We start from the raw sequence: 55,629 nt of genomic DNA, 5'->3' as shown, positions 1-55,629 counted from the left end.
GAAAGTGCAAGGATTAAAAGGGTTGCACGGAAAAAAAGTCAGATTGCTTGTGAAAATAATTGTGATACGCGGGTTTTATGAAGTGGCTGTAATCGACTATTTAAACAACGATAAGTGCTTAGGAGAAACTATAGCTGATAATGCACCAGAAGCGATTTCAAAAGCTTTAGTTCTGGCAGTATTAGAGGAGGGAGAGACAAAATGAAAGTAACAGTAATGGTTAAAGACGGTGGATATGAGTCAATTCAGATATCACCTGAGTTGCTCGGGAAGTTAGCAAAAAGAATCGTACAGGATGGATCTGAATGGGTGCACACAACGACTAAAAGCCTTGAGGTTGTTGGGATATTGATTAAAGGTGATCAGATCGGGGACAGGGTGATTATTACAGGGGATTCGGAGGGAGAAGCATGAAACCTAATCCGAACTATGAGGAAGACACCCATAAGTTTTTGGGATACGCCAAAGAAATGTGGGAAGCTGGTGCGATCAGTGAGAAAAGGTTCAGAACATTATCGGCAAAAATCAAATGTTGGTGGTTTGATCAGCGTTCCATCAACCTTCCAGGGGAGGAAACAACGGATGACATATAAACAAATCAAAGTTAAAGCGATTGAAGAATTCAAGGTTTATAACCATGATCAATCCATATTGTTAAATCAAGTTTATGAAGGCGAAGAATTTGAAGCAACGTTGGATGAGGAAAGTGGCGAATATTATTCTAATGATTCAGAAGGCAGAACACTTTATATAGGGAACATCAACATGATAAATGGAAACCTTGAATTTGATGAATCATTTGTACTGATAGGTCCAGGGGAGGAAACCAAATGACTGATCAAATCGAAGAGTTAAAGAAAATATTTAAATCAGCCATTGCTGGTCCATCGTGGGTTGTAGATGTATATTTCAAACCATTTATTGAGCGGTTAGAAGCAGCGGAGGCGCAAGTAAGGCAACAGAAAACGGCCCGACCTATTGACGAATGGCATGAAGATATTGGCGATGTGCTTTGGTGGGCGTTTCCGATTGAAGAAGCCCCTTATTGCGGCAATCCTCTTGATTCAGAATGGCCGGGATACCATACACATTGGACGCCGATTGTAGTACCCATCAACCTTCCAGGGGAGGAATAAACAATGCCAATTATCAACCATAATGGAGCAATGCAAATAGAAATGGGATCAGGAGATGTCAAGGTGTCTCCAGGATTGCTACAACTTGATTACCCTTGCGGAGTTGTTGTGTTTCAGGAGTATGACGAAGCAAGGCCAATAGGGAAATGGGAGCAGAATGATAGGAAGATAGCTGATCCAGAAGAAACACCAATCAGAATGACTTTTGATAAACCAGAATCTATTGATGTAGTTATCTGGGCCTTACAAGAAGCTAAGCGCATGATGGCAGAAGAATCGTGGGAATCGCTTCTCAACCTTCCAGGGGAGGAAACAGAATAGGACATACAACCAATTGAAAAAGATTTCCTAATTCAAAATGATGTGTTATATTATGATTAAGGAAATCTAATTCAAAGGATGGCGAGTTATGAACCCCATTAAGGCAGATATGTTCGAACAACTCATGAAAGTTTTTTCTAAATCTACCCAATTACGAAATCAGGCTCCTCATTCGTCTCCTATACGCGAACAATGCAATGAGGTTATGGATGGCATCATTAAACTCAATAAAGTTATAAATCGAATCAAGCCTGAAAATTACGTTAAGCGCGGTAAACCGTTTATCGATTTAATCAAGTCTATCGATAAATCACTGAATGGTGACGAAGCATTGAAATCGCATTATTATAAGCAGCCAGATGTTTCAGTACAGACAGTAACATCAGAGAATGAGTTGAAAAAGGAAACCGAAATCAAAACGAAAGAACCTGAAAAACCTAAACGCGGCGGTGCTCGAACTGGTGCAGGTCGCAAGTCAATCGGGGTAAAGAAGCCTGTATCCATCACTCTGCCGCAAGAGGATTGGAATGAAATTGATAATTTGATTAAGGCAGGCGAATTCAAAAGCTACGCTGACTATTTCAGGTCCTTAAGGGAAGGGGCAAAAACATGACACCTAACATTTTCGAAGAAGATGAAAAGAAGGTCGTGGAAGCTTATAAGAAACGCGGTTACGCCATTACCAGAGAGCAAGCAGGAGATATATGGTCAGAATATAGTCATGTTGAATTTTTTGCTTCATGGATGATGATGGGCGATAACTTAGATGCGATTTACGAGCTAACGATAAAATACGCCAAAGAGCTTGGAATCGTAACGGAGGACGATAATCATGGCACCTAACACCGTAACAGCACAAACCTACTGGACATGGACGCGTAAGGCCGAGGAAGAAGATCCTAAGCGTCATAGAGCAGGGGAAAGGGTATGGCCTCACTATGAGAAGGAAGCACCAGTAAGATGGCTAGAAGACGGTCTAATATGTGATTCAACCGAAGTGGTTAAGGAAGGGCAAACGGACTTATTTGATTATATAGGGGGCTAACAGGATGATATTGAAATTTCAAGGTGTAGTTCAATTAGGTGATGAATTCCGTGTTGATGAAGAAGGGTTAAATGGTTCAGTGCATATTGGGGAATCGGATTTGGTTTGGGAGATAGAAAACGCCAAATTCACCGGAAGAATAACGGTAGGTATCTTGGATGAACGATTTGATGGTGAATTAAGCGTAGAGACGGGATGGGGATATTCAGAGTACACACCAATGGATCCAGATGTATTAAGAATTGGTGATCATGATTTGATTGAAATCATCAGGAGATACAACGGGCAGTATATAACGGTGTTTGTAGCTGATGAACCATTCAATATTTTGGAATAAATATGTGTTATAATACAAATGAATGGTGAAAAACTCGACTATTATATATCAGAACCGTGTAAATAAGTACAAATAAAGGGTGGTGGAAGCGTTGAAAGCTGAAGCAAAAGACGTGTTCCAGCTGGCGTTAATGGAAATCAACCGTGAAGAGACTCGACGCAGAGTGGAACAAGAGTTAGAACGGGCTAGAATATATAAAACAGTCGGATTCGTACGCAGAGAAACACAACAAACCCCATCATATGAACCTCGCTACCACGGAGCCACTAACACCACGTCAAATCAGATCGAGAATGTCGCTATTTTCAACGTAGACTCTGAAGCAAGACTAAAGACAGCCTATGACCGTGTAAACGCCGCTCTAAGAGGCCTAAGCCGCATGGAGAAGGACATAATCAACATGAGATACTTAGAAGAAGATGCACTTGATTTCAACGTATACAATGAATTAGCATTATCTGAACGGAGCTATTACCGGAGGAAGTCACGGGCATTGTACAAAATGGCGTTTGCGATGCGCTTGGAAGTGTTCATTGGTGAGGAAACGGCTTAGGAGGAGAGTTTGAATGATCGAATGGATAAAGGTAGATCCAAATAACCCGCCAAAGGAAGGTGCCTATCTATTCTGGTATGATGGCAGTGTATTTGAGGGGTGGCCTTTGGATGATGTGGATGAAGACGGATTTCCGCTTTGGGAAGGGAATGAAACACACATCAGAAATGCTTACGGGGTTAGATGGTATGCAAAGATCAACGAACCTCCAGATCCTAAAGAAGCATACTTAAAATAGTGGCAGGAACTTGGCAGACTATTGGCAGATCATTAGGAAATAACCATGTTATAGTTGTATCATGGGATATCGAATAAAGGACACCATAGAGGCATGAATGCCTTAGTTAACAGGTCAGCATAGCGCTGGCCTTTTTATATGGGAGTGGTGAAATTCCTGACGAATACCATATCCTGAAATGAGTTGTCGGTCGGCTTTCAGGATTAAAGGGATCGGCATACGGGTGGGGGATATCGAGATAACTATACGGCACGGTCTCGTTATCCCTAAATTATAGAACAACTACCTTAACATATCGAATACTCCACTCTTGATAGTAATCCTCCTTTACCGTGACCAGAGCGGTTAAAGAGTGCGATCCTGGGCGCATCCGACCGCGTTAAAAAGTGTCGGTAAATTATAAAAGCATCCAAAACGGTACGCATCCAGTTCTTAACATGGGATTGGGTGCTTTTTTAATTTTTATAGGACGGTTAAGGGGAAGGCGGTGACATCGGGTGGATTTAGGAAAAGTCGCTCTGAGCATGGCGAACCAAGCTCGTGTGAAGTACCTATGGGGTACGGGTCTAAATAAATGGCTATACGCTGTGTCATATGCGAAACGAGAAGGGAAACAACTGAATATCGTTTGTGCAACTGATTCGTTATCGGCTGGAGCAGGCGGGACGGGTCCGATTGACTTTTTCCGCCCAAAGATACTGCAGGTTCTCGGTGATGGAGGCGTTGGGTTTATAGCGGCCAATAACTCGGCAGTAGTGGCAGAGGGTGGTTCATTAGGGGCGAGCGGCGCAACCCAGAAGACAAACGCAACATTCGATCCAAGCACAGATGATAAATATTCTCCAAACCTGTATTCGATGGTGTTCACCGGAACAGGTGGATATGCGAATATATCGGATAAAAACCACGTATTTACAAAGGCTAAGGTGCTTTATTTACAGCAACCTGGAGGTGGGACATTTAAGTGGGGAGATGCAGCGTTTGCGGCTGGGAGAATGGATATAAACACGGACGGAACCAAAGAGGTGAAATTTGTAGAACATACCGGTACGTTTCCAACGCAATTTGGGAACACCGTGCAGGTTGGGAGCGTTACTGGTCCTGTTCAGGTTATGGGTGTGGACCTTAGAAATGGTGCTTCGGGTGCACGAGTTCACAGATTAGCACAGGGCGGAACACAAACGCGGCAGGTAGCTCAACTTGACGGATCTATGTATACAACAGTGTTAAAAAGCATTGGGTGCGATCTATACATCTTGAATACAGGGATGAATGATTCGGGGACATCTGCTATTCCAGCAGAGACCGTAGATGCTGACATACGAACAATTTTAGGATGGGTAAGAGCAGCAAACCCCAATACGGCTATCTTACTTGTCATGCCGAATGAAACGGCGGACTCAAACCGAAACAACCTCCTAGAAACATACCGCTTGAAGATACTAAAGATTGCGTTAGATTATGACGCGTTAATATTTGACACTCGTTGGGTGATAGGGAATTACTCCCAAGCGCAAGCCAATGGATTAATGAATGATTCGATTCATCCGCATCCAACCAAAGCGAACCCTCTCATTGGAGAAGCGCTATTTAACTTTATCGGTGGTTCGAATCTAGCGAATATAGAAAAAATGCTTTCCTAAATAAGCTAAATGAAAGGGGTGGATAAAGTGTCGGGATTCATAAAAGTGTTTGCTGATAATGTGTCGGTGGCAGGACAGACCGATTACAAGGGTAGGCAAGAAAGGAAAGTGACGGTCGCTTACTCAGGAACACAAGGCGCTTCATCCGTATTCACTGCATTTTTAGTTGATTCAGATGGTAATGAATATCCGTTATCTGGTGTTAGAGTATCAGGTGATCTGGATATGATCACATCAGCCAAACCCGGAGAGGTTGTTGAGTATACAAAACCGTCAGGCCTGACTATGAGAGTGAAGTTTACAAAACCGAGTGGCGGTACGGTATCTGCTAAGGCAACTCTGATGTGATAATAATTCAAGTGATTAAAGAGGTGAATAGAGCCAGTGAATAAACCTACAGTGAAACCACCACCAGGGTACGAAGAGGTAGCGAAAGAGGAAAAGAATGGACTGTCCGATTATTTAGCGGGGTTTACAGTGAACGTTTTCTATGTATGTCTTGTAGTTCTTAGTATTGTCGGAACATACAAACTAATAACGTTGATGCTTCAATGAAACCATGGGCAAAGAAGTTCTACAACAGCAAAGCGTGGAAGGAATGTAGAGCCTCTTACATCGTAAAGGTACATGGTCTATGTGAGAGATGCAGCAAGCCAGGAAAGATAGTCCACCATAAGAAGTACCTAACACCATATAACATAAACGATCCTAACATTACACTTAGTCACAATAACCTAGAGTATGTATGCCAAGACTGTCACAACAATGAGCACCATGGTGATGGGCCAGCAGGGCAAGGGCTTATGTTTGATGGGGAAGGGAACCTAGTACAGAAGGAGTGCGAAGGATGAAACTATATCAGGTATTCAATGGGTTAATGGGTATGGGACCAGTCTTTGTTATTGTCATTGCGAAGGATGAAGAAGAAGCAGAGGACTTAGCGAGAAACAAGTTCAAAGAAGAGTTTCAGGAACGCGCACTCGAACCCGAGCGGCATTGGCGTAACTTAGAGGTAGTTACTTTGTCTGAAGATACATCGAAATCATTTGTCTCTGAAGTCGAGGAGGGATGATGTTATGAATATTGTTGGTGGAGTATTATCTTCACGTTCTCTTATTGCTCTTGATGGGGTAGAGGTAGTGGTCCCAATAAAAGAAATGAATGATGAAATACAGAAGTTCATGGATCAACAGATTGGGAAGAGTCCTGAAGAGATTGTGAAGGAGCTTCAAGGTACAGAGTTTTGGAATAAGTACCATAGTAAGTAGAGGTGGTGTTAAGCATGAACAACTATATATGCAACAGATGCGGAGAGTCATGCGGGAAGTACAATCATGTGTGTGAGGAAAATAAAAAAGAAAAGTTTGCATTAACCTTTGATGAACCACCAGCTCTTGTATTTGTACAGGAGAGAGGAAGTAACAAAGTAAAGGTATTCCAAGATGGCAAGGAGTTACATGGAGTTCGTTCAATTGATATCAATGCATCAGTTGGAGAGGTAACAACACACAATGTGGAATATATCACCGGACACACTGACATGAAGTAGCCCCCCTTCTTCAAAAGAGTAGGGCCACGGTGAAGACCGATGTGTCCACCTTCATTTAACACACAGGTCACTCCTATAGGGGGTGTGGTATCAAGAAAGAGAGGGAAGGAGTTATGGAAGAAGATAAAGAGCTGTTAGAACAGAAAAAAAGAAAGAAAATCGAAGCGGAAATTAAACGACTTTCAGCACTTTTGAACACTGTTGACGGGACTTCGAAAAAGATCACCAGTTCATTGGTAAAGAACGCCGCTTTTATGGCTGTTACTCTTGAAGAGTTACAAGAAACCATGAATAAGGACGGTGTTGTCAGTCACTATAAGAACGGTGAAAATCAATATGGGACAAAGAAATCCCCTGAGGTTGAGATTTACAACACGATGATTAAGAATCATTCGGCTATCATGAAGCAACTCACGGACTTGCTTCCTAAAGCACCGCCAAAGGCAGATGACGATGATGGTTTTGGTGGGTTTGTAAAAGAACGTGAAGAACAATGAGCGCGGCACTGAGAGTTAGATACCCATTAGCTCATAACCCTATCCTGGACTACTGGAATCGCATTGAATCCGGCGAAGAAGTAGTTGGTGACAAGGTTCGAAGGGTATACCAGAAGCTTGTAAATGATCTATACGATGAATCAAGCGAATATGAATACGATTCTCGCAGGGCTAACCATGCGATTGAGTTTATAGAAAACTTTTGCAAGCACAGTAAAGGTAAATGGGGCGGTAAGCCCATTGATTTAGAGTTATGGCAAAAAGCATTCCTCGCGGCTACATTCGGGTTTGTCCACAAGATAGACGGGACCCGAAAATACCGAGAGGTTTTTTTAGTTGTAGCTCGTAAAAATGGGAAATCAACTATCGCGTCTGGAATTGGCCTGTATGCACAGGTGGCAGACAACGAACCGGGTTCGGAAGTATATGCTGTTGCTACAAAGAAGGATCAAGCGAAACTAGTGTGGTTAGAAGCGAAGCGGATGGTCAAGAAGTCGCCTGTATTGCTGAAGCGTATTAAGCCGCTTGTTTCTGAATTGGTCTCAGACTGGAATGACAGCTCGTTTAAGCCGCTTGGATCTGATTCTGATACATTGGATGGCCTCAACGTTCATTGCGCCCTCCTGGACGAAATACACGCCTGGAAGGACAAGAACCTATATGATGTTATCGTAGACGGTACAAGCGCCCGGGAACAACCGTTAATGGTCATGATTACCACAGCCGGTACAGTTCGTGAAGCTGTTTATGATTTGAAGTATGAAGAAGCTGAAATGGTCCTGAATGGCTATGGTGATCCGGACGGTTATCATGATGACCGGTTCTTACCTATCATCTATGAACTTGATGACCGTAATGAGTGGACCGACCCTTTAAAGTGGAAAAAGTCCAACCCTGGTCTCGGTACTATAAAGAAAATAGATCAGTTACAGACAAAAGTGAATAAGGCCAAAGCAAACCCAAGCCTTATCAAGAACCTTCTGACCAAGGACTTTAATGTCAGAGAGACAAGCTTGGAAAGTTGGCTATCTTTCGAGGAACTTAATTGCACAGACACCTTTGATATTGAAGAACTCCGTGATTGTTACGCAATCGGCGGTGTAGACTTATCCAGTACAACAGACTTAACGTGTGCAACCCTATTGGTAATGAAACAAGGTTCGAACAAGATATACGTACTTCAAATGTACTTTATGCCTGAAGAGGTTGTTGAACAAAGGATCAAAGAGGACAACAAAGTCCCTTATGATATATGGGCTGAACGTAAATTATTGCGTTTATGTCCGGGCAATAAGGTTCAATACTCAGATGTTACTGCTTGGTTCTTGGAAATGGTTAACGAATATGACATTCGGCCTTATTGGGTGGGTTATGACTCGTGGGGATCTCAGTACTGGATTCAGGAGATGAAAGATAATGGATTCAATATGATCGAGGTTAGGCAAGGAGCTAAGACGTTATCCCAGCCTATGAAGGAAATGGGCGCTGATTTAGGAGCTAAACGAATCAACTACAACAATAACCCTATTACCAAGTGGTGTTTATCTAATACCAGCTCCGAGACGGATAAGAACGACAATATTAGGCCGATAAAAGGCAAAAACCAAAGGCTGCGCATAGACGGCGCGGTCTCTTTGTTGATTGCATATACCGTTTTGTTCAACAACTACAGCGATTACCAATCTCTCATTTAAAGGGGGTGATGAAACTGGCTATATGGGATAAATGGTTTGGCAAACAAAAGTATGAAGGCAAGGCATTCACACAGTATCAAATGATGTCGGGGTTCACACCAACGTTCAGCGGATTTGGTAAAGATGCTTATTCCTCAGACGTTGTAAGGGCTGCAATCCATGCGATTGCAAGTAATGCGGCTAAACTCAAGCCGAAGCACATTCGAAGGCAGCAAGGGCAGATAAAGGGCATAGAACGAGGAAGGCTAGAAAGAATCCTTTCAGTCCGACCAAACCCGACTATGAACGCGTATGACTTTTACTACAAGGTCATCACGCAGCTGTATATGAGGTCCAATGCTTTTATCCTTATACAGACTAATGGATTCGGTGTAACAGGATTATATCCAATCATTGCTCAGACCGTTGAAACATTAGAATACAACAATGAAATCTATCTGAAATTCTACTTTGCTAATGGGAAGAAAATGACGGTGCCTTATGACGAGATTATCCATTTGCGAAGGTTTTTTAATGAGTCGGATATGTACGGCGATGGTAACGATGTTCCGTTGTTGCCTACTTTGGAACTGATTAACACAACCAATCAGGGAATTGGTAATGCAATCAAAACATCTGCATTCTTGCGTGGGATTCTGAAGTTTGTCGGCATGCTCAAACCTGAGGACATGAAGAAACAACGGGACGATTTCGTTAATGATTACATGGATGTCAGTAATAATGGCGGCGTAGCTGCTACGGATTCCAAGATGGAATATCACGAACTGAAGACTGATCCCAAAATGGTTGACGCTAAGCAAATGGCCCTGATTGAAAACAAGGTATATAAGTATTTTGGATTGCATGAAAACATTGTTATGTCTAAGTATGACGAAAACGAATGGAATTCCTTTTATGAGTCTGTTCTAGAACCTCTTGCAGTGCAAATGAGCCTAGAATTCACTTCTAAATTGTTTACAGAAAACGAACAGTCACATGGTAATGAAATTCTATTCGAAGCAAACCGGCTGCAATACGCCTCCAACAAAACCAAAATTGAAGTTGTCACAATGATGGTTGACCGGGCCATGATGAGTCTAAACCAAGGGCTTGAGGTCTTTAATATGCCGCCTGTCGAAGATGGGGATAAACGCATTCTTTCCCTTAACTTTGTGGATGCTGCTAAAGCTAATCAATACCAAGTAGGCGAGGAAGAAAGCAAACCACCAGACGGAAAGGAGGTGGAACGAGAAGATGACGAAGAAATTGAAGACGACGGATGAAATATTCCGTAAAGATCGGGATTATCGATTCTTCGAAATTGAAGCTAGGTCAGCGGATATAGAGGGCGGCGGTGAAGAGTTATATGTTGAGGGTTACGCCTTAACATTTAATGAGCCAACGGTGCTATGGGAGTATGACGGAATTGAATACAAAGAACAAATTGACGCCCGCGCGTTTGCTGAAGCAGACATGTCGGACGTCATTTTTAATTACAACCATGGCGGTAAAGTTGTAGCCCGCACCCGTAATCAAACGCTATCGCTAACCATTGATAATCGCGGCTTATACATCAGAGCGCGTCTAGATGGTACTGACGAAGGCAGGAAGCTATACCAAGAGATTAGAGGCGGATACATTGACCGCATGTCCTTTTCTTGGGTTACGGCTCCTAATGGCTCAGAGTATGACGCTACAACACATATGCGGACTGTACGCAAGGTCAAGAAGCTATATGACGTATCTGCCGTAGATATCCCGGCATATGACACAACGTCCATTTCGGCGCGATCATTGGTAGCTGCTGAAGAAGAGATTAAACAAGCTGCTCAAACGGCTGAGAAAAGAAAACGGCTATTACTAAAAACTTTTTGTTAATGAGAGGGGAAAAACAAATGAAAAAACAACTGCGTCATAAATTGGATCTTCAAACTTTTGCTGCACCTACACGATTGAGTGAAATTGAGACTCGCAAAGCTGAAATCCGTGGCTTATTGGAAGGTGATGGAGAAGTTGATCTGAACGAACTAGAAACGGAATTGCGGAGCCTTGAAGAAGAAGCCTCTAACATTGAAAAGCGGAAACAAATCGCCGCTGGTATTAATACCGGGGCGGTGGAGGCTCGTAAACTTGATTCACTCAAACCTCCAGAAAAAGAAGTACGGTCTATGAAGTGGGATGAAGCCATCGGAACAACGGAGTATCGTGATGTATGGGCCAAGGATATGATGGGGATTACATTGGAAGCAGAAGAGCGTTCCATGTACGACCGTGTAAACGTGGAATACCGCGACTTTACGCACACAACAGAGAATAGCGCCATTTTGATTCCAAAAACAGTTTCTGATGGCATTTGGAAGCGTGCTGAAGAGCAATATCCACTGTGGGCAGATGTTCGCAAACTCCGCGTGCGGGGCAACCTGACAATGATTAAATCTGACGGAAATGCAGTGAATGCTCAATGGTATGACGAAGCAACCAAGGTCATTACCGATAAGCTTGGATTTGGGGAACTGAACCTCACTGGTTGCGAGCTTGCTAAAGCTGTTCAAGTCACTTGGAAGCTTCGCAAAATGGCAATCGAAGATTTCATTGCTTACATCACGCGTGAAATCGCGGATCGGATGGGCATTGCACTCTCTGCTGCTGTATATGCAGGTAAAGGAAAGCCAAGCGGCACGGATACATTTAAACCAGAACCACGCGGTATCAAAACAGTTCTGGAAGCTGAAGTTGGTACACCTCAGATTGTTGAATACGATACTGATATTGCTTATAACACGTTGACAGCAGCAATGGGTGGTATCCATTCAAGCTACGCAAACGGCGTAACAATTTACGCTAACAACACAACAATCTGGTCCCATCTCGCAACGCTGGTTGATGCTATGGGTAGACCAATGTTCATTGCTGATGTTATGGCTGGTGGTGTGGGTCGTATCTTTGGACGAACAATCAAAGCTGATGCAACCATTCCTGACGGAGAAATTCTGCTCGGAAACCTTAATGATGGTTATCTGGCGAACATCAACGAAGACATCACAATGTACACGGAAGATCATGTCCGTGAGCGCCTGACTGATTACATGGGATATGCGATTGTTGATGGTGACGTTGTTGACAGTAAGGCGTTTGTAATTATCGCCGACTCCACTCCAACACCATAAGGAGGGACAAACACATGGCTTACACAACACTAAAGAAGTTCAACGACAGGGAATCGGGGAAGAAGTTTCTCCCCGGTCAACCTTTTCACTCCGATACTCAAGAACGCATTGAATTGCTCTTGGATCAAGGTTTCATTGGAGTCGTAGAGGAAGACGATGACGGACCTCTCAAACATGTCGGGGCTGGTTGGTACGAGCTTCCTAATGGCGAGAGGGTAAGAGGAAAGGAAAAGGCCGAAGAAGCCTTAGAAGCTCTACAGGGACAGATAGGAGCTGATGATAATGGCCCTTCTGGACAAGATTAAAAAATCACTTCGCATTACATCCTCTGCCTTTGATGAAGAGGTGGGGGATTTAATCGCGGCCTGTCAGCATGATTTAAAGCTGTCTGGTGTGAGTGTTGAAAAGGCGGCAGATGAATCTGATCCGCTTATTTTGCGTGCCATTACAGTCTATGCTAAAGCCAATTTCGGTTTTGACAATCCCGATGCAGACCGGATGCAACTATCTTACAACATGATCAAGACACATCTGACACTATCACAGGAGTACACTCCTAAGGAGGAAGTAACGCCATGATGTGGAGAGATGTTATTGATTTGATACCTGTTGTGGTAGGGAAAAACGGATACGGGGAGGATGTCGAACAAGACGGAATCCCCAAGACCGTTTATGCCAATAAGAAATCGGTGCGGCAGACGGAGTTTTATCAAGCTATGGCTGCTGGAATGAAACCTGAAATCGTATTTGAGGTTATGGTTGCTGATTACAGCGATGAACCCAAAGTGAAATACGGTGACGATAAGCATTATCGCGTTATACGCACCTATTCAGCCAATGACGAGCGCATTGAGTTGGTATGCTCCATTTACCCTATGGAGGAATAAAGATGGCTAAAAAGAGCGATATCATCGGTATGAAGGAGCTTGAACGCTCTATTAAGAAACTTGGCAGAGTGCCGCAAACTGTCGCAACTAAAGCGGCTTCAGCAGGTGCGAGGATTGCGCTAAAAGCGGCGAAAAAGAATGCACCTGTGGAATCAGGTGCTCTTAAAGGCGGCATTATCATGAAAGGTGAACGCCGGGTTAAGGTTGGAAAGAAGATGTATGACATTATGATGGATCCGGCTAAAAATGACGTTTTCGTTAAGACATCTGCTGATGGCAAGAGATCATACTATCCAGCATCTCAGGAATACGGATTTATGACTGTTGATGGTGGTTATGTTCCTGGTTATCAGTTCTTGCGTAAATCCATTACGGAAAATTCCCGTGAGATCGAAAACAAAATTGTTGAAGTTGCTGGTAAAGCCATCGACAAGGCTTTGAACGAGGGGTGATCAAGCTTGAATTTTGAAGAAGCGTTAGCGTTTGAGCTTGAAACAATTCCAAGGTTAAAAGGTAAGGTTTATCCCGGTTTCTTGCCGGGGAAAACAGCGCCTTATCTTGTATATCTATCTAGTCCAGGACTTAGGACAAAACAACTTGGTTCGGGCTATCTGGTCGGAAGAGAAGTAAGTCCTACTTTAAATATCATCACGACAAAGTACTCAGACTTAAAACCTTTGAGTGATCAAGTGGTTGATATTATCTTGAGTTTTCAGGGCCGCAAAATAGGCGTGGACGGTCCGTATATACAAGAAGTGACCTATCAGGAGCCTACAGAATTATACGAGTCAGAACCAAATTTATATCGATGTGTAATAGAATTTCAAGTTTATTTTGAGGGGTGAGTATTTTGGCAAATAGAGCAGTAGGGACAAAATTAATGTTTGGTACAACTCCGGTTGCTGAACTTACATCGATTGGCGGTCTTGAGCTTTCTGCTGATACGATCGATGTAACAAGTTTGGATTCAGATGGAGGATACCGTGAATTTATTGGTGGGTTTAAAGATGGTGGCGAGGTTTCTATCAGTGGATTTTTTAATCCGGGTGATCCGGGACAGGCAGCGGTTTATGCAGCTTTTAACTCCGGAGCAACAACGGCATGCGAGATTCAATTCCCGGCAGCTCTGAAAGCAAACTGGTCGTTTAATGCAGTGGTTACAGCATTCACAACAGGCGCAGAGCTAGAAGAAGCGGTCTCCTTTGAAGCGACTTTAAAGGTTTCCGGTGAACCGACTTTAGAAATAATTACACCTTAATACGTTGCCGGGGCATTGCTCCGGCTTATTATAATTCGGAGGGATTACAAGTATGGGTAAAAATGAATCTAAAAATGATGTTGTAGTTATCGAACTGGACAGACCACGTGAATTACGCTACGGTCATAAAGCTCTTAAAACATTGCTAGCCTTGACAGGCAAGGATATTGATTCGATTGACATGGATAACATCGACCTGGGAGAGATTGAGAAATATATCTATTGTGGTCTGTTGTCGGATGCGAAATCAAATGGCGAGAATCTCACTCTTGAAGACATGGAGGATTTACTAGATAAAGCACCTTCATTTGGTCATATCATCGAAAAGATGAACGATGCATTTAGCATTTCGTTCGGTTCGCTTGGTGTGGAGGGAAACCAGAAGCAGCCGGGGGAGAATCCGGTACAGGCGTAACTTTTGACTGGCAAGAATCCATGCAAGCGGCGTTTACTGTTGGCTTGAGTTTGACGGAATACAATGATATGACGCCGCACGAATTGAACTTATTCATCAAGGCATACAATGATCGGATGGTTCGAGACCACAAAGAACGAATTACAATGGCTTACTTAACCGCTGCATGGGGCAGGACGAAGAAACTGCCGGATCTCAAGAAGATATTGAAAGAGGATAAGCCAAAGAAACAACAATCTGCAGAAGATATGCTAAGTATCGTTAAACAATTGAATGCCGCTTTTGGCGGTAAGGAAGTAAAAAAGTGAGGTCGGCTAATAGCCGGTCTTTTTTTGTGTGCAAGGGGGTGAATAGATGGCAGTAGTAAAAAACCTAATGGTCCGTGCTGGTGCTGATTTCTCAGCCATGCGAAAGGAAATGCAAAAGGCTAGTAAGGATCTTGCTGATTTCAAGTCAAGCGTATCGAGCGCAGTCAAAGGAATTGTGGGTGTGCTTGCAACAATCGGTATAGGCAATGCGATCAAAGAAGCAACAAACGATGCAATGCAATTCGAAGCGTCTATCGTTCAATTAAACCGGACGATGGGATCCAGTGCAGGAATGTTTAGAGAGTGGGCCAAAGAAAATGCATCAGCGTTCGGCATGAGCCAGTTAGAAATCGTCAAGTATGGCGCAGTCTACTCCAATCTCCTTAGCGCGTTTTCCTCGGGTACGGCAGAAACTACGCAAAAGACACAAGACCTTTTGAAAGCATCAGCCATTGTAGCGGCTGCAACCGGACGAACCATGGAAGACACGATGGAGCGTATCAGATCCGGTTTGCTGGGTAATACCGAGGCGATTGAGGATTTGGGTATTAACGTTAACGTTGCCATGATTGAATCAACCAGGGCATTCCAGCAGTTCGCTAACGGGAAGAGCTGGGATCAACTTAATTTCCAGACCCAACAACAAATTCGCTTGATGGCGATCTTGGAACAAGCCAACCAAAAATACGGTGATCAGATAGCGAACACGACAATTGCACGACAAAACCAATTGCTTGCTCAGCTCAAAAACGTGAGATTAGGACTAGGCCAAGCGTTCCTTCCTATCTACAACTACATTCTACCGGCGCTTATACGATTTGCTACGGCTCTAGCAACAGTGGCCAACTTTATAGCCCAATTCACTACAGCGTTATTTGGTGGGACTGTCAAATCTCAGCAAGCACAAGCACAAGCGACAAATGCACAGACTAGTGCAGTTAGTGGTTTGGGCGATGCTTACAAAAAGGCGGGAGACAAGGCTAAGAAGGCTGGGAAGAAGGCGAAGGACTCAGCCGGTAGTTTTGACCAACTGAACTTGGTAGGAGGTACTACAGGCGGTAGCGGATCCGATGATAAAGCTGATGATGATGCTGGTGGTGGAATTGGTGGTGGCGACATTGGCATGGATGGTGGAGTATTTGCTGGCATTGGCGATGGTATGGTTGAGGTTGGAGAAAAGGCAAGGGCCATGGCTGAGAAAGTTAAAAACGCCTTTAATACTATGAAGACCTTCATCGTAACCAACAAAGATATTATCATCGCTGCTCTTGCTGGATTAGCCACAGCTTTTGCGGGTTTTTGGTTAGCCAGTAAATGGGGAACCGTAGTCACCAATGTTAAAAGTGCTGGAGCTGCAATCATGTCGGCTTTGAGGCTCCTGGTTAATCCTGTTACATTGGTCATTCTTGCAATCGGCGCTCTTGTAGCTGCGTTTGTGTACTTCTACCGCACGAACGAGGGATTCAGAGACACGGTGCAATCGATCTTGCGAAACATTGGAGAAGTTGCAATGTGGTTGTGGGATAACGTCCTGAAGCCTTTTGGCGAGTGGTTAGGAACTGCTATGGTAAAATCTTGGGAAGTAATCGGCGATGCAGCTAAGTGGTTATGGGATAACGTTTTAAAACCGTTTGGAGCTTGGCTTGCTGATGTGCTCCCAAAAGCGTGGAAGGCCGTGGAAAACGCGGCTAAATGGTTGTGGAAGAATGTTCTTGTTCCTCTTGGGGAGTTTCTGATGTTTATGTGGAAAAACGTTACCGTGCCATTAGCTAAAGTATTAGCGGATGTGTTAGGAGTAGCGTTTAAGTTTGTTGCTGATGTGGCTAAGTCATTCTGGAAGAACGTCTTAGTGCCGTTGGGTACAGCGTTGAAAGAAATGTTTGGCCCAGCAGTTGAAGCGGTATCAGCAGTTCTTTCTTTCTTGTGGAAAGAAGTCTTAAAACCGTTAGCATCATTCATTGGTAGCACAGTGAAATCAACATTTACTGATTTGACGACTGTTGTTACATTTCTGTGGAAGAACGTATTAAAGCCGGTTGCTGAATATGTGGGTAGCACCTTCAAATCAGTATTTAACACGGCATTTAAAGCTATCGGCGAGATCATCAGCGGCCTTAAAAAGTCGTTCATTGGATTAATGGATTTCATCACAGGCGTATTCACAGGCGATTGGAAGAAGGCTTGGGGAGGCGTAAAAGATATCTTTAAAGGCGTATTCGATGCCTTGTACGGGATTGTAAAGGTTCCGCTTAATATGATCATTGATGCAATAAACAAAGTAATCGATGGACTGAATAAAATCCAATTGGATATGCCTGATTGGTTGGGTGGTGGAAGTTTTGGAGTAAACATCAAGAATATACCGAAACTTGCACATGGTGGTTTAGCATATGGACCGACACTCGCCATGGTAGGCGATAACAAAGGGGCCTCTGCCGATCCCGAGGTCATTGCACCGTTATCTAAATTGCAAGACATTATGGGCAGTGGTGGAGACAACCAACAGACAGTTTCTGTTTTGAATTCGATTCTTTCAGCCATAAAGTCAGGCCAAAATGTAAATGTACAGATCAGCCAAAAGGCAATTGGTCAAGCTGCTATTCAAGAAATTAAAAACGAAACGCGCCGAACTGGTGCAGTTCCATTCCCAGTATAGGAGGTGATGAATCTTGCAATTGAAAGTAAACAATGTTCCTCTTGTAGCTTCTCCAAGCGACTTCAGAGTTACCATTCTTGATCTGGATGATGCGGATTCATCCGTCCGTACTTCGGATGGACGATTAAACCGTGATAGGGTTCGTGTGATTCGTCAGATTGAAATCGGATGGAACGCCTTAACAAGTGTGCAAATCAAACAGATTCTTGATGCTATGGAGGATGTGTTCTTTGACTTTACCTTTCCCGATCCTAAAGCCGGGGGATACATCACAAGGAAAATGTACGTAGGCGACAGACCTTCTCCAGTAGCATTCGAAAGGAACGGCGTGTTGTGGTGGAAAGACCTTAAATTCACGCTGACGGAACAATAATGTATCCAGTATCACCGTTATTTGCTGCGTTATTACGCCAACCGGATCGGGAGTTTAAAGTAAAAGTAAATGTAGATGGAATTGAGTATGATAATTCGGTCATTGCTGATTTTGTAATAGATAATAGCGTTACTTCTCTAGATGGGTTTGAGGTGGGAACTGCAATCCCTTCCACCTTAACTATCACATTAAGGACGAACTATGAAATACCTCCTAATGCAAAAATGGTCCCATATCTAGCCCTTTCAACTACCGGCCTAACCTGGGAACAAACAGATATACCGTGGAATGAAATGAATGTTCCTTGGGACGGTACTGGAACATCTTGGTTACCACTTGGGGAGTTCTACGTTGATAAGCGTGAAAAGATCAATGGGGTTTGGACTTTCACTTGTTACGATAAGCTGGTATTTGCAGATGTCGCCTATATCTCCACGTTAAGTTATCCGACAACGATGAAAGCGGTATGGGACGAAATATGCAGCCGGTTAGGTTATGCCTATGACTCTAGCGTACAAATTGACCCTTTCTATATGATTCAGGTTGGACCAACTGGCTACACTATGCGTCAAGTACTCGGATACATCGCCGGAGCCAATGCAGCTAGCGTAATTGTGGGCAAAGATGGGATTGTTAAGTTTAAACGCTTCTCAATGGCAGAGGAACCAGTATTTGATATGGGGTCATCGGATTATATCCGTGCGGTACAAACCAATCCTGTCAAGACATTTTCAAGGGTCGTAGTCACTTATAACACAGAAGATCAGTTAACCTTTGAAGCAGGTTCAGGGGATGAAAATCACACACTCAACCTAGAAAACCCGTTGATGACGCAAACCATGGTGAACAAACTTCAAGCATCTTTGAACGGTTTCGCTTATTTACCGCTCTCCATGGATGCTAGAGGCTTCCCGCAACTTGAACACGGGGATATCATAGGGTTTGAGCAAGACGAGCATACAACGTGGTTAGAGACCGTCACATCATGGGAAGATACACACCTCCCATGGGATGGCATGATGAAATACAAGACTACTATCTTGAGGCAGTCGTTCAGTTTCAAGGGTGGTCTGAAAATGACCATTGAATCTCCTTCAGTATCCGAGCAGCAAAGTGAATTCGTGGTTGAGGGATCATTAACACAACAGGTTAACAAGATCGATAAGACAGCCATTAAGGAAGGTAAGAAGTACTATGGTGCTACGATCACAAGGACTGAAGGATTAATCATTGAACGCGAAGATCATTTATCCAAAGCGGTGTTTAACTCGGATGAATTGAGCTTCTATGCTGATGGTGATCGTGCTTTGTGGTTTGACTTGCCTAGCCGTAAATTCAAATTTGAAGGAACATTGGAAGCGACTGATGGGGTCTTCACCGGTACTCTTCAAGGGGTTGATGGTATATTCACTGGAGACCTTCAGGCAGTAGGTGGAACTTTCACAGGGACACTCCAAGGCGTGGACGGTACATTTAGTGGTACCGTAAAGGCTGGGCGTATTGAAGGTGGGGATATCATTGGATCATATATCGAAGGTGCCGAGATTCTTGGTAGTACGATCAGGACAGCGACCAACGGGGAAAGGATAGAACTGGATCCGCTCGGGTTTAGATTTTATGATGACTTCAATGCAAGAAGAGTTGAGCTTGGAACGAATCCATCAGCAGGTATTTCAGGGCATACGTATTATAATGATAGTGGTCAGGCTATAGGTCTTATTTATGCCAATCCAGAAGAAATGCATGTTATGTCAAACTACAACTTGAGATTAGGCACTAACTCTGGTGGTATAACATATATGCAAGGGATAATCGATTTTAGCCAAGCAACTGTTATTGGTTTGTAGATGGGAGCTGAATTAAGCGTGGATAATGAAACAAATACAGTTACGATATCTTCAAACTCCTTAACCAAAGATCAGTTAATTACCAAGAAGAATAAGCTTGAAACAGATTTAGCCCATCTTAATAAACGCAAGACCGAGGATCAATCGCAGTATGATTCTATGAAGGAAAAAGGCAGGATTGAAGGTGAGGCAGCTTTGTTGAATTCACTTGAAATAATTAACACCAAGATAAAAAGAAAAAATGAAGAGCTAGTCCAGACTAACGAATCACTTAAAGAATTCGAATAAAATCAAACAAGGTCTCGCAAATGCGGGGCCTTTTTATTATGCCAAGAAAGGGTGATCCATTTGGCAAAACTTCAAACTCTGATCATTGCCGAAATAGATCCATCAAAGCCGGTCATAGAAGCGTGTGCCGTGATTGATGTCCTGGTTCGACATAACCCGGTACATGAAGAAGAAATATTAATTGGCATCAAAGAGGCTATAGATAAGCGCATGGCTGTAATGAAAGGGGTTGAAATAGATGGCAAGCCGGTACGGGGGAATAACGGGAAGTAAAAGGATAAGTGAAGATTTTCAGAACATAAACACTGCATTTGAAAATGTGCAATCTGAAATGGATGCTAATAAATCTGTAGTTGATAATCATTTATCATCCACATCTGCCCACAAAGCAGAAAACATCACTTACACTGGAGAAGCTACAGGCACTAATGTGAAACAGGCTATTGACGGATTGGATACGCGCATAGATAGTATTGTCGCACAGTCCGGTGACGATAATACAGAAATTGTGGATGCGCGGGGCGGGTTCCCTGTTTTAGGTGAAAGGCTTAATGCATCTGATACACAGATAGCGCAAGTCGAAAATGATATTTCCGAAATTAATAACGGTCTTACAGATACCTTGAAGAAAGGTGATCTTTTTTCCTCACTTTATGGGATGGCTGTTGAAGAAAGCAATGTTCAACCAAACGGTAGCTTGGATAAATTTGTGAGTGCAATGAAAGCTGGAGTTGTGAACATTGTTTTTTGGGGGGACTCAATTACTGAAGGGCTAGATAATATTTCCCCATTAGATACTTACGTTAGTAAATTTATAACCACTTTGAAGAGGAGATTTCCTAAAGTTACAATTAATTACGCCAACTATTCTATTGCCGGGGCCACATCATCAAATGCCGCTGACCCTAATTATGTGGCTGGAACAAGCTTCACAAGGCCTTGGGGTGTTAATGGTAAGTCATGGAGAGATCATGTTAGGGACTATTCGCCTGATTTGGTTGTTATTGCTTTCGGTATGAATGATGCGGTTTCAAACAACGGCGATGCAACTATAAAAACAAATTATGATTCAATTGTCACTTACATGAATACATGGTCAAAAGTTCCAAACGTTGCTTTTGTAACTTCGATAATGAGCACGTTGGATACTTCGATATACAGCGTTACTCAAGCCAACATAACAGCGGTTAACCGATCCATTCGTGAATATGCTCGTAACGGAGGGTACGCTTTGGCAGATGCCAACCGTCTATCTAAGATACTTCGCGACGGGGTTGATGATGTCAGTCGGATTCATACATCAGAAACTAACTGGACTGGATACAATACAACAAGTTGGGATGGTGACAAAGCTTCATTTACATTAAGCGGTTCAACATTAACTCCAGCAGCCGGAGTCACGAATAAATTTGTTCGCAGAACGAGAAGTATATACAATGGATTTATCGAGTTTGATGTCGTTCCGGTTGATGTTGGGGCGCAAGGGTGGATTGTAATTGAATATAGAAAATCAGATACGGGTTATATTGCGTTGGTTATTCACCCAGGAAGCAGCGGATCCGGAATAGTCGCTTTTTATATTGATGCATTGTCCACCCCTGTGTCTTCAAAAACCAACCTCACGATTGTCCCTGGAACATCTTACAAGATCAGGATTGAGTTTTATGGAACGACACATACAGTCTTTATCAATGGGGTCAACACGCTCAGTTTTAACACTCATGAAAATATGCAAGACGGGTCTATCCGGATGGGTGGAATCAATAAACTGGCGACATTTTTAAATCTAAACATTGGGTTTTGTGATTCGCTGAAAACCCCTGGGCAATTTACTGATGAACAATTATTAGGTCCATATAATGATCCGGCTAGCGGTAATGGTGTTAACCATCCTAGTGCGCTTGGGACGTCACTTATATATGTACCTTCCATGATTGGAATTGTACAAGAAGCATCTAAGCATGTACAAAAGTCTGGGTTGCTCTTGCCAACGCGCTTGCTTAAAACAGAGTTTGCAGCTCCCGGGACAGGATATCCCACCACTACAACAGCTGGAGAAAAGTTGTATTTTAAAACAGTAAACTCTTATGACAAAAGCCTGGGCATTGCCCTTCGCAGGATAGATAATGGGGCATATTATTCTTTATCAACAAAGGCCATAAGTGATGCTACACTTGATCAGTTAGAGCCAGGTAACTTCGCATACTACAAAGTTAATGCTACTTTAGATTTTGTATGGATATCCGTCCCGTCTTCTGGACCGGTTCCGTCAGATATGGATTTATACAGAATCATGTGACATAATGGGTTTAGTATTAAAAAAGGAGTGAGTTCCAAAATGATCAAACTAATTGATCGTTTAGTGGCTTGGTATAATCGTAAATTTCCTGTAAGAGAAGAAACGGACGAAGAATATTTCGATAGACAATGGTAAAAGACGCAACTGCAATATAAGCAGATGAATGTGAGCAGGTCATATACATGGCCTGCTTTTTTATGTGTTTATTAATTGGGGTCTATGTAGAGAGAATGGGGGAAAGGGTATGGACGGTGTACAGTCCGAAATGCTCCAAAGAATCACCAGAGTAGAAACGAAGGTGGACAACATGGATGAAAAATTAGACAGAGCGATTAACGCTAATGAGACAGCGGTAGAAGCTTTAGCATCTGCAAAGTCGGCACATTATAGATTGGACAAAATTGAAGATGGCCAAAAATGGCTCTGGCGTACAATCGCTGGGGCTTTTGTTTTGGCGATAGCAGCATTTATCATTTCCGGTGGTCTTAAATAAAGTTGAGAGGATGATTATAAATGACAACTAAATGGTTTAAAGCGGCAAGTGTCCGGGCAATTAAAACAGCAGCACAAACAGCAATCGGTGTGATCGGTGCTACTACAGTATTTAATGAGGTTGATTGGTATGTGGTAGGTGGCACGGTTTTACTGTCGACTATCATCAGCTTTTTGACGAGCTTGGCAGGATTGCCTGAGGTGACGAGTCAGGAGGAAGACCGATAATGAAGAAAGTATGGATTGATGCTGGTCACGGCGGCAAGGATCCGGGAGCTGTCGGCAACGGTCTGCAAGAAAAGGATATTGCATTAACGGTTTCACTTGGTGTTAAGGAACGTATTGAGGCAGAATATAAAGGTGTTCAGGTGTTGTTGTCCAGGTCTACTGATGTATTCCTAGAGTTGTCGGAACGGGCCAATGCAGCTAATAAATCCAGTGCTGATCTCCTTGTATCCATCCATTGTAACGCTGGTGGTGGAGCTGGCGGTTTTGAATCGTTCCGATATACAAGCGCTTCAACCGCTACTCGTTCATTGCAAAACGTTCTTCACACTGAGATCATGGCGGCGCTGAAACCCTTTGGTGTGATCGACCGGGGTCAAAAGGCCAAGAATCTTCATATGTGCCGTGAAAGCCGTATGCCAGCCGTATTAACAGAGAACCTGTTTATAGACGTTGCATCTGATGCAGCCAAATTGAAGCGACATGAAGTCATTGAAGCTTTGATTGATGGACATGTAAAAGGAATTGCTAAGTATCTCGGACTGAAGAAGAAAGAAGGTGCTGTTGCGGTGGACAACAAGGTAAACGTAATTGTAAACGGCAAACAGATCAAAGATGGTAAGTTAGAGAACGGTGTAACCTATGTACCTCTACGGGCCATTGGAGAGGCGCTAGGAGCAAGCATTGGCTGGGATAAAGAAACCAAAACAGCAACATTGACAAAGTGATGTATAACCCTGCTGGCTTATGCTGGTGGGGTTATTTTTTATTACCTGTACCATCCGGTATATGCCCCTCGTATTTGCTTATATCTAACCCTAGATATTTACGCATCAATACAGATGCTTCAGCCGTGATAAACTCCCAACGTAGTTCCATCTCCGATCTATATCCCCTACACATAAACTTTGCTTGTATCCCGTTTTGCGTGTTGTTCTGCTCATATACCTTCAGTCCCTTTGTCCGGAAGTATCTCTTTATCTCCTTCATATCTCCCCAAGCTCGGTCTATAGCTAATTTTATTGTATCGACATATGGTCCAGGTGTTTTTAGATTCGATTCAATGTGTCGGCAATCGCGTTCATATGCAGCTATAACCAACAGCAACAATATATATCTTTTGACAAATTGACGATCTTCAGCCGAAATAGCTTCTTTAATACTCATTTTACCTACCTCCACATGCGAACATATGTACTATAGTATATCCATACATATGTAAAATCAAGCCTTGTTAAGAACGTAAGTTCGTAGTACTATAATCACAATTGTGATATATCCATGTTAGATTTGTCATTATCATATATTTTTTTACGCGTGAATCGGTTAAAGTTATAAGAAAGTGAAAGGGGGTGTGAATTTGAAGGCGAAAAAAGATAGTAAAGGAGGAGGATTATGTGACTATCGAGGTGGATTATTAGTAATAAATTACCATTGGATGATATTGGGATGAGCATATATAGTATATACTATACACTCTTACGGGGAGAGCCGACCGGCTCAGACATTTACTACTTCGTACAATTCTTCCATATGACACGACAGTACATACGCAATATTAAGGGCGGCATCCCAAGGTATTTTTTCTCTATTATTCACCCAGTTCGATACTTGTTGAGGAGAATATCCCGTCCGCCTACTCAATTCAGCCTGTGACATATTTGTACGTTTTAGTAAATACCGTAGTCGGCATCTCCCGCGGGCGAGTGCCAACTCAGTTGCTCCTCTCAGAAGTAGGTGATTATCTAAAGGTAAATTGTACCACGTACAAAAAAGTAAATAAAGATGACTCAGCGCAACCAGATTATAAGGAGGGTGTCTATGTCCACTACAGGATTAGACCGTTCAATTCAGCAGAAAATGATTAGTTTTTCCAGGGATCTGTCGGAGGACATGGTGTATGAGGAGATCAATGAAGACTTCTCAAATGCATTAGATGTTTTAAGATGTTTGTTGCCGGAAAAAAATCATAACATCGTTAATGAATTGCTGAGTATATCTTATCGGAAATCCAAATTCATTCATTCAACTTACCGTAGAGGACTAGAAGAAGGGGTCAAACTAAAACATAATGTATGCACACAAAAAGCGCCTATGTAGGGCGCTTTTCATTTGACCACATTTTGACCACATTGACCACATTTCGACCACGTAATCATTCTTTTGAATGCGATCAGATTAACGATATTACAATATAGATAGTGAAAAAACCTCATAAGACGGGCGTTTTCGCTCATTATTTTTATCGAATTAACGATATTACACTTCAATATCGACGGTGTAATTTATGGGCGGCATGATGTAAGTAAGGCCCCAAAAGCCTGTCATATCAATGAAAAAGAGACCTCTCGGGGTCTCTTTTCTTGTATAAAGCCACAATGTATAGATGTATATATGAGGGGATGAATTATCTTGGGATAATAGAACCAAGACAGCGACAATTACTGAGAAGTGATTTACAAATATATGCCAACTTGACTATCCTTAAAAAAGAATAACTGAAGGCATCGGTAAGAAAATCCCTGCTGGCCTATCATATATCCATCTGACAATCGAGGAGCAGGAAGCTGGGGAGGTAACTATTTGGAGGGGTACCCAAGTACATTTCATTTATAGATAGCAAAAAGAAACTACTAGCTATGCCCAAGTAGTTTCTTTTCTACGTCTAGTCGTATTAATCGACTCACATGTTTTATTTCCTCGAATGGTACCCAGACTGGCCCATAAACACTCCGCATCTCTAAGCGATCTGTACAAGCATCAGGTATGCCTTGTAATACTGCGCCATCAATAAGGTATATCGTCACATTTTGCTTCTTCTGTATGGCTATTTTCAGTTCTTTATCCCACATTTGACTGATCACGCACCCATGACTAAAGTAATAATGTCAGTATATCAAAGGGGGGTAAAACTTACTATAATTTATTTGAACACGTGTACATGTCATACATGCTATCCTTCAGTTTACCGACAACGTCCTCCATCTCGCGTTCCTCTATCCGGGTAAACAACGCTTAAGGGTATAATCTGACTTTGAATCCGTTATGACTCGGTTCCAAGCGAAAAAGGCGGATAAGATCGCTGCATTAAATATCAAAGCAATAAAGTCATCATTCCAAGCACAAAAAATATCGATCCCAAGCAAATGGAAATTAATCCACCGAATTTCACTAAATCAATGTAAGTATCGCTTGGTTCAGAATCTCCTTTGACTTTCCATCCCTCATTCATTCTCCATCCGAATGTCGGATACTTTCTGGCAAGAATGCCAATGCCTATTAAGACGATAGCAAAAAGAAAAAGTGTGCCCCATGGCATAGCGTTACCTCCCTGCACCAGAGTCGATAGCCCCATTAGAATCAATATACCACCAAAAAATCCACCTATTGATGCACCAACCTGGGTTTTTAATAAATCATGATCATCCTGTTCGTAGTCGTCCGGTAATTTTTTCCCCCATCGAACCCAATCGGAATCCGGATTTTTGAAGTTATATCGGCAAAGTATAATGATAACGACTCCCAAAAAAATCCAAAACATGTAAATCAGCCCCTTGATGATACATACGCAGTGACAAAATGGAGGTTTCAGTAAAGAGAAGTGAACATGGAGAATGGGGAGTAAATGTTATGAGAGATAAAGGGAACTACAGAGAAAAAAAGTCCTGCTCTAATTGAGCAGGACTTTACCTTCGTTTCCTCGGTTCTTCGCTTTAATTAATGGCGCTCCGGGGTACGGCGTCTTAGACCAACAAGACCGGCTAAGCCGATTAATCCAAGCCAACCCCAGTCTGTGTCATTATCATTGTTTGCTGCGTTGGTGTTATAGCTTCTTGCGTTTACGTTGTTTGTGTTCATGTCGTTTGCATTCATGTTATTGTTTTCGGCGGAAACAGGGACAACCAGCATTAAAGCAATGCTCAACGCAGCAAGAAAAGACATACAGATTTTCTTCAAAGTTGTTGACCTCCTTTCAGTATTAAAATGTATGGGCAGGTACCGACATTATGGTGCCCATAATAAACCTTAATAATCCTTTTTTAGGACTTAAGAATAGTGACCGCCTAATCCTTGTCCGATACCCGGGCAATTCGTAAACCGAAAGGTTTACTTTTGCCTTCCGAATAGTGAAAGTGTCCTGATTTCTTATGTTTATCCATATATGGAAAACAGCCCCATTGCATCAGAGAATTATGAAGTTTGTTGGATACCAATTCCAGAGGATCGAATGAATAATAATAGGGAATTGAAAATATTGACAAATATCATTTGCTAATGGGGGTAGGATTGTGTCTAGAAAATATTCACGATTATGGATTGCGTGTTTTGCCGGATTGCTGCTGATGTTTGGGTTAATGCCCGGATTTAGCCACGCGGCTGCCGATTCGGTGCAGTCAACTGTCGAATGGTCCAGGGATTACGGGAGTAACTCCGCAGGGAATGAAGTGATCCCGACTTCTGATGGCGGCTATATAGCCGTTGGAGGTATCTTCGAGGCTGGAAAGTATCAAAAGGCTTACATTTTAAAGCTTGATGCAGAGGGCCAGGTTGAATGGGAACAGAAGCCTATGTATCCTACTACGAATAGTATGGCATACCGGGTCATTGAGACGAAGGACGGCGGATATCTCGTAGCCGGTAACACGAATTCAGAAGACGTACCGATTGTTGGTCAGCTGTATATAATCAGACTGGATTCATCGGGCAATGTATTATGGGAGAAGGTACAGGATGATACAATTCATAGTACCCCGACTGCAATTGTCGAAACGGAGGACGGCGATTTTTTTATAGCCGGGAGTGGGTCCGTAGGCTGGGTTGCCTATGAAAAAGCCTATATTTTAAAGATTGATAAAAACGGCAACACGTTGTGGTATAACACATACAATTACGCGGACAGCGTGGCGTTCAACGATATGATTCCGGCCAATGACGGAGGGTATATGGCCGTTGGCAGCGTAGGCCGGGCGGAATATGAATCGGGAGACCTGGATGCGATGCTGATGGTCAAAATCGATGATCAAGGCAAAGAGGTCTGGTCGAAACAATTCAAAGAGCAGGATAGCAGATGGTCTGCATTTTCCATGACGGCTTCGGAAGATGGTGGTTATGTCATTGGCAGTGGAAAAAGGGTCAACCGTAATCATGTGAACGTACTGACCAAGACGGACCTGAACGGACAGGTACAATGGGAAAAAACATATCGAGACGGGACGAATTCCGAATACTTCAAACGTCTTGTCCGCACCAAAGACGGCTATGCCATGCTGGGACAACATATTTCTCAAAACAGTCTGGATTACAAAAATCAATATGATGTGCTGAGCGTCGATGGGAACGGCGAGTTGATCAGTAGGGAATTATTTAAGGGCCCTCCCATCAACAACGTCGGAAGTGCAGCGGTAACTCCTGATGGCGGATTTATTTTTCCGGGAACCGTTAAGCGGGGGGACGTGACTAAGTTCCAGCTGATGAAGCTGTCGCCTTTAGTGAACATACCGCCTGACGAACGTACGCTGACGGGCATCTCGTTTACGGAAAAGGATAAGCAATTGAAAGCAGGTACAAACGTCTCCACCGTGCTTCAAGCGGTTTATTCCGACGGCACAAAGAGCGATTTGTCCAGCACCGCTGATTATGTGTCGGCGGACAGCGCCATCGTGGAAATCGACGCCTTGGGCCGGATTACGGGGCATGAGCCGGGGAGCACCTATGTCGAAGCAACATATGAAGGTTTCGCGGCCAGATTGAACGTTACCGTGTTCCCGGAAGACACGGACGAATTCGATCCTGTCTCTGGCTATATCAAACTCGATTCTTACGAGTATTCGCTTGCGGAAGGCACGATGCTTGACTTGAGGGTCATATTGCGTAACTATATCAACCAAAACGAAATCGACATCACAAGGCAAACCACATTCACCAGTGATCATCCGGATATAGCCGAGGTGGATGAGGAAGGAAACCTGATCGGACATAAGCGGGGAATAACCAAGATCTATGCACAATATAAGGGAAGCATCATTTCGGCCAACGTGCTGGTGGTTCGTGCATCTGTGCCTAAAGAGGATTTGCAGCCAGACTCGGACGAGTCGGCAAAAGGTGCAATTGTAGAACTTTCACCCTTCATTTTACCGGATTAACTTCAAATCCATTTCTAAATGGACCGAGCCGCTGTCTCGCGGATCGGTTATCGTTTTGCGAGCGATGAGAGTCCCTTCTTCATTATAACCCTCAATATCAAAAGGTATGGAAGCTGGCGACGGCACAAACACGAACCAGATCATTCTTCCAGGTTCAGCTGAAGTCAGTTTAGCGTTAAAACTACCTTCGCCCCTGATCTTGACTTTTACTTTTTTTATCGAGGGGTCCAGGATATCCCCGAACACCATGGGAAAAGGGGTAGAGATATGGTCTAATTCAGGAAGGCCCATGTAATTTACGCCGTTACGGATTGTGAAGATTCGCCGATTCCATAACCGCCGCCCCAAACCCATTTCCAACCGATCCATGTTTTTCGTACATATTCTACCTGCAAATGATGGCTTCCCGCTTGGTAAGGCCGTTTCATAAATAACAGAGTACCTCCTCTCACGGGTTCTCGGTGAATGACATACATGGACGATGGGCCTCTAAACTGTTCAACCGCGTTATCCGGGGTCTTCCCGAGGGGGATATGAAGGATACTGTTAAGCTCCAGCGCTCGTGACATGCGTCGATCGGATAGTCCACCTGGGCGTTCCATCACATAGATTATGGCGTAGAAGAGAACGGCTGAAAGTAACATCAGTATGGCAGTCATCCCGATGATTCGTTTGCGTTGGACTTGCATAATTCTGTTCCACCACCAAAAAGTTTATATGATAATTCCATTAAAATCGAACGTCGACTCCAACAATATACCATAATTTAGGTTCCGCTTGCCTGTGTATGAGGAAAACAGACGATAAAAGATCAGTTTATGTTATGGTATGAAATGTCCGTGTACTTAACTCCAACAGGGAAACTCCCGTTTTATGTCGAAGTTTGAAATGGGGGTGCTTACATGCTTAAAAACATTGAAGGTAGAGCTCTTTAGCGATTCCCATCTGGACGATTTGCAGGATCAGGTAAATGAATTCCAGTATCATATTCATCCTGATGATGTGAAGGATAAGCCGCACCGATGTGTGACCACAGTGATCAATGGGGTACTCACCACTTTTTATGTCCCTCTAATGAAGCTTTAAGGTTTCATTAAGCTACATATCTTATGATGGAATCACCTCTTAACAATAGATTAGGAGCCCCTCTAATTCCGTGGTTAGAGGGGCTTCTCTTGTTTACATACCTTTTTTGGCCGCGCGTGGTTTGATTGTTGCTATTTTTTTGGGCTATGATAGACTAGTATTTTTTATAAGCCATATCAATGTTGTAAAGAGAGTAGGAGAGTAATGGAAGATTTCATCTTGTGGTTGAAGTACCTGCTGCTGGGGATTGTGCAAGGGGTGACGGAGCCGATTCCGGTATCCTCCAGCGGTCATTTGATTGTCGCCCAGAGACTTATGGGCATGGAGCAGAATGGGCTGTCGTTCGAAATGCTGACTAATGCGGCCTCATTGATTGCGATTGCGTTTATCTATCGCAAGGATTTGCAGAGATTGATCGTGAACGGCCTAAGTTATTTACGCACACGAAAACCGGAGTATAAGTCCGACTTCATGTTCATTCTGTATATTATTGTAGGTACTATTCCGGCCGTCATTATTGGTCTGTTGTTTAAAGATCAGATTGAAGAAATATTCGCTTCCGTACGTACGGTTGGCATTGCGCTGCTGTTTACGGGGGTCGCCCTTTGGCTGATTCGGAACCTTCGCGGCCGCAAGCTGGACAATGACCTGTCATTCAAGGACGCAATTATCGTAGGTTTGGCCCAGGCGGTTGCGCTGATCCCGGGTATCAGCCGATCCGGTTCGACCGTCATTACGTCAATCGCTGTGGGGATGAAGCAGGAGACGGCGCTTCGGTTTTCCTTTATGCTGTACATCCCGATAAGCCTCGGAGGCATGGTGCTGGGCGTGTCGGATATCGCATCGGATCCCGATTTTTCATCGCTGTTCATTCCCTATCTGATCGCATTTATCGCAACACTGATCTGTACCTATTTTGCGATGAAATGGTTCATGAATATCATGGCGCGCGGGAATCTGAAATATTTCGCTTATTATTGCTTTATTGTTGGCATATTGCTGCTTATCTTCTTATAAGAATGGAGGAAGCTTCTCGTAGGTTTGTTAAACTTGCGGGGAGCTTCTTTTCGTTACAGTGAAAAGCGGAAAAGAATGTTATAACAGAGGTATAAGAGGTAGTTAATAGGAGGGTGATTATGATGACAAAAAGTCCTTTTCAGTCCGTCATTACATCGGAGGAGGAGCTTCGCGACCTGTTCGGCGAGTCCAATCACGTGGTCAAACATAAAGCGATTGATCGATTGGATCATCATTGTAAAGACTTCATTTCCAAGAGTTCGTTGCTATTTATGGCTACTTCGGACGCATCCGGTTACTGCGATGTTTCGCCCAGGGGAGATGCGGCGGGCTTTGTGCATGTGATGGATGAATCCTGTTTGGTCATTCCGGAACGGCCGGGCAATCGACGGTTTGATTCGCTGCGGAATATCTTGTCCAACCCGAAAGTCGGCCTCGTGTTTGTCATACCGGGTTTGAAAGAGACCTTGCGTGTCAACGGCAGCGCCGTCTTGGTTAGGGACGAAGACATTTTGGATCAGCTCAGCGTACAGGGCAAACGGCCATGGCTTGGCATCGGGGTACGGGTCGAAGAATGCTACATCCACTGCGCAAAAGCTTTCATGCGTTCGCAAGCATGGAATCCCGATTCATGGATACCAAGCGAACAGCTGCCGAATCCGTCCAAGATCATAGCGGATCATGTGAATCAGGATAGCGTGACGGAGGAGTCCGTTACCCGAGGAATGCAGGACAGTTACACTAAACGTCTCTATTGATATTCATTTATAATAGGTTTAGCGATATAAGGAAACGATGATACATGACGGTCAGATTGAAGATAAGGGGACCAATAGCTTTGATAACGACCAGAGAACAAATTTTAGACCGATTACATAAAGGAATACAGACGCAGGAGCGATTGATTGGCGTTGCGGCAGGGGCAGGAATCTCGGCAAAATATGCGGTTAGGGGCGGTGCCGATCTGATACTGGCCCTGAATTCGGGCCGATTTCGGCAGATGGGGCTCGGCTCCTTGGCGGGTTTCATGCCCTATGCGAACTGCAATGAAATGGTGATGGAATTCGGCTCGCGGGAGATTCTGTCGGTGGTCCGTGACATACCGGTAATCTTCGGCATATGCGGGACAGATCCAACCATTCAGCTTCCCGATTACTTGGCAATCATCCGCGGCAGCGGTTTTGCCGGCATTATCAACTATCCGACCGTGGGACTGATTGATGGACAGTTCCGTGAAGCCTTGGAGGAAGAGGGCATCACCTATCTGCAGGAGGTGGAGGCCGTCCGGGCCGCTCATGAGCAAGATATGTTTACGATGGCTTTTGTTTTTACTCCGGAGCAGACGAAGTGGATGCTGGATGCGGGAGCCGATATCATCTGCGCCCATTTGGGCGTCACGGCAGGTGGGTTGATGGGAACCACGAAAGCATGGTCGCTGGAGAAGGGGGCGGAAATCGCAAGAGACATATTTGAAGTATGTGACGACTCGGGCAGGCGGCCGATCAAGCTGGTGTATGGCGGTCCGGTCCATACGCCGATCGATGTTCAGTATATGTATGACAACACGTCAGCCATGGGCTACGTGGGTGGCTCGAGCTTTGAACGAACGCCGACGGAAGAAGCCATTGTGGATGCAACGTTTCGTTTTAAGGCAACGGGCCATCTGGAGCAGGATCGGCAGCTGATGGAGAAGCTGACGCGGCTCGAAGAGCCGATGGATTATGTTGCTTTTGTAAGGGAGTATGTTGCCGAGAATTACGCGGGCCCGATTTCAATGACCGAGCTGGCAGAGCGAATTCATGTTTCACGAACGCATCTGAGCGCACTTTTTAACAGGGAAGTGGGATGCAGCTTTCCGGAATATATAGCCAAATACAGGATTCACAAAGCGCAGGAAATCATGAAGCGCAGCAAGCTGTCTCTGGGCAGAATAGCGGAGCTGGTAGGCTACCCTGACTATGTTCATTTCAGCAAAACCTTCAAAAAATACGCGGGAACTTCCCCCCAATCCTATCGTCAGCATATGAAAGACAAATATACATAAAGATCGTACATCGATACGATCCTTTTTATTTGAAAGCGCTGTATTATGGTCTTGTAGGGATCCTATGCCGGACCTGTCAGGACGGGTGCAAGCGATCCTGAGATGAGATTTGGAGGAGGTCTGCACGGTGAAGACGGTAGCTATTGCGGGGACATTTGATTCGAAGGGTGCCGAGTTTTCATACGTTAAATCCGTTATCGAGGGCTTGGGATTAAAGACGTTTACGATTCATAGCGGTGTGTTCGAGCCGATGTTCACGCCGGATGTATCCAACATCGAGGTTGCAGCGGCAGCTGGTGTGGATATACGCGAGATCGCGGCTCGGAAGGACCGTTCCGCAGGGACTGAGGTATTGGCTCAAGGAATGGAAAAAATCGTACCAAAGCTGTATGCAGAGGGCAAATTCGACGCCATGCTGTCATTCGGAGGTACTGGAGGTACTTCGATCGTCACAGCCGGCATGAGGGCATTGCCGATCGGCGTTCCGAAACTGATGGTGTCCACGGTCGCATCCGGCAATACGGCTCCTTATGTGGGGACAAGTGATATCATCATGTTCCCGTCCATCGTGGATGTATCCGGACTGAACTCGTTTTCAACCAAAATATTTACGAACGCGGCGCATGCGATTGCCGGTATGGTTCAGTTCGAATCGGCGCCCCCGATGGATAAGAAGCCGCTGGTTGCAGCAACGATGTTTGGGGTCACGACCCCTTGCATCGATTATGCCAGGGCGCATCTGGAGTCGCACGGGTACGAAGTGCTTGTATTTCACGCAACAGGTACGGGCGGGCAAACGATGGAAAGCCTCATTGAGGCCGGATATATAGACGGTGTGCTGGATTTGACGACAACGGAATGGTGCGATGAGCTGGTGGGCGGCGTTTTGGCAGCTGGTCCGCATCGGCTGGAAGCAGCCGGTCGCTGCAAGGTGCCGCAGGTCGTATCTACGGGAGCGCTGGATATGGTCAACTTTGGCCCTTATGATACCGTGCCGGAGGCTTTTCGGGAACGGAATCTGTACAAGCATAACCCCTCGGTTACGCTGATGAGGACCACGGTGGAGGAGAACCGGCAGCTTGGCGAGAAGATGGCAGAGAAGCTGAATGGTTCGCAAGGTCCTACGGTGCTTATGCTCCCATTGAAGGGCGTATCGATGCTCGATGTAGAAGGTGAAGCATTCCATGGACCGGAAGAGGATGAGAAGCTGTTTGATACGTTAAGACAACGCATAGACCGTAAAACCGTTGAGTTGATCGAAATGAATACGGACATTAATGATCAAGCCTTTGCCGTGGCTGCGGCCGATAAGCTGATGGAACTGATGAAACAGCAGTGAGTTTGGCACAGGCAACACAATTAAGCATCACACTGAAGGAGGAAAAGATCATGGCAATGACAACAAGAGCGGAAGTGTTGGCGAAATTAAAATCGGAGGTAGCAGCCGGTAAAGTACTATTGGGCGCGGGAGCAGGAACGGGCATATCGGCCAAGAGCGCCGAAGCCGGTGGCGTAGATCTGATCATTATATACAATTCGGGCCGTTACCGGATGGCTGGGCGCGGCTCGCTCGCCGGATTGATGGCGTACGGAGATGCGAACCAGATTGTGGTGGATATGGGGAATGAGGTACTGCCGGTCGTGAAGCATACGCCGGTGTTGGCAGGTGTTTGCGGCACGGATCCGTTCCGGATCATGGATATTTTTCTGAAGCAGCTGAAGGAGCAAGGCTTTGCGGGTGTGCAGAACTTTCCGACGGTGGGCTTGATTGACGGCGTATTCCGGGCGAATCTGGAAGAGACGGGGATGGGTTATGATCTTGAGGTCGAGATGATCCGGAAGGCGCATGAGTTGGATTTGGTGACAACGCCGTATGTGTTTGACGTCGATCAGGCGAAGAAGATGGCCGAAGCCGGAGCCGATGTCCTGGTTGCTCATATGGGTCTTACCACGAAAGGCACCATAGGTGCGAAAACCGCATTGACACTTGATGATTGCGTTGAAAAGATTCAGGCAATCTGTGATGCCGGTAAAGCCGTCAACCCGGACATTATGATACTGTGCCATGGCGGTCCCATTGCCGAACCTGAGGATGCGGCATATGTATTGTCCAGAACCAAGGGCGTGGAAGGATTCTTCGGAGCATCCAGCATCGAACGATTTGCCACGGAGGTTGGCATTAAGCAGCAAACAGAGGCATTTAAGAATATCTCGAAATAAATCGATAAGATAAAGAGTGATCGGAATCATCTGGAATGATAAAGACTCCCTTAAAAAGGGAGTCTTTTTGGTGTACAGTGGCTAGATCATCGGGCTGATCGGTCTAACTCGCATATGGATCAGAAAACAACGCGTTAACAACCTCTCTAGCATCCGGCGACTTACCCGCGGTTTCACTTAATCATCATCCTTGTGCTTGCTCTTGGATGCAGCTACAGCAAAGGCGATAATGATAAGCGGAATGAAGATAAACCAAGGGAGCGTAATCGTCGTCCCCAATAGTACGGCAAGCAGTAACAATCCAACCATGCCAATAATAATGTACAGGCAGCCTCTGCCAAACGTCTCCATTATCCATCAGCTCCTTTTGACAAGGATAACGTAATGGACAAGGTCCAAGTTTCGCGAATCATGATAAAAAGGCAGAAGCCTTGCCCTTGCCATCACGCCCTTACGGTCACGCTGACAATGAATGAAGGTTTCCACCCAACCTCAGTGTAAAGTATGAAAAGCATACCAGATCAAGTCTCTTTTTATCGTTGTTCATCTTTAGCGTTCATCTTATAATTCTTCAGTGCGCTGAGATTAGCCCTGGAATTTCCAAGGGGCGGTTTTTTGTCGCCAGGCTGCTCAGGAAGACGGTGCAGTACTTCCCGGAGCAGGGCATTATTTTCCCACACGATTTCATGGATTTCACCTACCGTATAGAACAGCGCGCCTGAGATAGCACCGCTAATCAGCCAACTGATACCGGTTAACCAATTGCCTTCCATTATGATGTGAACAATGACTCCTCCGATAAAACCGCCGATGAGCCATATAACGCCAAGTATCTTGAACAGTTTAGACATGCCGATACCTCCGTAGGGATGATAGATTAATCGTACCAAAAAAAAGGATGACATAGGTATTGCGTACACGCTGACATCAGCCTTCTGCTGCCGGGTTGCCTCCCTTTGAATAGGGAAAGCATTCATGATAGTATCAGGAAGGAACCAGTGGATGAAGGGGGCTTGATGGATTGTGGCTAATATTAAAGAGATTGCCAAGCTTGCAGGCGTGTCGGTATCGACGGTATCCCGGGTACTGAATAACCACCCTTATGTCAGAGAAGATAAGCGGACACGCGTGTTGGAGACCATGAAACAGCTGAAATACGCCCGCAATATGAATGCAGTTCATCTGATTACAGGTAAAACGATGAATATTGCCATCATGCTGCCGTTTATTAATCATGCCTACTTCTCCTTGCTGATGGAGGGAGCCGGCCAAGAAGCGCTTGCCGCTAGCTATCGCCTGATCCTGTGCCAAACCGGTTATGTGCCGGATAAGGAAGTGGAAGTGCTGGAGATGCTGCGTAATCGGGAGATTGACGGCATCATTATTTTATCGTCGGCCGTGACTCCGAAACAGATCGAAGCCTATTGCGCTTATGGACCGATTGTATGCTGTCAGGATGCGGGCGAACGATTATTTTCTTCTATATATATAAACCATGCGGAGGCATTTCGCAGTGCCATGCAATATTTGATAGAGCGGGGACATCGACGCATCGGCTTCACGGTGGGAAGACTGGACAGTCCGAGCACGAGAGCACGCCAAGTGGCATATGAAGAAGTGCTTAAGGAGATTGGAGAGCCTTACCGCCAGGAATGGATTTTAGATGGTTGTATCGATCTGGAAGACGGTGCGGCGATTATGGATCGGCTGTCTGCTATGGAGGAACGCCCAAGCAGTTTATTGGTAACGGGTGACCATGTGGCCGCCGGTTTGATCTATGAAGCCGAGAAGAGAGGACTCTCCATTCCGCAAGAGCTCGCGGTCATCGGTTTCGACAACCAGCCGATCGGCAAAATGCTGGGTCTCACCACGATTGATAACCGACTGTTTGATATGGGTTCCGAGGCCTTCAAGATGTTGTATGCGCATATTCAAGGGGAGCAGAAAGAGCCGATTCGCAAGGAGCTTGCCTTCAAGCTGATCGAACGCTCATCGGTATAATGGCTGCATAGCCAAGTTCTAACAAACGGATTACAAAGTTCGACAATTATGATATTCTTATTTAAACAAGTTCCATGTTTCACAACGTTAACGTCTGTAGCTGTCTGCAGGCGTTCTATTCTGTATTATAGAAAGGAGCATAACCAAAGTGGATGCCCTTGAACAGTTTAAAAAAGCTTCCCGAATCAAAGTGATTCCCGTTATGCTGATTCCGGTTGCTTTGGGAGCACTCGGGGCTTATGTATGGACAGGTGAATTTCATATAGGCCTTTTTTTATTGACCTTGATCGGGAGCGGCGCTGCCCATCTGTTCTCCAATATGGTGAACGATTTGTGGGATTATAAGAATGGAACGGATACGGAAGCACAGGAGCATGTGGATGCGATCTCCACGAACTCCGGTTTTCTGACGAAGGGCGTCTGGTCGCTCCGTAAATTCGAGATCGTTACCTGGACGCTGTTCGGGATTGCTGCGCTGAGCGGAATTATCCTTAGTTTGATCAGTGGCTGGTGGGCTTTCGTCTTCGGCGGACTTGGCGGGTTGATCGCTTATTTCTATGTCGCACCGCCGATTCAATTCGGATATCGCGGCAAAGGTTTCAGCGAGATTGCGATTTTGCTATCCTTTGGTATTTTGCCGGTGATGGGCGCATACTACGTTCAAACCTCACATATGGATGTCCGGGCGCTGCTGCTGTCACTGCCTATCGGGCTTCTGACAACGCTGATTTTGTTCAATCATCACTTTTTGCATTGGCAGGCAGACCGTCAGGCCGGGAAGAAGACCTTGGTTGTGGTATGGGGTGAAAAAAGAGCGCTGAGCTTCTCGCGGGTCCTGCTGCTGTTGGCCTGCTTATCCTTGATAGCCTGCGTGTTGGCCGGGGCGCTCCCGCCTTACGCATTGATTGCACTGCTTACGATTATTCCGTTGTATCTTGTCTATGGAAGACTGAAGGACAGCAATCGTTCCGAAGCGTATTTACCGCTGATGGGTGCGTCAACGATGACCACTATGCGCTGCGGCGGCGTGCTGATCCTATCATTGATTATCCAGGGAATCATTCAGACTTTGTAAGGAAGAAGGGGAATTAGATGGAACAACAACGCGTTTTTGGTGATTTTCACTCTATCCTGTCCGAGAGCGGGACTTGGAAGATCGGCGGTTTCCCGCTGCCGGACGGTTCATTCTGGGAATATCGCGAGCCGAATGCGGTCGTAATCGTCCGCAACGGCATCCTGTACGTGCGCGCGCCGCTCACCCGCCAGAATGATCAAATCCAAATTCTTGATAATGCCAAGCATATGTACTACTCCAATGAAGAGGTGGAAGTGCCGGAATCCGGCGAGGTGACCTTCGGGCTTCAAATTCGGGCACGCACCCAAGGTACGGTTCCCGGAGATCTGTATGACGGCTACGTATCTTTGAACCTGCTGGATTTCAGTACGGGCGCAGCACTGGACTTTTTTGCGTCGAATGACAAATACGCCAGCGTGTATGCCGTCCTGCCGTTTCCGGGCGTGCAGGTGCCGGAATCGGACAAGACTCGTTACTTCTGCATTTTCAAAGAGGAAGATACACACTTCACGCCGCGGGAATTCAACACGTACAAAATCACGTATAACCGTGCTGATGACGAAGCCATCTTCTATGTGAACGGTGAAGAGATCCGCCGGGAGAAGAACATCCCGATCAAGTTCAACAAATTCACCATCGCCTTGGGCATCATGACCGAAAAAGACCTTACGCCGCAGGGCAGCGTATCCGTGCATGGACAAACCGTGATTGCCGAATACTCTCCCGTGACGGTTACGATAAAAGAGTAGTGTTTATATAGTAGAAAAAAGATCATGCTCATAGATGTGGGCATGATCTTTTTTCGTGTAAGTGGCTCGGCTGCGCCCCGAGACGAAGCCAAGCCTGCAAGCCTGTGAGTCCCAAAGGGATTTACAGCATGTCTGGCCATTCGGAGGTCGAGCCAGGGGCAGTCCTTCAAGCCAAGCCGGCAAGCCTGTGAGTTCCAAGGGGACTTTACAGCTTGTGCGGCCATAGGCCAGGCACGCTGACCGTGTCGAACGGGTCAGCTTAGCCCCTCCCCGTCCAGCCCCCGAAAAGCCATCCCTGAGAAGAGGGATGGCTCTCTTTGTGGGAAAGATTGGAGGCCGAGCCCAAGAAAAGAGGATGTATCGGTGGAGGAGACCTGGCGTTCGCCTTTGAAACCGGGAAAATACCGCAAAAATATCATCCTGTTTTCCTGGTTTCAACAGCGACCGGAACGGATACATCCTCCTTAGAACAGAGCCGACAATCTTGATTAAGCGGGACGGCACCGGGGACCAGCAGTCCCTCCAAGCCGGGAAGCCTGTGAGACCAAAAGGGGATTCACAGCATGCCCGGCCATAAATCTGGCTAGCTGACCATGTTGAACGGGTCAGCTTAGCCCCTCCCCGTCCAGCCCCCGAAAAGCCATCCCTGAGAAGAGGGATGGCTCTCTTTGTGGGAAAGATTGGAGGCCGAGCCCAAGAAAAGAGGATGTATCGGTGGAGGAGACCTGGCGTTCGCCTTTGAAACCGGGAAAATACCGCAAAAATATCATCCTGTTTTCCTGGTTTCAACAGCGACCGGAGCGGATACATCCTCCCTAGACCAGGCCGACTAATCTTGATCACTAAAAAAGAAAAGCCACCCCATATACTACAGGATGGCTTTAACCATTATTTTATTTCAGATCTTCAATCGAATTTGCTTCCACGTAGGATGGAACCACCAGTCCGGTTTTTACGCCTTCCATGTTAGCGCCAAGGTCTTCGACTTGGTCCTTGAACTTATCCCAGTAGTCGGCATGCGTTAATGGCAGCCAAGCGGCTACAGTTGCATCCACGTCGCCGTTGGCAACGCCGGTCCACATCGGGCCTGCTTCAACTTGAAGCGCATCAACTTTGTATCCGAGCTTGTCTTCCATGATCACTTTCAGCAGATTGGTGCTGGCGATCTCGGAATCCCAGGCCACATAACTGAATTTGAAGCTTTTGCCGTCAACCGGCTGAACGCCTTCGAGCCAGGCATCGACTTTCTCCGCATTGCTGTCTGCCCATTCCTTAGCGGCAGCTTCAGGATCTTGCCCTTCTTGAATCGCCGTCATAATCTGACCCATATCATCGGATGTCCACTTGAAATTACTCAGGAACTTGTAGGCTTCCGGATGATCTTCTTTCAGTCCAAGACGGACAACGGTGTGAATTTCTTCCGCTTCACCATATACCTTCTTTGGATCTTCCAGGTATTTCAGGTCATACTTGGCAAACATCCAGTGTGGAGTCCAACCGGTAATAATGATGGGATCCTCGTTCTTGATGGCTTTGTTGAGGGTTGCCGTCATGGCAGCACCGGAGCCTTCGACCAGTGTCCAGTCGGTCAATCCATATTCTTCAATAGCAGCAGCCGTGGCTTTCATGATACCCGCACCTGGATCAATACCGATGATTTCATGTTTCACTTGTTCGCCGAGGGAAGCAGTAGAACCGCCGTCAGCCCCATTGTCCGTCGTTCCATCCGTACCGCCGTTTCCTCCCTGTCCGCAAGCAGACAGGACGAGGATAGCAGCCAAGCTCAGTAGCAACCAAAACTTCTGTTTCTTCAAATTAAGCACCCCTTTTTTTCGATTTAAATATATTTTGTGTAAAGCGGTCGAGGACAATCGCCAAAATGACGACAGCCAAGCCGGCTTCAAACCCTTTACCAATTTGCAGCTGAGTTACGGCCCGGTAGACCTCGGCACCGATACCTTGGGCACCGATCATCGAAGCGATGACGACCATCGACAAGGACAGCATGATGGTCTGGTTAATGCCGGCCATTAAGGTTGGCATCGCCAATGGAAGCTGAACCTTGAACAATTTCTGTCCTGAAGTCGAACCGAACGCATCGGCAGCCTCCGTCAGTTCACCTGATACTTGCATAATCCCAAGGCGGGTCAGGCGAATCGTTGGCGGAATGGCGAAGATAACCGAGGCGATCACCCCTGGAACCACGCCCAAACTGAAGAATGTGACGGCAGGAAGCAAATAGACAAACGCCGGCATGGTTTGCATAAAGTCGAGAACCGGTATAATCACGCGGGATGCCGACTTGCTGTAGGCCGCCCATATCCCCAGTGGAACACCAAGGATAACGGAGATCAATGCTGCCGTGATCACGAGGCTCAGCGTACTCATCGTCTGTGACCAGTAGCCCAAGTTATCGATAAGCAGAAAACCGATGGCTGTGAATAAAGTCAATGGCAGACGGCCTAATAAATAGGCAATGACAGCCAGAATGACGATGAACAGATACGGATGAGGGAGCATGAACAAATCGGTAAACAATTGCACGACGTTTTCAATGATGAAGGCGATGGCGTCAAAGAAACCGGAGAAGACGTCTCCCATCCATTCAACCAAGGAATCAATCCAGCTAGCGAGTGGAATCTTAGGCATCTTGCGTCACCTCCTCGCTCTTGCTTTCTCCAGCCAAGGCACCAAGAACAGCACCGCGGACGATAACACCCATCAATCTGCCGGTATCATCCACAACGGCCAAAGGCACTTTGGACATACTTGTAATTTCAAACAATTCATTCAGCAATGTATCGGGTCCGACACTTGGACCGTCTGTAATAAGAATATCCGCAAGCTTGCGGTTATTCTTCATGGCATCCGACGCATCTTCGGCCGTAATGACGCCAAGCAGCTTCTTGGAACGGTCGATGACGAACAGGTTCGAGATCCCCCGTTCACGCATAAGCTCCAGCGCAACGCGAGGCCCGCGATCCATCGTAATGGTCTCCGGACGGCGCATAACCCGTGAAGCGGTAAGCACCTTGGACAGATCGACATCTTCCACGAACCGCTCAACATAATCGTTGGCAGGCTGTGTCAAAATTTCTTCCGGCGTGCCGATCTGTACGATCGAGCCGTCCTTCATCAAGGCAATGCGGTCGCCGATTCGAAGTGCTTCGTCCAGATCGTGAGTGATGAACACGATGGTTTTCTTCATTTTGTCCTGAAGCTCGATCAGTTCATCCTGCATGTCTCTGCGGATGAGCGGATCCAGTGCGCTGAAGGCTTCGTCCATCAGCAGAATCTCCGGATCATTGGCGAGTGCGCGGGCAAGCCCGACACGCTGCTGCATGCCGCCGCTGAGCTGATCGGGCATTTTTTCCTCCCAGCCCTTCAAGCCTACAAGCTCAAGCGACTTCATGGCTGCTTCGCGGCGCTTGCTCTTGTCTACTTTTTGAATCTCTAACCCGTATTCCACATTGTCTACAACCGTACGATGGGGGAACAAGGCGAACTTCTGGAACACCATGCTGATTTTTTTGCGGCGAACTTCCCGCAGCTGTTCCTTGTTCATTTTTCGAAGATCCTTGCCGTGAATCAATATTTCGCCCGATGTTGGTTCAATCAACCGATTTAGCAAACGGACCAAGGTAGACTTGCCGCTGCCTGACAACCCCATGATGACAAAAATCTCGCCTTCATGGATATCGAAGCTGACACGGTTAACGCCAACCGTTATATTTTTCTCTTTCGCAATTCGCGCTTTACTCCAGCCTTGCTCGAGCAGTTGAAGCCCTTGTTCCGGGTTCGCACCGAACAATTTGCTGACTTTGTTAACTTGCAGAATAGCCAAAAGTACTCCTCCTTTTTATTGTATAGAGACGCGTCCATTTGACCGAGTCTTCTTATTCCTGTCATCTCGTAAACCCATGTCACCCATTGTAACAACCGATACGTAAAGTATCAAACGTTATATCCGTACGTAAAGTACGTACAGTAAAAACTGTACAAAGTTATCCTTTGAAATGCTCCCATATGCTCCGATATCCTCCAGAGCGATCTTCTTTACTTTTAAAATAGCTTTCCCTACAATAGATCAGAGAATGTGTGTGGATTCTGCTTGTTTAGATTTCATTGAGATCGTTCACACTACACTTCGAGTCCACCTAGTTTTGTTATGTTGACATGACTTCTTGGATGGCTACAGATAGAGGAGGCTGCAAGCATGGGCTTGTACCATTTAGATGATGAACGGCAGGCAGCCGTGCATAAGATTCGTAAGCGTGTCATTGAAAATATTGGACGAAATATGGATTTGTACGGCATTCCACTCTCAACGGGACATTTATACGGACTGCTTTATTTTGCGGATAAACCGATGAACCTGGATGAAATGGGACAGGAAATGAAGATGAGCAAGACCAGCATGAGTACAGGCGTGCGGACGCTGCTAGATTATAAAATGGTAAACAAGGTGTGGGAGAAGGGTTCCCGCAAGGATTTGTATGAAGTGGAGTATGACTGGTACCAGACCTTCTTGGATTTCTTCGATATTAAATGGCGTAAATCGGTGGAGAGCAACATTCTGGTCCTGCGCAAAGCGCTCGACGAAACAGAGAAGCTCCGTAAAGCGCATGAAGATGACGAAGAGCTGGCAGCGGTGCTGCAAGAGGATCAGGCGAAGATGCGCGAGGCCGTTGCTTACTATAAATGGCTGGAACGATTGATTGATACTTTTGTGGATGGCGATATCTTTAAGTATGTGCCGAAAGAACCTCCGGAAGGTGAATCCTGATATTGAAAATCGGGGAATTCCCCAGTATAATGTGGAGTAAGGCAATGCTTACCCAAGAGGTACAACCTGATTTTATCGGGTTGTGCCTTTTTTTGTTATCTGGCATTGTCTGGATGAATAACCGCACGCAAGTGCATGTGGTGCAAAAATAGTCAGGAGGGGTTAGAATGGTCAGTATGTCCTCAAGAATGGTAGAAATTGCAGATTTTCCATCGGTTCACCTAAGCAATACCCGAAGTTTGTATGTATATCTTCCACCCAGTTATCATGAGAATACGGAGAAGCATTATGCCGTACTCTATATGCATGACGGGCAGCATGTATTTGCAGCGGATGAGCGAGGCGGCTCGTGGGATATGCATGTCACCGCAGATCGCTTGGTTTCCGAAGGACGGATGGAAGAGATTATCATCGTTGGTATCGCTACGGTTCCCCATCAAAGACTGAACGAGTACTTCCATGACAATCCAAGGATGCATCAGGTATTCGATCCCCCGTTTGCTGGCGAACGGTACGAATCATTTATTATTGAAGAAGTCATGCCATATATCAATCAGACTTATCGCACGTTAAGGGGCCCGGAGCATACGGCCATGATGGGTTCGTCCGCGGGCGGGATCGTCACCTACAATATCGGCTTCCGCAGGCCGGATGTGTTCGGAAGCATTGCGGTCATGTCGCCTTATTTCGTCAAAGCCCATTTTGATGCTCAGGGGGAGCTTAAGGAACACCCCTTCTATGAAAGATACGGTACGCACCCAAATCTTAAGTTATGGCTTGATATGGGCGGTGCGGAAGGGGTCTTCATGGAAAAATATGCACGGGAGGAAGCGGAACGCTTGATCCAAGACGGCTTTGTGCCGGGAGAAGATCTCATACTGTTCCTTGATCCGGGGGCGGCTCACAGTCAAAGCGATTGGGCAGGCAGAGCGCAGGCGCCGCTGCTGTATTTTTTCGGCGACGTTGGAGAACCGGCCTCGATTAAGCTGTATGGAGATGGCGTCGTAGGGGTAACCGGGCCCGTCAAACAACTGAATCCGGTCATTACATACGACAGCGGATTTGTGCAAACGTTGATGAACGGAACATATCATGTAGAGGATCCGGAATTGCTCACGCTGCTGCCGGACGGAACGCTGAAGCCTAGAACTCCCGGCAGTACCCGGATTACGCTGCAAATCGGAAGCTTGATCGCGGATAAAGAGATTACGATTGTAGAAGAGCTGCCTGAGCTTGTGAAAGTCACGATTCAGGTGAAGGTACCGCCTTCCACGCCGGTTTCCCCCGCGATCTATGCCGGATTTGAGATTCCTTACTGCGGAGAGGGCTTATATAGGGGAAGTGCGATGGTACCACATGGTTTGTCTTTTACGTTCAAGGTATCAAGAGGCTTTGGACTGCATGAGAAGATCGGGGATCCTAAAGTGAAACGGCGTTCTTTTACGGCATCGTCCGAGATGGAGCTGTTTTATGAGGTTGAGGACTGGGATGCTTGAATTTGAGTTGAATTGTAATCGGAGGATGAATCGGCATGACCATCAGATCAGCAAGACCACAGGATGCAGCTGCAGCGATAAGGCTGCTGTACGATGCACTGCACGATGTGGCGCATCAATTAACAGGGGAAGACAGTGAAGAGAAAGTGCTTGAAGTGCTGGAGCAATATTTCCGGGCGGACGAGGGCAGGCTCAGTTACCGTCAGGCTGCCGTGAAAGAGATCGACGGCGAGGTGGCCGGCATGATCGTAGCTTACGGCGGCGATCAAGCGGCCGAATTGGATCGTCCGATGTTGGATCGTTTGCGGAAGCTCAAGAATGACCCTTCCATAGCGCTGGACAAAGAAGCGGACGAGGATGAGTACTATATCGATACGCTATCCGTTTCACCGCAGTTTGGAGGAAAGGGGATTGGTTCGGCTCTTATTCAACATGCGGAGAATCGGGCAAAGGAGCTTACCTATCGTAAAATTGCTCTCGCCGTGGTGACGGACAATCATCGAGCCCATTCTTTGTACGAAAGACGAGGTTATAAAACAGATAAGGAAATCATGATTAACGGGCATGTTTATTATCATATGGTCAAACCCGTTTAGAAAAAAAAGAAACAATTTATAAGCCGCCTATTTACAAATGGTAATAGGTGGTTTATTATTGTGTCATATCGATCTAAAAAATTAGAATGATAAACTAAATTAGAACAAACGAAAATAACCGTATGAATTACACAATTAGAATGACTATTTCGTTTAGAATGGAGTGTTTGCGTCATGGATCAAGATCAAAATCAGAGCATTGAAATATCGGTGGAACAAGCGAAGCTGCTGGGCAGCGCCCAGCGGGTGAAAATACTCGGAACCATACTGGATATCGCGAAAACCTCCAAGCAAGTCGCGGATGAATTGGGAGATTCGCCGGGAAGCATCCACTACCATATACAGAAGTTATATGACGGCGGTCTGATAGATTTGGTGGAGACCCGGACGGTCGGCGGCATCGTTGAGAAATATTATAAATCCAAAGCGAAGTGGTTTAACACCAAGGGAACGCAAACGATGGACCCGGTTCTTGCCGAAGATTATGAAGCAGCGACCCGAACCCGAATTAGCTTGAGGCTGCAGCTGAACGCCGACCAATATGAAGAGATGACAAAGGAATTCCGGGAGCTCCTCGAAAAATGGGTGAACAAAACCATCGCGACCAAAGGGGAAGACTGCAAGGAGTATGCCGTAGGGATCAACGTGGTTTCGACGGAAACGTCCAAATAGGAAGGGGCTTCAAAGCCTCTTCTCCCAAACTATTAAATTTAAAAATGAAGGAGTTGTTTCTTTCGTGGAAATATTAAAGAATCGCAATTTTCTGCTGTTGTTCGTTGGCCGAATCCTTACGAATATCGGCGACAGCCTGTACGCGGTAGCGGCCATGTGGCTGGTGTATGATCTGGGGGGCTCGACGCTGTATACGGGACTTGCCGGATTCCTCTCGATTCTCCCCCGGATCATTCAATTGTTATCCGGCCCGATGATTGACCGCGTTCCTTTACGGGGGCTTCTGGTGTACACCCAGTTGTTTCAGGCGGTTCTTCTGTTGATCGTTCCGCTTGCATTTTATTTCGACTTTCTGACGGTTGGCGTTGTGCTTGCGATAACACCGATTCTATCCACGCTAAATATGTGGGTATATCCGGCCCAAATGTCGGCCCTTCCTAAAATTCTCGATAAGAAGCAGCTAACGCAAGGCAATTCGCTGTTCTCCTTAGCCTATCAAGGCATCGATGTCGCTTGTAACGCAATATCCGGCGTATTGATTATTGTGCTGGGCGCAGTATCCCTTTACTTATGGAATTCGATCGGTTTTTTCGTCGGAGCGCTGTTATTCTCGCAACTGAAAATCAAGAAGTCTATCAAAACTTCGGATAACAACGTAAATAACACATCGCCGAAAAGCACCGTAACTTCCAAACCTAAGCGTAATGCCCTTAAAAATTATTGGGCGGACATGAAGGAAGGCCTTAGGTACATTCTGGCAACCCCGCTCGCACGGGTACAGATGGGGATGATCGTCATCAATGCTGCGGGCGGCGCTACCTTTACGGTTATGCCTGCGTTCGCCGACAGCCTCGGTGGAGCCGGCGTCTACGGTATATTGCTTATGGCCCAGGCTTTCGGGAGTTTGCTGGGAGCGATCCTGGCTCCGTATTTGAAGCTGGAGCGCCTGCCCCTTGGATATATTTTTGCCGGAGCGTTTTGTTTATCGGGCGCTGCCTGGTGTCTCAGCGTATTCACCCCATGGACATGGCTTGTCGTTCTGGTATATGGTCTGGCCTGGTTTCCCGGAGGCATTACGAACGTCATCATTAATTCGGTCATTCAGAAGGCGATACCCCAGAAAAGATTGGGTACGGTGTTCGCGGCAGCTAGCGGGCTCAGCGGAATTGCCATGCCGCTTGGCAGCCTGATCGGAGGTGCTCTTGGCATTGTTGCGGCAGGTTCCTCCGTTATCGCGGGATGCGGAATCGTCGTGCTCTGCGTAGGGATCTTCTGGATCTTTGACTCGACTACCCGCAGTCTTCCGTCACCTGACAATGTAGATGAGGAATGGTTTGCGCCTTATACGAATGAAACACCTGAGAAGTCCATTTCTATGCAAACAGCCCCTTAGAGTTGGCTAACGTCGATCATCTTCCATGCTTTACAGAGGTCAGAAGAAGATGGCCCGTACTGGAATTTCTCAAAGATTGAACCGGGGATGAATCAGCGATCGACGGATTCGCCCTCGGCTCTTTTTTTTTCGCTTAAGTGAAGTATAAACGCCTGCTGCGTCCCACCGTAACGGTGCTTGTCAGGCTAGTCTGCATAATGTGACCAAGTCCCTCATAGACATGTATCAATCAAGTCAAAACAAGTGTTGAAGGGGATGATGACATGCGCCGGATTTCATGGGTGCTGCTCGCGGTAGTATTATGCTTAACAACAATACTGGCGGGATGCGGGAAGAAGAATGCAGACAGCGTTGTGAAGGATCTGGGCAAGGTGGCTGATAAGCTGGAAAGTGCCAAGGGCGCTTACCAGGGAGCGGGCGTTATGACCATACATACCGGTTCGGCGCCGCAGGAGTATCAGGTTGAGGTATGGTACCAGTCTCCATCTTACTACCGGATCAGCTTAACCAATGGGCAAAAGGATATTACGCAAATCGTGCTTCGCAACGATGACGGCGTGTTCGTTCTGACGCCTAGCTTGAACAAGAGCTTCCGCTTCAAGAGCGATTGGCCGGATAATCAGGGACAGGTATATCTGTACCAAACGCTGCTTAGCAGCATTTTGAGCGACAACACCCGTCAGTTTGCCGAGGATAAGGATAGTTATGTGTTTGATGTGGCTGCCAATTACCACAGCCATTCCTTGATTCGTCAGAAGATTTGGCTCGCCAAGGACAACTACACGCCGAAACAGGTGCAAGTGTCGGACTCCGAAGCGAATGTGGTGGTTGAGGTGAAATTCAACACCTTTACTTTCGATACGAACCTGACCAAGGATTCGTTTGATACGAACAAGAATCTCAGTGCCATGAACGATGCGAAGGGGACGATGGCGGAAGTGGACGAGAACGGGATACCGGTGGTTTCCACGACGGAGGGGAACGGTACTCAGGGAACCGAGGGCTTGACGGAAACGGCTGCCGGCGGCGACATGGGGTCCTTCGGCATCATCTATCCGGAATATGTGCCTGCAGGGGTCACGAACAAGGACACCATGGAAGTTCCGGAGAGCAAGGATCATGCCGTTATTCTGAAGTATGACGGTGTGTACCAATACACGATTATGGAATCCAGACCGGTGGATCGTGCGGTTTCCCTCGTACCGGGCGAGGCGGTGTATATCGATTTCACGACGGTTGGCCTGCTCACCGGCGATCAGCAAAGAACGCTGACCTGGAGTTCGGAAGGCGTAGAATACCGGATCACGAGCGCCAACCTGCCTGTCGAAGAAATGAAGAAAGTCGCTGCTTCCATGCAGGGAGAATCGGGTAAATAATACGAAGTAGGCGGATACCGAGCATTGAAGGAGGGCAAAATTCCGACAATGAGGCCATTCGCCTCTTTTCCAAATAAAGACACTCCGTCCGTGGGCCAATCGCCATTTCTTGCAGATATTCCGATGTTTCACCAAGTTTCGCCACCCGGGGGAACCACGAGCCTCATAAATAAGCAGTTTGTCTCAATTGACAGTTGCTCCCGGGAACATTACCATTAATCTATTGTAAAGCATAATGCTTTTTTCAAAATGGTAAGAAGGTGACTGGAATTGCAAGCGATATATCGACCTACCCTGGCGGAGATCAACCTGGACCATCTGCGCGCCAACTATAACGCTTTTCGTGATGCGCTGCCAAGCCACATGAAATTGCTTGCTTGTGTGAAGGCTAACGCCTATGGTCACGGAGCTGTAGAAGTGGCACGCGAACTTCAGCAACTGGGGGTGGCTTACTTAAGCGTAGCTTTCCTGGATGAAGCACTCGAGCTTCGGCAAGGAGGCATCTCTAGCCCGATCCTGGTGCTCGGTTATACACCACCGGAGGCTGTAGAGATCGCTTACGAGCATGATGTAACCATAACCCTGTTCAGTTCGGAAGTGCTCCAAGCGATAAAGGCACTGCCGGTCCAGCCGGAGAAGCCACTCAAGGTACACATCAAGATTGACAGCGGAATGGGTCGTTTGGGCCTGCTTCCAGGCGAAGATGCGATTTCTTTTATAGAAGAAGTATTTTCGCTGCCGCAGGTTGTTGTCGAAGGAATGTTTACCCATTTTGCAAGAGCGGATGAAGAGAACAAAGACTATACGTTGGGACAGTACCGCCGTTTTCAGGGCGTAGCGGACGCTCTTCGGGATAAGGACTACCATATCCCGATCATACATACGGGCAATAGTGCTGCTGCAATTGATACACCCGAATTATCCTATGATATGGTTCGTGTCGGCATCGGCTTGTACGGACTGTATCCTTCGGATGAGGTGAATCGAAAGACAGTGAGCCTCCGCCCTGTCATGACGTTAAAGACAAAGCTTGTCTACGTCAAAAATTTACCTCCGCATTCCGGTATCAGCTACGGGACGAAGTATGTAACGGAGGAGGAAGAGCAAATTGGAACCCTTCCCATCGGTTACGCCGATGGCTTCTCTCGTATGCTGAGCGGTAAAGTGGAAGTATTAATACGCGGCCGCCGCGTCCCTGTAGTCGGAACCATCTGTATGGACCAATGTATGGTATCGCTCAAACCTTTCGCCGATGAGGCGGAACAAATTAAAGCTGGTGAAGAGGTTGTACTCATCGGTCAGCAGTCTGGCGAATGCATCACGGCAGATGAGCTGGCGTCCAAGCTGGGGACGATCCACTACGAGGTCGTCTGCATGATTGCCCACCGGGTACCACGTCAGTATATACGTGATGATATACCCGTGAAGACCGTAAACGCACTCTGGAGCAACCTTTAAAAAGGCATGTCACCCTAAGTAATTTATTCAGGAAAGAAGGAATAAGTACAGACCTTCCCGAATTAGGAATATGTCGTTAAAGTCTGTACGAAAGTGTCGATTGTAGTTTATAATGATATGCAGCATACTTGATATACCTTCGGCATATATATTCTTTTGTATAATTTTCCTTGAATAATGTAATACTGGTGCACAGGCGAGAAGGTTGTGGGGGTGTAATAGAGGGTGGCCAATATGCAGAACACCAAACGAATCATGATCAGTTTACCGGATCATCTTTTGCAGGAAGTGGACGGGATCGCTCAGCTGGAAAATTCCAACCGCAGTGAGCTTATTAGGCAAGCCATGAAGTTGTACCTGAATGAACGGAAGAAACGTTACATTCGTGAATCCATGCAGCGAGGTTATATGGAAATGGCCAAAATTAACCTGACCATGGCTTCTGAGGCGTTTCACGCGGAGGAAGATGCAGACAACACTCTAGACCGCTTAGTAAGCGGGGTGTAGACAGTGATCGTTAAACGGGGCGACGTATTTTTTGCGGATTTATCACCTGTTGTCGGTTCTGAGCAGGGCGGCGTAAGGCCGGTCCTTGTCATTCAGAACGATATCGGCAACCGGTTTAGTCCGACTGTGATTGTTGCAGCCATTACGGCACAGATTCAAAAAGCCAAGCTGCCGACTCACGTCGAAATCGACGCGGCGTCGCATGGATTTGACCGGGATTCCGTCATTTTGCTAGAGCAGATCCGGACGATTGATAAGCAGCGGCTAACCGACAAAATCACCCATCTTGATGATGAAATGATGAGTAAGGTGGATGATTCCCTGCAAATAAGTCTGGGCTTGATTGATTTTTGATTTCATTCAAGCGCTAACGTTTTCCACATAGAATGTTATGACTAAAAACCCTCAAGGAGTGACTCCTTGAGGGTTTTTATATGGAGGTATGGATGACGGCTCGGCAATTGCTGCATGAGACTGGAGATGGGTGGATTACGTGTTTGTAGGTATGAGGATGTAGGCCGTAGTGACCGCCGCTGCAATAAACAAAAGGCAGGCAACGGACCAGGCAATCGCATGTTTGTCATTCATCTAAGGTGACCTCCTGAATTTAATGAGGTGTGGATAGCCGGCAGCTGCATTTTCGTACTATAAGAATATAAATAAAATCTTAAAATCAGATGAAATTGACATTAAAAGCAGCTTAAAGCCTTATGAAGTGAGTGATGTAGTGGAAATGAGCGCTTAAGTTTGGGATAATAGCAAATATAGTTTCATTGAAGAAAGAGGGATATCATTGTCTGAATTAGAAGCTGTTGTGGAAGTAAATGAAGAACAGATTCGCAAGGAAGAATCGAAACGGATCGTGAAGCAGATCGCGAAGGAGCTTCAATTGTCCGAAAAACAGGTGCGCACGACCGTTGAACTTCTGGATGAGGGCAATACCATACCGTTTATTGCGCGTTACCGTAAGGAAATGACAGGCGAACTGGATGAGAACCAGTTACGTGATATTGAAGAGCGGACAGGCTATTTGCGCAATCTCGAGGTCCGTAAGCGGGAAGTCATCCGCATCATAGAGGAGCAAGGCAAGCTGACGGAAGATCTGAAGGCGTCGATTACGGCCGCCGTTAAGCTGCAGGAGGTAGAAGATCTCTACCGTCCGTATAAGCAAAAGCGTAAAACCCGGGCAAGCGTCGCCAAGGAAAAAGGACTTGAGCCGCTGTCGGAGTGGATATGGTCGCAGCCGAAGCAGGCTGATGTGATGGTTGAGGCAGCCAAGTATGTCGATGAGGAGAAGGGTGTGGCTTCGGCAGAAGAGGCTGTGCAAGGCGCGATGGATATACTGGCCGAGAACATTGCCGATGACGCAACCGTTCGTTCCTGGGTACGCAGATACAGTATGGACCACGGCATTTTGACCTCAGAGGCGAAGGATACCGAAGTGGAATCCGTATACGAGAACTATTACAATTACCGGGAACTGGCAAAGAAAATGCCGCCGCACCGGATTTTGGCCATTAACCGGGGAGAGCGCGAGAATATTCTGAAGGTGGGGCTTGATGTTCCTTCCGAATCGGTTCATGCCTATATCGGCAAGCAGGTGCTTAAAGGTCCTTCTGCCGTCACAGACATTCTTACGGCGGTGATCGAGGATTCATACAAGCGTCTCATTGCCCCATCGATTGAACGGGAAGTACGGGGGGAGCTGACGGAAAAAGGGGAGAACCAGGCGATCTCCATCTTTGCCGGCAACCTGCGCAGCCTGCTGCTGCAGCCGCCGGTGAAGGGACGCTGTGTGCTGGGTGTTGACCCGGCATACCGTACCGGTTGTAAGCTGGCGGTGGTCGATGATACGGGCAAGCTGCTTGAGGTGGCCGTAACCTATCCGACGCCGCCGGCCAACAAGAAGCAGGAGGCCGCCGCGAAGTTTAAGGAGCTGATTGCCAAATATGGCATCAAGCTGATTGTCATTGGAAACGGTACGGCATCCCGTGAAACGGAGCAGTTCGTAGCGGAAGAAGTCATTGCGGAACTTGCCGACCCTGAGCTTGCTTACCTCATTGTAAACGAAGCCGGGGCGAGCGTGTATTCGGCTTCAAAGCTGGCGCAGGAAGAGTTCCCTGATCTGGATGTCGCCGAGCGCAGCGCAGCCTCCATTGCACGCCGCGTGCAGGATCCTCTGGCCGAGCTGGTAAAGATCGATCCGAAATCGATCGGCGTGGGCCAATATCAGCATGACGTAACCCAGAAGCATCTGGAGGAGAGCCTGAAGGCCGTCGTGGAGTCTGCGGTTAACCATGTCGGGGTGGATGTGAATACGGCATCGCCGTCGCTGCTCTCCTATGTGGCTGGCATCAATGCCACCATTGCCAAAAATATCGTGAAATACCGGGAAGAAAACGGGAAGTTTGTCAGCCGGAAGCAGCTGCAGAAGGTTCCGCGTCTTGGTGCCAAGACCTACGAGCAGTGCGTGGGCTTTATGCGGATTTCGGAAGGCGAGAACATATTGGATCGTACCCCGATTCACCCGGAATCCTATGCAGTGGTTGACCGTTTATTCCAGGAGCTTCAGGTAAGTTTGGACAAGCTCGGAAGCAAGGAGCTCGCTGAACTGCTGGATGCCCAGCAGCCGGAGAACCTTGCCGTGAAGCTGGAGGTTGGCGTGCCGACGCTGCGTGATATACTGGACAGCTTGCAGCGTCCGGGACGTGATCCGCGGGAGGAATTGCCGCTGCCGATTTTCCGCCAGGACGTGCTGAAGATCGAGGACCTTATACCGGGAATGGAACTGCAGGGAACGGTGCGCAATGTCATCGACTTTGGCGCCTTTGTTGATATCGGTATCAAGAGCGACGGCCTGGTGCATATCTCCCAGCTGAGCGATGGATTTGTCAAACACCCGATGGATGTTGTCTCCGTAGGGGATAACGTTACCGTATGGGTGCTGAATGTAGATTTGAAAAAAGGCCGCGTCGGATTGACGATGCGCAAGCCGAAAGATCAGTCATAAGATCTGCTTAATAGAAGAAGAGCCGGATCTCCTTTGGGGAGAACGGCTCTTTTTTTCGTAATAGGTCAGGACAAAGCTAATGGAGCATGTCCTGGCGGTTAGTTTAGCCATGATCCAGCTTTAACAGCAGGACTTTTTTATCGTATCTCTCCAGACACCAGTGATATTTTGCCAATATTTTAGGTTCGACTATGGGAGCAGATACATCGAATTCATGAAAACCAAACTTCTTATAGAAATGCTGCAGTTCCTCAAACGGAATGCAGTATACGGTTTCCAAGCCCAATCTTTTCGATTCTTCTACCAAAAATGCGACGATTTCGTGCGCCAGAGATTGTCCTCTAAACTCGTCCAGAATATAAATACCGCCGAGCTCCGCCTCGTGGTCATTAAGTTTAACCAATCGGCCGACTCCTGCATCGTCGTCTTGCGACATCACGATCGCAATGATTTCATTGTCCAGTGTGCTTGGCTGGAACCCGATGTGTTCGTATTGTTGATTGACCCAGGTCAATTCTGCTGGAGTCACCCTTTTGATGCTCATGACTACTCACCTCAGCTTGATAATAATATATGTTGAGATACACTGCTCCCTAAACTAACGCGTCGGCTTAACGCTCGCTGTCCGATTGCTGCTTTTTCTTCGCCCGAAACCGTCTGACCTTCATCAGATTGCCGCACATTTTATCGTCGCAATAACGTTTGGAACGGTTCCGTGTATCGTCATAATATACCCACAGGCAATCCGGATTTGTGCAGATGCGGAACCGGGATAATTCGCCTTGCTCGATGG

General features: G+C 46.2%; 73 protein-coding genes (2 of these 73 running past the window's edge). 60 read left to right on the top strand and 13 right to left on the bottom strand.

Going from position 1 to position 55,629, the window contains the following annotated elements; translation table 11 throughout:
• The 40 genes from OHJ21_RS19365 to OHJ21_RS19170 form a co-directional block, all read left to right on the top strand.
• Nucleotides 1-205: the 3' portion of a hypothetical protein gene (locus OHJ21_RS19365; protein WP_486020922.1), read on the top strand. 137 nt of this gene lie to the left of the window's left edge; the window shows 205 of its 342 coding nt (coding positions 138-342); its start codon lies beyond the left edge, outside the window; its stop codon occupies nt 203-205.
• On the top strand, nt 202-414 hold the full coding sequence (locus OHJ21_RS19360) for a hypothetical protein (protein WP_486020921.1): 213 nt from the start codon (nt 202-204) through the stop codon (nt 412-414). The genes OHJ21_RS19365 and OHJ21_RS19360 overlap by 4 nt, the downstream gene beginning before the upstream one ends.
• Complete coding sequence (locus OHJ21_RS19355; RefSeq protein WP_486020920.1) at nt 411-593, top strand: hypothetical protein; 183 nt, start codon at nt 411-413, stop codon at nt 591-593. Before OHJ21_RS19360 ends, OHJ21_RS19355 begins: the two co-directional genes overlap by 4 nt.
• Nucleotides 583-834 carry a hypothetical protein gene (locus tag OHJ21_RS19350; protein WP_486020919.1) on the top strand — a complete coding sequence of 84 codons (252 nt, stop codon included), beginning with the start codon at nt 583-585 and terminating at the stop codon, nt 832-834. The genes OHJ21_RS19355 and OHJ21_RS19350 overlap by 11 nt, the downstream gene beginning before the upstream one ends.
• Complete coding sequence (locus OHJ21_RS19345) at nt 831-1,136, top strand: hypothetical protein (protein ID WP_486020918.1); 306 nt, start codon at nt 831-833, stop codon at nt 1,134-1,136. The genes OHJ21_RS19350 and OHJ21_RS19345 overlap by 4 nt, the downstream gene beginning before the upstream one ends.
• 3 nt (nt 1,137-1,139) lie before the next feature.
• Nucleotides 1,140-1,457, top strand: a complete 318-nt coding sequence (locus OHJ21_RS19340; RefSeq protein WP_486020917.1) for a hypothetical protein — start codon at nt 1,140-1,142, stop codon at nt 1,455-1,457.
• Between the two features lie 88 nt (nt 1,458-1,545).
• Complete coding sequence (locus OHJ21_RS19335) at nt 1,546-2,070, top strand: hypothetical protein (protein WP_486020916.1); 525 nt, start codon at nt 1,546-1,548, stop codon at nt 2,068-2,070.
• Nucleotides 2,067-2,300, top strand: coding sequence for a hypothetical protein (locus OHJ21_RS19330; protein ID WP_486020915.1), 234 nt, complete (start codon nt 2,067-2,069; stop codon nt 2,298-2,300). Before OHJ21_RS19335 ends, OHJ21_RS19330 begins: the two co-directional genes overlap by 4 nt.
• Nucleotides 2,290-2,502 (top strand): hypothetical protein, encoded by a 213-nt coding sequence (locus OHJ21_RS19325; protein WP_486020914.1) that lies wholly within the window; start codon nt 2,290-2,292, stop codon nt 2,500-2,502. Before OHJ21_RS19330 ends, OHJ21_RS19325 begins: the two co-directional genes overlap by 11 nt.
• Nucleotides 2,503-2,506: 4 nt before the next feature.
• On the top strand, nt 2,507-2,839 hold the full coding sequence (locus tag OHJ21_RS19320; RefSeq protein WP_486020913.1) for a hypothetical protein: 333 nt from the start codon (nt 2,507-2,509) through the stop codon (nt 2,837-2,839).
• 91 nt (nt 2,840-2,930) lie between these two features.
• A complete protein-coding gene (locus tag OHJ21_RS19315) occupies nt 2,931-3,392 on the top strand; it encodes an ArpU family phage packaging/lysis transcriptional regulator (protein ID WP_486020912.1) in 462 nt (153 codons plus the stop codon).
• A gap of 13 nt (nt 3,393-3,405) precedes the next feature.
• Nucleotides 3,406-3,630, top strand: coding sequence for a hypothetical protein (locus OHJ21_RS19310; protein WP_486020911.1), 225 nt, complete (start codon nt 3,406-3,408; stop codon nt 3,628-3,630).
• Nucleotides 3,631-4,127: 497 nt separating this feature from the next.
• On the top strand, nt 4,128-5,273 hold the full coding sequence (locus OHJ21_RS19305; RefSeq protein ID WP_486020910.1) for an SGNH/GDSL hydrolase family protein: 1,146 nt from the start codon (nt 4,128-4,130) through the stop codon (nt 5,271-5,273).
• Nucleotides 5,274-5,282: 9 nt separating this feature from the next.
• Entirely contained in the window at nt 5,283-5,621 is a 339-nt protein-coding gene (locus tag OHJ21_RS19300; RefSeq protein ID WP_486020909.1) for a hypothetical protein, read from the top strand.
• Nucleotides 5,622-5,824: 203 nt separating this feature from the next.
• Nucleotides 5,825-6,124 carry an HNH endonuclease gene (locus tag OHJ21_RS19295; protein WP_486020908.1) on the top strand — a complete coding sequence of 100 codons (300 nt, stop codon included), beginning with the start codon at nt 5,825-5,827 and terminating at the stop codon, nt 6,122-6,124.
• Entirely contained in the window at nt 6,121-6,345 is a 225-nt protein-coding gene (locus tag OHJ21_RS19290) for a hypothetical protein (RefSeq protein WP_486020907.1), read from the top strand. The genes OHJ21_RS19295 and OHJ21_RS19290 overlap by 4 nt, the downstream gene beginning before the upstream one ends.
• 4 nt (nt 6,346-6,349) lie before the next feature.
• A complete protein-coding gene (locus tag OHJ21_RS19285) occupies nt 6,350-6,541 on the top strand; it encodes a hypothetical protein (RefSeq protein ID WP_486020906.1) in 192 nt (63 codons plus the stop codon).
• 14 nt (nt 6,542-6,555) lie between these two features.
• Nucleotides 6,556-6,822, top strand: coding sequence for a hypothetical protein (locus OHJ21_RS19280; protein ID WP_486020905.1), 267 nt, complete (start codon nt 6,556-6,558; stop codon nt 6,820-6,822).
• Nucleotides 6,823-6,935: 113 nt separating this feature from the next.
• Complete coding sequence (locus tag OHJ21_RS19275) at nt 6,936-7,319, top strand: hypothetical protein (RefSeq protein ID WP_486020904.1); 384 nt, start codon at nt 6,936-6,938, stop codon at nt 7,317-7,319.
• 8 nt (nt 7,320-7,327) lie between these two features.
• A complete protein-coding gene (locus tag OHJ21_RS19270) occupies nt 7,328-9,013 on the top strand; it encodes a terminase large subunit (protein WP_486021055.1) in 1,686 nt (561 codons plus the stop codon).
• Nucleotides 9,014-9,021: 8 nt separating this feature from the next.
• Nucleotides 9,022-10,275, top strand: coding sequence for a phage portal protein (locus OHJ21_RS19265; protein WP_486020903.1), 1,254 nt, complete (start codon nt 9,022-9,024; stop codon nt 10,273-10,275).
• Nucleotides 10,247-10,870, top strand: a complete 624-nt coding sequence (locus tag OHJ21_RS19260) for an HK97 family phage prohead protease (protein ID WP_486020902.1) — start codon at nt 10,247-10,249, stop codon at nt 10,868-10,870. The genes OHJ21_RS19265 and OHJ21_RS19260 overlap by 29 nt, the downstream gene beginning before the upstream one ends.
• A 17-nt stretch (nt 10,871-10,887) precedes the next feature.
• Nucleotides 10,888-12,159 carry a phage major capsid protein gene (locus tag OHJ21_RS19255; protein WP_486020901.1) on the top strand — a complete coding sequence of 424 codons (1,272 nt, stop codon included), beginning with the start codon at nt 10,888-10,890 and terminating at the stop codon, nt 12,157-12,159.
• A gap of 14 nt (nt 12,160-12,173) precedes the next feature.
• Nucleotides 12,174-12,464, top strand: coding sequence for a hypothetical protein (locus OHJ21_RS19250; RefSeq protein WP_486020900.1), 291 nt, complete (start codon nt 12,174-12,176; stop codon nt 12,462-12,464).
• Entirely contained in the window at nt 12,442-12,738 is a 297-nt protein-coding gene (locus OHJ21_RS19245) for a phage head-tail connector protein (protein ID WP_486020899.1), read from the top strand. The genes OHJ21_RS19250 and OHJ21_RS19245 overlap by 23 nt, the downstream gene beginning before the upstream one ends.
• Nucleotides 12,735-13,046, top strand: coding sequence for a phage head closure protein (locus OHJ21_RS19240; protein ID WP_486020898.1), 312 nt, complete (start codon nt 12,735-12,737; stop codon nt 13,044-13,046). Before OHJ21_RS19245 ends, OHJ21_RS19240 begins: the two co-directional genes overlap by 4 nt.
• A gap of 2 nt (nt 13,047-13,048) precedes the next feature.
• Nucleotides 13,049-13,498 (top strand): HK97-gp10 family putative phage morphogenesis protein, encoded by a 450-nt coding sequence (locus tag OHJ21_RS19235; protein WP_486020897.1) that lies wholly within the window; start codon nt 13,049-13,051, stop codon nt 13,496-13,498.
• A gap of 6 nt (nt 13,499-13,504) precedes the next feature.
• Nucleotides 13,505-13,891 (top strand): DUF3168 domain-containing protein, encoded by a 387-nt coding sequence (locus tag OHJ21_RS19230; protein ID WP_486020896.1) that lies wholly within the window; start codon nt 13,505-13,507, stop codon nt 13,889-13,891.
• A 5-nt stretch (nt 13,892-13,896) separates the two neighbouring features.
• The gene (locus tag OHJ21_RS19225) at nt 13,897-14,304 is read left to right on the top strand and encodes a phage tail tube protein (RefSeq protein WP_486020895.1); all 408 of its coding nucleotides are present in this window, start codon (nt 13,897-13,899) and stop codon (nt 14,302-14,304) included.
• Nucleotides 14,305-14,356: 52 nt separating this feature from the next.
• The gene (locus OHJ21_RS19220) at nt 14,357-14,719 is read left to right on the top strand and encodes a hypothetical protein (RefSeq protein WP_486020894.1); all 363 of its coding nucleotides are present in this window, start codon (nt 14,357-14,359) and stop codon (nt 14,717-14,719) included.
• Nucleotides 14,720-14,763: 44 nt separating this feature from the next.
• Nucleotides 14,764-15,027, top strand: coding sequence for a hypothetical protein (locus tag OHJ21_RS19215; RefSeq protein WP_486020893.1), 264 nt, complete (start codon nt 14,764-14,766; stop codon nt 15,025-15,027).
• 46 nt (nt 15,028-15,073) lie between these two features.
• Nucleotides 15,074-17,683, top strand: a complete 2,610-nt coding sequence (locus OHJ21_RS19210; RefSeq protein WP_486020892.1) for a phage tail protein — start codon at nt 15,074-15,076, stop codon at nt 17,681-17,683.
• 13 nt (nt 17,684-17,696) lie between these two features.
• Nucleotides 17,697-18,056 (top strand): DUF6711 family protein, encoded by a 360-nt coding sequence (locus OHJ21_RS19205; protein ID WP_486020891.1) that lies wholly within the window; start codon nt 17,697-17,699, stop codon nt 18,054-18,056.
• Nucleotides 18,056-19,903 (top strand): bactofilin family protein, encoded by a 1,848-nt coding sequence (locus OHJ21_RS19200; protein ID WP_486020890.1) that lies wholly within the window; start codon nt 18,056-18,058, stop codon nt 19,901-19,903. Before OHJ21_RS19205 ends, OHJ21_RS19200 begins: the two co-directional genes overlap by 1 nt.
• On the top strand, nt 19,904-20,191 hold the full coding sequence (locus OHJ21_RS19195) for a hypothetical protein (protein ID WP_486020889.1): 288 nt from the start codon (nt 19,904-19,906) through the stop codon (nt 20,189-20,191).
• Between the two features lie 60 nt (nt 20,192-20,251).
• Nucleotides 20,252-20,464 carry a hypothetical protein gene (locus OHJ21_RS19190; RefSeq protein ID WP_486020888.1) on the top strand — a complete coding sequence of 71 codons (213 nt, stop codon included), beginning with the start codon at nt 20,252-20,254 and terminating at the stop codon, nt 20,462-20,464.
• Nucleotides 20,430-22,490, top strand: a complete 2,061-nt coding sequence (locus OHJ21_RS19185) for an SGNH/GDSL hydrolase family protein (protein ID WP_486020887.1) — start codon at nt 20,430-20,432, stop codon at nt 22,488-22,490. Before OHJ21_RS19190 ends, OHJ21_RS19185 begins: the two co-directional genes overlap by 35 nt.
• A gap of 244 nt (nt 22,491-22,734) precedes the next feature.
• A complete protein-coding gene (locus OHJ21_RS19180) occupies nt 22,735-22,983 on the top strand; it encodes a hemolysin XhlA family protein (protein WP_486020886.1) in 249 nt (82 codons plus the stop codon).
• A 20-nt stretch (nt 22,984-23,003) separates the two neighbouring features.
• Nucleotides 23,004-23,210, top strand: coding sequence for a holin (locus OHJ21_RS19175; RefSeq protein ID WP_486020885.1), 207 nt, complete (start codon nt 23,004-23,006; stop codon nt 23,208-23,210).
• Complete coding sequence (locus OHJ21_RS19170) at nt 23,210-23,935, top strand: N-acetylmuramoyl-L-alanine amidase (RefSeq protein WP_486020884.1); 726 nt, start codon at nt 23,210-23,212, stop codon at nt 23,933-23,935. The genes OHJ21_RS19175 and OHJ21_RS19170 overlap by 1 nt, the downstream gene beginning before the upstream one ends.
• 31 nt (nt 23,936-23,966) lie before the next feature.
• Here OHJ21_RS19170 and OHJ21_RS19165 read toward each other — a convergent pair whose 3' ends face one another.
• A complete protein-coding gene (locus OHJ21_RS19165; RefSeq protein ID WP_486020883.1) occupies nt 23,967-24,374 on the bottom strand; it encodes a YhjD family protein in 408 nt (135 codons plus the stop codon).
• Between the two features lie 333 nt (nt 24,375-24,707).
• On the bottom strand, nt 24,708-24,920 hold the full coding sequence (locus OHJ21_RS19160) for a helix-turn-helix domain-containing protein (RefSeq protein ID WP_486020882.1): 213 nt from the start codon (nt 24,918-24,920) through the stop codon (nt 24,708-24,710).
• Nucleotides 24,921-25,028: 108 nt separating this feature from the next.
• Here OHJ21_RS19160 and OHJ21_RS19155 point away from each other — a divergent pair, with 108 nt between their 5' ends.
• Nucleotides 25,029-25,307 carry a hypothetical protein gene (locus OHJ21_RS19155; RefSeq protein WP_486020881.1) on the top strand — a complete coding sequence of 93 codons (279 nt, stop codon included), beginning with the start codon at nt 25,029-25,031 and terminating at the stop codon, nt 25,305-25,307.
• A gap of 994 nt (nt 25,308-26,301) precedes the next feature.
• Here the strand turns inward: OHJ21_RS19155 and OHJ21_RS19150 are convergent.
• Nucleotides 26,302-26,748 carry a DUF6199 family natural product biosynthesis protein gene (locus OHJ21_RS19150; RefSeq protein WP_394054142.1) on the bottom strand — a complete coding sequence of 149 codons (447 nt, stop codon included), beginning with the start codon at nt 26,746-26,748 and terminating at the stop codon, nt 26,302-26,304.
• Nucleotides 26,749-26,924: 176 nt separating this feature from the next.
• The gene (locus tag OHJ21_RS19145; protein ID WP_326096084.1) at nt 26,925-27,164 is read right to left on the bottom strand and encodes a WGxxGxxG family protein; all 240 of its coding nucleotides are present in this window, start codon (nt 27,162-27,164) and stop codon (nt 26,925-26,927) included.
• 332 nt (nt 27,165-27,496) lie between these two features.
• Between OHJ21_RS19145 and OHJ21_RS19140 the strand changes: the two genes are divergently transcribed.
• Entirely contained in the window at nt 27,497-29,350 is a 1,854-nt protein-coding gene (locus OHJ21_RS19140; RefSeq protein ID WP_394054143.1) for a hypothetical protein, read from the top strand.
• Here the strand turns inward: OHJ21_RS19140 and OHJ21_RS19135 are convergent.
• The gene (locus OHJ21_RS19135; RefSeq protein WP_486020880.1) at nt 29,339-29,641 is read right to left on the bottom strand and encodes a hypothetical protein; all 303 of its coding nucleotides are present in this window, start codon (nt 29,639-29,641) and stop codon (nt 29,339-29,341) included. The genes OHJ21_RS19140 and OHJ21_RS19135 overlap by 12 nt on opposite strands.
• A 5-nt stretch (nt 29,642-29,646) precedes the next feature.
• Complete coding sequence (locus OHJ21_RS19130) at nt 29,647-30,039, bottom strand: hypothetical protein (protein ID WP_486020879.1); 393 nt, start codon at nt 30,037-30,039, stop codon at nt 29,647-29,649.
• 601 nt (nt 30,040-30,640) lie between these two features.
• On the opposite strand from OHJ21_RS19130, the gene OHJ21_RS19125 reads away from it, so the two are divergent.
• The 5 genes from OHJ21_RS19125 (at nt 30,641) to OHJ21_RS19105 (ending at nt 35,717) form a co-directional block, all read left to right on the top strand.
• Complete coding sequence (locus OHJ21_RS19125) at nt 30,641-31,453, top strand: undecaprenyl-diphosphate phosphatase (protein WP_394054145.1); 813 nt, start codon at nt 30,641-30,643, stop codon at nt 31,451-31,453.
• A 122-nt stretch (nt 31,454-31,575) separates the two neighbouring features.
• Nucleotides 31,576-32,211 (top strand): pyridoxamine 5'-phosphate oxidase family protein, encoded by a 636-nt coding sequence (locus OHJ21_RS19120; protein ID WP_326114219.1) that lies wholly within the window; start codon nt 31,576-31,578, stop codon nt 32,209-32,211.
• Between the two features lie 44 nt (nt 32,212-32,255).
• Nucleotides 32,256-33,497 carry a phosphoenolpyruvate hydrolase family protein gene (locus tag OHJ21_RS19115; RefSeq protein WP_394054146.1) on the top strand — a complete coding sequence of 414 codons (1,242 nt, stop codon included), beginning with the start codon at nt 32,256-32,258 and terminating at the stop codon, nt 33,495-33,497.
• 127 nt (nt 33,498-33,624) lie between these two features.
• On the top strand, nt 33,625-34,836 hold the full coding sequence (locus tag OHJ21_RS19110; protein WP_100539100.1) for a Tm-1-like ATP-binding domain-containing protein: 1,212 nt from the start codon (nt 33,625-33,627) through the stop codon (nt 34,834-34,836).
• Nucleotides 34,837-34,886: 50 nt separating this feature from the next.
• Complete coding sequence (locus OHJ21_RS19105) at nt 34,887-35,717, top strand: phosphoenolpyruvate hydrolase family protein (RefSeq protein WP_100539099.1); 831 nt, start codon at nt 34,887-34,889, stop codon at nt 35,715-35,717.
• A 177-nt stretch (nt 35,718-35,894) separates the two neighbouring features.
• Here OHJ21_RS19105 and OHJ21_RS19100 read toward each other — a convergent pair whose 3' ends face one another.
• Nucleotides 35,895-36,068 (bottom strand): hypothetical protein, encoded by a 174-nt coding sequence (locus OHJ21_RS19100; protein WP_165789689.1) that lies wholly within the window; start codon nt 36,066-36,068, stop codon nt 35,895-35,897.
• Between the two features lie 182 nt (nt 36,069-36,250).
• A complete protein-coding gene (locus OHJ21_RS19095; RefSeq protein WP_326114222.1) occupies nt 36,251-36,568 on the bottom strand; it encodes a hypothetical protein in 318 nt (105 codons plus the stop codon).
• A 172-nt stretch (nt 36,569-36,740) separates the two neighbouring features.
• On the opposite strand from OHJ21_RS19095, the gene OHJ21_RS19090 reads away from it, so the two are divergent.
• The 3 genes from OHJ21_RS19090 (at nt 36,741) to OHJ21_RS19080 (ending at nt 39,542) form a co-directional block, all read left to right on the top strand.
• On the top strand, nt 36,741-37,718 hold the full coding sequence (locus OHJ21_RS19090) for a LacI family DNA-binding transcriptional regulator (protein ID WP_486020878.1): 978 nt from the start codon (nt 36,741-36,743) through the stop codon (nt 37,716-37,718).
• 148 nt (nt 37,719-37,866) lie between these two features.
• Nucleotides 37,867-38,793: a prenyltransferase gene (locus OHJ21_RS19085; protein ID WP_100539096.1), complete on the top strand. Its 927-nt coding sequence runs from the start codon at nt 37,867-37,869 to the stop codon at nt 38,791-38,793.
• Between the two features lie 17 nt (nt 38,794-38,810).
• Nucleotides 38,811-39,542, top strand: a complete 732-nt coding sequence (locus OHJ21_RS19080; protein WP_486020877.1) for a DUF6081 family protein — start codon at nt 38,811-38,813, stop codon at nt 39,540-39,542.
• An 893-nt stretch (nt 39,543-40,435) separates the two neighbouring features.
• On the opposite strand, the gene OHJ21_RS19075 is transcribed toward OHJ21_RS19080, so the two are convergent.
• Genes OHJ21_RS19075 through OHJ21_RS19065 form a run of 3 tightly spaced genes read right to left on the bottom strand, consistent with a single transcriptional unit; the run spans nt 40,436 to nt 43,386 of the window.
• Nucleotides 40,436-41,356: a glycine betaine ABC transporter substrate-binding protein gene (locus tag OHJ21_RS19075; protein ID WP_326114228.1), complete on the bottom strand. Its 921-nt coding sequence runs from the start codon at nt 41,354-41,356 to the stop codon at nt 40,436-40,438.
• A 1-nt stretch (nt 41,357) separates the two neighbouring features.
• Nucleotides 41,358-42,191 carry an ABC transporter permease gene (locus tag OHJ21_RS19070; protein ID WP_326114229.1) on the bottom strand — a complete coding sequence of 278 codons (834 nt, stop codon included), beginning with the start codon at nt 42,189-42,191 and terminating at the stop codon, nt 41,358-41,360.
• Complete coding sequence (locus OHJ21_RS19065; RefSeq protein ID WP_326114230.1) at nt 42,184-43,386, bottom strand: quaternary amine ABC transporter ATP-binding protein; 1,203 nt, start codon at nt 43,384-43,386, stop codon at nt 42,184-42,186. The genes OHJ21_RS19070 and OHJ21_RS19065 overlap by 8 nt, the downstream gene beginning before the upstream one ends.
• 372 nt (nt 43,387-43,758) lie before the next feature.
• Here OHJ21_RS19065 and OHJ21_RS19060 point away from each other — a divergent pair, with 372 nt between their 5' ends.
• The 10 genes from OHJ21_RS19060 (at nt 43,759) to OHJ21_RS19015 (ending at nt 54,836) form a co-directional block, all read left to right on the top strand.
• Nucleotides 43,759-44,328, top strand: coding sequence for a GbsR/MarR family transcriptional regulator (locus tag OHJ21_RS19060; protein WP_100539090.1), 570 nt, complete (start codon nt 43,759-43,761; stop codon nt 44,326-44,328).
• A gap of 167 nt (nt 44,329-44,495) precedes the next feature.
• Nucleotides 44,496-45,824, top strand: a complete 1,329-nt coding sequence (locus OHJ21_RS19055; protein ID WP_486020876.1) for an alpha/beta hydrolase — start codon at nt 44,496-44,498, stop codon at nt 45,822-45,824.
• Nucleotides 45,825-45,859: 35 nt separating this feature from the next.
• Nucleotides 45,860-46,420 (top strand): GNAT family N-acetyltransferase, encoded by a 561-nt coding sequence (locus OHJ21_RS19050; protein ID WP_100539088.1) that lies wholly within the window; start codon nt 45,860-45,862, stop codon nt 46,418-46,420.
• A gap of 174 nt (nt 46,421-46,594) precedes the next feature.
• On the top strand, nt 46,595-47,092 hold the full coding sequence (locus OHJ21_RS19045) for a winged helix-turn-helix domain-containing protein (protein ID WP_326114233.1): 498 nt from the start codon (nt 46,595-46,597) through the stop codon (nt 47,090-47,092).
• A 64-nt stretch (nt 47,093-47,156) separates the two neighbouring features.
• Nucleotides 47,157-48,485, top strand: coding sequence for an MFS transporter (locus tag OHJ21_RS19040; RefSeq protein WP_326114234.1), 1,329 nt, complete (start codon nt 47,157-47,159; stop codon nt 48,483-48,485).
• 263 nt (nt 48,486-48,748) lie between these two features.
• Nucleotides 48,749-49,861 (top strand): LolA family protein, encoded by a 1,113-nt coding sequence (locus OHJ21_RS19035; RefSeq protein ID WP_100539085.1) that lies wholly within the window; start codon nt 48,749-48,751, stop codon nt 49,859-49,861.
• 270 nt (nt 49,862-50,131) lie between these two features.
• Nucleotides 50,132-51,319 carry an alanine racemase gene (gene alr / locus OHJ21_RS19030; protein ID WP_127593375.1) on the top strand — a complete coding sequence of 396 codons (1,188 nt, stop codon included), beginning with the start codon at nt 50,132-50,134 and terminating at the stop codon, nt 51,317-51,319.
• A gap of 225 nt (nt 51,320-51,544) precedes the next feature.
• On the top strand, nt 51,545-51,826 hold the full coding sequence (locus tag OHJ21_RS19025; RefSeq protein ID WP_028406492.1) for a CopG family ribbon-helix-helix protein: 282 nt from the start codon (nt 51,545-51,547) through the stop codon (nt 51,824-51,826).
• A gap of 3 nt (nt 51,827-51,829) precedes the next feature.
• A complete protein-coding gene (locus OHJ21_RS19020) occupies nt 51,830-52,180 on the top strand; it encodes a type II toxin-antitoxin system PemK/MazF family toxin (protein WP_006212388.1) in 351 nt (116 codons plus the stop codon).
• A 439-nt stretch (nt 52,181-52,619) separates the two neighbouring features.
• Nucleotides 52,620-54,836 (top strand): Tex family protein, encoded by a 2,217-nt coding sequence (locus OHJ21_RS19015; protein WP_394054150.1) that lies wholly within the window; start codon nt 52,620-52,622, stop codon nt 54,834-54,836.
• 103 nt (nt 54,837-54,939) lie between these two features.
• Here OHJ21_RS19015 and OHJ21_RS19010 read toward each other — a convergent pair whose 3' ends face one another.
• Together OHJ21_RS19010 and OHJ21_RS19005 are read right to left on the bottom strand one after the other, a co-directional pair.
• Nucleotides 54,940-55,380, bottom strand: a complete 441-nt coding sequence (locus OHJ21_RS19010; protein WP_326114238.1) for a GNAT family N-acetyltransferase — start codon at nt 55,378-55,380, stop codon at nt 54,940-54,942.
• Between the two features lie 67 nt (nt 55,381-55,447).
• Nucleotides 55,448-55,629, bottom strand: the 3' portion of a protein-coding gene (locus OHJ21_RS19005) for a CGNR zinc finger domain-containing protein (protein WP_394054151.1). It continues 379 nt past the right edge of the window; the window shows 182 of its 561 coding nt (coding positions 380-561); its start codon lies off the right edge, out of view; it ends in the stop codon at nt 55,448-55,450.

It is taken from the genome of Virgibacillus sp. LDC1 (assembly GCF_025792345.1).
Classification (GTDB): domain Bacteria; phylum Bacillota; class Bacilli; order Paenibacillales; family Paenibacillaceae; genus Paenibacillus_AQ; species Paenibacillus_AQ lautus.
Note: the sequence above shows the minus strand (reverse complement) of the source record. Positions and strands in the feature narration are given on the sequence as shown.

What these genes read in the sequence shown, in the direction of transcription:
- OHJ21_RS19360 (WP_486020921.1), top strand. Translation starts at nt 202, where the DNA reads ATGAAAGTAACAGTAATGGTTAAAGACGGTGGATATGAGTCAATTCAG.
- OHJ21_RS19355 (WP_486020920.1), top strand. Translation starts at nt 411, where the DNA reads ATGAAACCTAATCCGAACTATGAGGAAGACACCCATAAGTTTTTGGGA.
- OHJ21_RS19350 (WP_486020919.1), top strand. Translation starts at nt 583, where the DNA reads ATGACATATAAACAAATCAAAGTTAAAGCGATTGAAGAATTCAAGGTT.
- OHJ21_RS19345 (WP_486020918.1), top strand. Translation starts at nt 831, where the DNA reads ATGACTGATCAAATCGAAGAGTTAAAGAAAATATTTAAATCAGCCATT.
- OHJ21_RS19340 (WP_486020917.1), top strand. Translation starts at nt 1,140, where the DNA reads ATGCCAATTATCAACCATAATGGAGCAATGCAAATAGAAATGGGATCA.
- OHJ21_RS19335 (WP_486020916.1), top strand. Translation starts at nt 1,546, where the DNA reads ATGAACCCCATTAAGGCAGATATGTTCGAACAACTCATGAAAGTTTTT.
- OHJ21_RS19330 (WP_486020915.1), top strand. Translation starts at nt 2,067, where the DNA reads ATGACACCTAACATTTTCGAAGAAGATGAAAAGAAGGTCGTGGAAGCT.
- OHJ21_RS19325 (WP_486020914.1), top strand. Translation starts at nt 2,290, where the DNA reads ATGGCACCTAACACCGTAACAGCACAAACCTACTGGACATGGACGCGT.
- OHJ21_RS19320 (WP_486020913.1), top strand. Translation starts at nt 2,507, where the DNA reads ATGATATTGAAATTTCAAGGTGTAGTTCAATTAGGTGATGAATTCCGT.
- OHJ21_RS19310 (WP_486020911.1), top strand. Translation starts at nt 3,406, where the DNA reads ATGATCGAATGGATAAAGGTAGATCCAAATAACCCGCCAAAGGAAGGT.
- OHJ21_RS19300 (WP_486020909.1), top strand. Translation starts at nt 5,283, where the DNA reads ATGAAAGGGGTGGATAAAGTGTCGGGATTCATAAAAGTGTTTGCTGAT.
- OHJ21_RS19295 (WP_486020908.1), top strand. Translation starts at nt 5,825, where the DNA reads ATGAAACCATGGGCAAAGAAGTTCTACAACAGCAAAGCGTGGAAGGAA.
- OHJ21_RS19290 (WP_486020907.1), top strand. Translation starts at nt 6,121, where the DNA reads ATGAAACTATATCAGGTATTCAATGGGTTAATGGGTATGGGACCAGTC.
- OHJ21_RS19285 (WP_486020906.1), top strand. Translation starts at nt 6,350, where the DNA reads ATGAATATTGTTGGTGGAGTATTATCTTCACGTTCTCTTATTGCTCTT.
- OHJ21_RS19280 (WP_486020905.1), top strand. Translation starts at nt 6,556, where the DNA reads ATGAACAACTATATATGCAACAGATGCGGAGAGTCATGCGGGAAGTAC.
- OHJ21_RS19275 (WP_486020904.1), top strand. Translation starts at nt 6,936, where the DNA reads ATGGAAGAAGATAAAGAGCTGTTAGAACAGAAAAAAAGAAAGAAAATC.
- OHJ21_RS19265 (WP_486020903.1), top strand. Translation starts at nt 9,022, where the DNA reads ATGAAACTGGCTATATGGGATAAATGGTTTGGCAAACAAAAGTATGAA.
- OHJ21_RS19260 (WP_486020902.1), top strand. Translation starts at nt 10,247, where the DNA reads ATGACGAAGAAATTGAAGACGACGGATGAAATATTCCGTAAAGATCGG.
- OHJ21_RS19255 (WP_486020901.1), top strand. Translation starts at nt 10,888, where the DNA reads ATGAAAAAACAACTGCGTCATAAATTGGATCTTCAAACTTTTGCTGCA.
- OHJ21_RS19250 (WP_486020900.1), top strand. Translation starts at nt 12,174, where the DNA reads ATGGCTTACACAACACTAAAGAAGTTCAACGACAGGGAATCGGGGAAG.
- OHJ21_RS19245 (WP_486020899.1), top strand. Translation starts at nt 12,442, where the DNA reads ATGGCCCTTCTGGACAAGATTAAAAAATCACTTCGCATTACATCCTCT.
- OHJ21_RS19240 (WP_486020898.1), top strand. Translation starts at nt 12,735, where the DNA reads ATGATGTGGAGAGATGTTATTGATTTGATACCTGTTGTGGTAGGGAAA.
- OHJ21_RS19235 (WP_486020897.1), top strand. Translation starts at nt 13,049, where the DNA reads ATGGCTAAAAAGAGCGATATCATCGGTATGAAGGAGCTTGAACGCTCT.
- OHJ21_RS19220 (WP_486020894.1), top strand. Translation starts at nt 14,357, where the DNA reads ATGGGTAAAAATGAATCTAAAAATGATGTTGTAGTTATCGAACTGGAC.
- OHJ21_RS19210 (WP_486020892.1), top strand. Translation starts at nt 15,074, where the DNA reads ATGGCAGTAGTAAAAAACCTAATGGTCCGTGCTGGTGCTGATTTCTCA.
- OHJ21_RS19200 (WP_486020890.1), top strand. Translation starts at nt 18,056, where the DNA reads ATGTATCCAGTATCACCGTTATTTGCTGCGTTATTACGCCAACCGGAT.
- OHJ21_RS19195 (WP_486020889.1), top strand. Translation starts at nt 19,904, where the DNA reads ATGGGAGCTGAATTAAGCGTGGATAATGAAACAAATACAGTTACGATA.
- OHJ21_RS19185 (WP_486020887.1), top strand. Translation starts at nt 20,430, where the DNA reads ATGGCAAGCCGGTACGGGGGAATAACGGGAAGTAAAAGGATAAGTGAA.
- OHJ21_RS19180 (WP_486020886.1), top strand. Translation starts at nt 22,735, where the DNA reads ATGGACGGTGTACAGTCCGAAATGCTCCAAAGAATCACCAGAGTAGAA.
- OHJ21_RS19175 (WP_486020885.1), top strand. Translation starts at nt 23,004, where the DNA reads ATGACAACTAAATGGTTTAAAGCGGCAAGTGTCCGGGCAATTAAAACA.
- OHJ21_RS19170 (WP_486020884.1), top strand. Translation starts at nt 23,210, where the DNA reads ATGAAGAAAGTATGGATTGATGCTGGTCACGGCGGCAAGGATCCGGGA.
- OHJ21_RS19165 (WP_486020883.1), bottom strand. Translation starts at nt 24,374, where the DNA reads ATGAGTATTAAAGAAGCTATTTCGGCTGAAGATCGTCAATTTGTCAAA.
- OHJ21_RS19155 (WP_486020881.1), top strand. Translation starts at nt 25,029, where the DNA reads ATGTCCACTACAGGATTAGACCGTTCAATTCAGCAGAAAATGATTAGT.
- OHJ21_RS19150 (WP_394054142.1), bottom strand. Translation starts at nt 26,748, where the DNA reads ATGTTTTGGATTTTTTTGGGAGTCGTTATCATTATACTTTGCCGATAT.
- OHJ21_RS19135 (WP_486020880.1), bottom strand. Translation starts at nt 29,641, where the DNA reads ATGGGCCTTCCTGAATTAGACCATATCTCTACCCCTTTTCCCATGGTG.
- OHJ21_RS19130 (WP_486020879.1), bottom strand. Translation starts at nt 30,039, where the DNA reads ATGCAAGTCCAACGCAAACGAATCATCGGGATGACTGCCATACTGATG.
- OHJ21_RS19125 (WP_394054145.1), top strand. Translation starts at nt 30,641, where the DNA reads ATGGAAGATTTCATCTTGTGGTTGAAGTACCTGCTGCTGGGGATTGTG.
- OHJ21_RS19120 (WP_326114219.1), top strand. Translation starts at nt 31,576, where the DNA reads ATGACAAAAAGTCCTTTTCAGTCCGTCATTACATCGGAGGAGGAGCTT.
- OHJ21_RS19115 (WP_394054146.1), top strand. Translation starts at nt 32,256, where the DNA reads ATGACGGTCAGATTGAAGATAAGGGGACCAATAGCTTTGATAACGACC.
- OHJ21_RS19105 (WP_100539099.1), top strand. Translation starts at nt 34,887, where the DNA reads ATGGCAATGACAACAAGAGCGGAAGTGTTGGCGAAATTAAAATCGGAG.
- OHJ21_RS19100 (WP_165789689.1), bottom strand. Translation starts at nt 36,068, where the DNA reads ATGGAGACGTTTGGCAGAGGCTGCCTGTACATTATTATTGGCATGGTT.
- OHJ21_RS19095 (WP_326114222.1), bottom strand. Translation starts at nt 36,568, where the DNA reads ATGTCTAAACTGTTCAAGATACTTGGCGTTATATGGCTCATCGGCGGT.
- OHJ21_RS19080 (WP_486020877.1), top strand. Translation starts at nt 38,811, where the DNA reads ATGGAACAACAACGCGTTTTTGGTGATTTTCACTCTATCCTGTCCGAG.
- OHJ21_RS19070 (WP_326114229.1), bottom strand. Translation starts at nt 42,191, where the DNA reads ATGCCTAAGATTCCACTCGCTAGCTGGATTGATTCCTTGGTTGAATGG.
- OHJ21_RS19060 (WP_100539090.1), top strand. Translation starts at nt 43,759, where the DNA reads ATGGGCTTGTACCATTTAGATGATGAACGGCAGGCAGCCGTGCATAAG.
- OHJ21_RS19055 (WP_486020876.1), top strand. Translation starts at nt 44,496, where the DNA reads ATGGTCAGTATGTCCTCAAGAATGGTAGAAATTGCAGATTTTCCATCG.
- OHJ21_RS19050 (WP_100539088.1), top strand. Translation starts at nt 45,860, where the DNA reads ATGACCATCAGATCAGCAAGACCACAGGATGCAGCTGCAGCGATAAGG.
- OHJ21_RS19045 (WP_326114233.1), top strand. Translation starts at nt 46,595, where the DNA reads ATGGATCAAGATCAAAATCAGAGCATTGAAATATCGGTGGAACAAGCG.
- OHJ21_RS19035 (WP_100539085.1), top strand. Translation starts at nt 48,749, where the DNA reads ATGCGCCGGATTTCATGGGTGCTGCTCGCGGTAGTATTATGCTTAACA.
- OHJ21_RS19010 (WP_326114238.1), bottom strand. Translation starts at nt 55,380, where the DNA reads ATGAGCATCAAAAGGGTGACTCCAGCAGAATTGACCTGGGTCAATCAA.